Source organism: Kosakonia sp. AG348 (assembly GCF_003337365.1).
In the GTDB taxonomy this organism is placed as follows: Bacteria; Pseudomonadota; Gammaproteobacteria; order Enterobacterales; family Enterobacteriaceae; genus Kosakonia.
Map to the genome: position 1 here is coordinate 57,672 of NZ_QPJR01000007.1, position 57,671 is coordinate 115,342.

The window sequence follows — 57,671 nt, forward strand, 5'->3', positions numbered from 1 at the left end:
ATGGAGTCGGTCCAGATGGGCCACCACTATGCCGTAACGCCACATTGCATCACGCACTACCGTTTGTGGGCCGATGACCAGCTCCTGGCCGAGGTGGAAAATAACCACCACTCGGTGTGCCAGCACAGGCTTGAAGTGCCGCTGGTGGTGCGCAGCGTCAGGCTGGAGATCCTGAAAACGGCGGGCGCGCTGCCCGCGGTTTACTCGCTAAACATCCGCTAAAGCCAGCCTTGCAGCACTCGCTGTTGGTGGCTTTGTGCAAAGGTTTGCATCCCCGCCTGTTGCCCGGTTTGCATTACGCCGGGCAACTGGTGGGTTTTGCCTTCGCGGATCAGGCTCGCCACCGCCGGAGAGGTGATCAGCAACTCGAATAATGCCACTCGCCCTCCCCGCTTGTCCGCCTCAAGTTTTTGCGCCAGCACCGCCTGCAGGCTTCCTGCCAGCTGGCTGCGCACAGGATCTTTTTCTTGCGCCGGAAAGGTATCGACCAACCTCTCTACCGCTTGTGCCGCACCGCGCGTATGCAGCGTCGCCAACACCAGATGCCCGGTTTCTGCGGCTGTCAGGGCCAGACGGATGGTCTCGCTGTCGCGCAACTCACCGAGCAGGATCACATCCGGATCCTCACGCAGCGCCGCGCGCAGGCCGTCGGCAAATGACATGCAATGTAGACCCACTTCCCGCTGCTGAATCAGGCAGCGGTTGCTGGTGTGAACAAACTCGATCGGATCTTCCAGCGTCAGAATATGCGCATCGTTATGCTGATTCAGATAATCCACCATGGCTGCCAGAGTGGTGGATTTGCCGCTGCCGGTCGCGCCCGTCACCAGAATCAGGCCGTTTTCCCGCCCAAGTAATTCGCTCAGCGGCGCAGGGGCGTCCAGCTCGCTGAGCAGTGGGCAGCTTTGCGGCAGCAAGCGTAACGCCAGCGAAACACCACCGTGACGCGTAAAGGCTCCTGCCCGCAGCCGATGCCCCGCGGCTGTCGTCAGGGCAAAATCGACCTGCCCCCGCTCTCGCCACAGACGCTGCTGAGCCGTATTGAGGTGCAAATCAATCAGCCCGGCGAGATCCGCTATTTCAAACGGCGCAGGTTCAAGGCGGCCTTGCTGCCGCCAGCGCGGCACAGAGCCACTGCACAGGTGTAGATCCGAGACATTATGCTTTACACTAAGCGCCACTATTTCTTCTATATCCATATAGCCATCCTGGAATCATGAACGATATTGCGCATAACCTGGCACAGGTCCGGGACAAAATCTCAGCCGCCGCAGCGCGCTGCGGCCGTGCTTCAGAAGAAGTGACATTGCTTGCAGTGAGCAAAACCAAACCTGCGAGCGCTGTCGCAGAAGCGATCGACGCCGGGCAACGTGCTTTTGGCGAAAACTATGTTCAGGAAGGGGTGGATAAAATTAACCACTTCAGGCAACTGGGCGTTCAGGGTCTGCAATGGCACTTTATTGGCCCGCTACAGTCCAACAAAAGCCGTCTGGTGGCGGAGAACTTCGACTGGTGCCACACGGTAGACAGGTTGCGTATTGCCAGTCGTTTAAGCGAGCAGCGCCCGGCAACGTTAGCGCCGCTGAATGTGCTTATCCAAATCAACATCAGTGATGAGCAGAGCAAATCCGGCATTGCGCTCAGCGAGCTGGATATGCTGGCCGCTCAAGTAGCCGAGCTACCCGGCGTTTGCCTGCGCGGGTTGATGGCGATACCTGCGCCGGAAACAGATTACGAACGCCAGTTTGCCGTGGCACGGCAAATGGCTGTAGCATTTGAAGCGTTGAAAACACGCTATCCGACGGTGGATACCCTGTCGTTGGGCATGTCCGACGATATGACCGCCGCCATTGCGGCGGGAAGCACGATGGTGCGCATTGGTACGGCCATTTTTGGTGCGCGCGATTACACGAAAAATTAAGGAAAACTGAGGAACGCCATGAAGACGTTGACTTTCCTGCTCTCGACAGTGATTGAACTCTACACAATGGTTCTGCTGTTACGTGTCTGGATGCAGTGGGCACGCTGCGATTTTTACAACCCGTTTTCGCAGTTCGTGGTCAAGGCCACGCAGCCGATTGTCGGGCCGCTGCGCCGCGTGCTGCCCGCGATGGGGCCGCTGGATAGCGCCTCGCTGCTGATTGCTTTTGTTCTGTCGTTTATTAAAGCGATACTGATCTTTATGGTCATCACCTTCCAGCCGATTATCTGGGCCTCCGCCCTGCTGATTTTACTCAAAACCATCGGCTTGATGATTTTCTGGGTGCTGCTGGTAATGGCCATCATGAGTTGGGTCAGTCAGGGACGCAGCCCGGTGGAATATGTGCTCATGCAGTTGACCGAGCCGCTGCTGCGCCCAATCCGCAGTCTGCTGCCGGCCATGGGCGGCATCGATTTTTCACCGATGATTCTGGTGCTGCTGCTGTATGTTCTGAATATGGGGATTGCGGAATTGCTGCAATCTACCGGCGATATTCTGCTGCCGGGGCTGTGGATGGCACTATGAGTGCCGTTGTTACCTGTGAAGACGGGCTGGTGTTGCGGCTGTATATTCAGCCTAAAGCCAGTCGTGACGCCATTATCGGGCTGCATGGCGACGAGTTAAAAGTCGCCATCACCGCCCCGCCAGTGGACGGCCAGGCCAATGCGCACCTGGTAAAATTCCTCGCTAAGCAGTTCCGCGTGGCAAAAAACCAGGTCGTGATTGAAAAAGGCGAACTGGGCCGCCACAAACAGATTAAAATCTCACATCCGCAACAGATCCCGACGGAAGTCGCGGCGCTGATACATTAGGATCCGCTATGCAAAAAGTTGTCCTCGCTACCGGTAATGCCGGTAAGGTGCGCGAGCTGGCCTCGCTGCTGAATGATTTTGGCTTTGATGTTGTCGCACAAACTGAGTTGGGCGTCGAGTCCGCCGAAGAGACCGGCCTGACGTTTATTGAAAACGCGATCCTCAAAGCGCGCCACGCAGCGCAAGTTACTGGCCTGCCTGCGATTGCCGACGATTCCGGCCTGGCTGTCGATGCCCTCGGCGGTGCGCCGGGCATTTATTCCGCCCGTTATTCCGGCGTTGATGCCAGCGACCAGCAGAACCTGGAAAAACTGCTCGACGCGCTAAAAGATGTGCCGGACGCAGAGCGCAAAGCGCAATTCCATTGCGTACTGGTCTATATGCGTCATGCGGATGACCCGACCCCGCTGGTGTGCCACGGCCGCTGGCCTGGCGTGATTACGCGGCAGCCTGCCGGTAACGGCGGCTTTGGCTACGATCCGATTTTCTTTGTCCCTGCTGAGGGCAAAACCGCAGCGGAGCTCACCCGCGAAGAAAAAAGCGCGATCTCCCACCGTGGACAAGCGTTGAAACTGTTACTGGAAGCACTGCGTAATGGCTGATTTGCCGCCTCTGAGCCTTTATATACATATTCCGTGGTGCGTGCAGAAATGCCCGTACTGCGATTTCAATTCCCACGCATTAAAGGGCGAAGTACCGCACGACGACTACGTTCAGCATTTGCTTAACGATCTCGATGCCGATGTCGCCTACGCGCAGGGACGTGAAATAAAGACCATTTTTATTGGTGGCGGTACGCCGAGCCTGCTCTCTGGTCCGGCAATGCAAACATTGCTGGACGGCATACGTGCGCGTTTGCCGCTCGCACTGGATGCAGAAATAACCATGGAAGCCAACCCCGGAACCGTGGAAGCCGACCGCTTTGTCGATTACCAGCGTGCCGGCGTGAACCGCATTTCCATTGGCGTACAAAGTTTTAGCGAAACGAAGTTACAGCGCCTGGGGCGTATTCACGGCCCGCAGGAAGCCAAACGCGCCGCGCACCTGGCGAGCGGGCTGGGGCTACGCAGCTTTAACCTTGATTTAATGCACGGCCTGCCGGATCAGTCGCTGGAAGAAGCGCTGGACGACTTGCGCCAGGCGATTGCGCTCAACCCGCCGCATCTGTCGTGGTATCAGCTCACCATTGAACCTAATACGCTGTTTGGCTCACGCCCTCCGGTGCTGCCAGATGACGATGCGCTCTGGGACATTTTCGAACAGGGCCACCAGATCCTGACCACCGCCGGGTATCAACAATATGAAACCTCGGCTTACGCGAAACCTGGCTACCAGTGTCAGCACAATCTCAACTACTGGCGTTTTGGCGACTATCTGGGGATTGGTTGCGGTGCGCACGGTAAAGTGACGTTGCCAGATGGACGTATCCTGCGCACGGCAAAAACCCGTCATCCACGCGGTTATATGCAGGGCAATTACCTGGATAAGCAGCACGATGTGGAGACGCAAGATAAACCGTTTGAATTCTTTATGAACCGTTTCCGCCTGCTGGAACCCGCACCGCGTGCAGATTTCTCACGCTATACCGGCCTGGATGAGCGCGTTATTCGCCCGCAAATTGAGGAAGCACTGAAACTGAATTATTTGACGGAAAGTGAAGAGAACTGGCAGATAACAGAACACGGTAAATTATTTCTTAATTCCCTACTGGAACTATTTCTTGCCGAATAATTCCGGTGCTGGCCGTTCGGTTATTTGAACAGCCAGCCAGATAATTATCAGGCAATTCCAAAGAATACCCTGTCACCACAGAACATAATCCCGCCGCTCAACGCCGTCAGGATGAAGGCACAGCGAGAAAGAGTGGCGCGGAAGGTAAAAAATCACAGCCTTCGTACAAGGAAGGCTGCTGATTGCAGTTACTTAAGTCCTGAGGTTAACGCCTTCCGGCTCTCTTCCAGCGTCACTACACGCTTACAAACATCTTTCCCGAACTGCTGGAAATCCGCTTCCTGGTTTTTCCACTCGTTCTGGATAGCGGTCTGTAAACCGCCGAGGCTGCCTAAGACGTTTTGTAATGGGTTACCGCCGCTTTTCAGCACCGCTTTCGCGCCCATTTCATTAATGCTGTCCTGCAGAATGCCGCCCATCGCCTGGTTCACCAGTTGCTGGCCGTCCGCACGCACTTGCTCAATCGCTTTATAGTGGAAGGTCAGGCCATCGCTACGATGCTCAATAATGCGATTCATCTGCTCTTTTAATTGCGCATCTAGCTTGGTCAGGCGATTACGCATGCTGCTGCTTTCACCGACCTCTTTGACGATGATTTTATCCAGCGCAATGCGGTTTTTCTCCACCCGGCTACGCGCACCATTGTCAATCCACGGCAGCGCGCTGCGCAGTTCTGCCTGGTAATCTTTAGCCTGCTCGCGCTGAGCGGCGCTAAGGGTCGGTTGTTTGCCGTTGAACATCACGTTGCCATCCGGTGTGATAACCAGATTGCCGTTCTCGCCTTTCACCTGCACGGTTTGCGGATTGATGATCACATCGTCACGCGGCGTGACGCTACATTGATAGTCGGCCTGAGCCGCGAATGCTGTAAGCGTTAGAGCCGCCGCCAGTAGCGTTTTGCGCATCATAAAAACTCCTGTAGAGACAAAACGGGCCAGCAAATGCTGGCCCCTTATGTTTTAGTTAGTCCCACCAAACGTCGAAAAGTTCGCTCACGCGTACCTCAGTCAACTGGTGTTCTTCAAGCCATTTACGCACGATGGCCTGATGCTCTTCAGTACATTTGCCAATCTCTTGCAGGCAAATCAGACCATCCCACGCCAGATAACCGCTACCGTCAAACGCCAGCTTGTTCGGCTCAATCACTTCCTGAATAAAGTCATCAACCGTTTTATCAATCTGCTCTTCGCTGGTGCCTTCCGGGAAGCGCCATGCAACAGAAAAACCCAGTTCCTGAAATTCATCGATATGCATTTTTTTACGCAAACGACGGCTGCGGTTTGTTGCCATTATTTCACCCTCTCGAACATTAAGTCCCATACGCCGTGACCAAGACGATGGCCACGCTGTTCAAATTTGGTTACCGGGCGCGACTCTGGACGCGGCACAAAGTCGTTTGTCGCCGACAGGTTTTTGTAACCGTCGATGGAAGTCATCACTTCCAGCATATGCTGCGCGTAGGCTTCCCAGTCAGTCGCCATATGAAACACGCCGCCCAGCTTGAGCTTGCTTTTCACCAGTTCAGCAAAGGGTACCTGAACGATGCGGCGTTTATTATGACGCGCTTTGTGCCACGGGTCAGGGAAAAAGAGCTGCACCATATTCAAAGAATTGTCAGGGATCATCTTGTGCAACACTTCTACAGCGTCGTGGCACATGACGCGCAGGTTTTCCACGCCCTCTTCATGTGCAGAGGAGAGGCAAGCGCCAACGCCCGGCGAATGTACTTCAATGCCGAGGAAATCCTGCTCCGGTCGCGTTTTCGCCATTTCAACCAGAGACGCGCCCATACCAAAACCGATCTCCAGCGTGACAGGAGCTGTGCGGCCAAACAGCGTGGCGAAATCCAGCGGCTGCTCAGTGAACTCAACGCCCATCACCGGCCAGTAATTATCCAGCGCGTGTTGCTGCCCTTTCGTCAGGCGGCCCTGGCGACGGACAAAGCTGCGAATGCGGCGCAACGGGCGGCCGTTTTCATCAAATTCCGGTGAAATGACGTCGTTATTCATAAAGTGATCTGCTTGTGAGAGTGTTCAGGAAACGGGCATTATCCAAAGTTCATCGCCCGATGCAAGCACCGGAAAGTTCCGGTTTACAGCTCAGCGCCTCTGTGCTGCAATCTTCGCCCCTGATTACGTGATTCTGGTGACCATGCAAGCGTCTCAATTTTCAGCCCAGGTGCTGGGCTGGTACGACAAATACGGGCGAAAAACGCTGCCCTGGCAAATTGAAAAAACGCCTTACAAAGTATGGCTATCGGAAGTGATGTTGCAACAAACGCAAGTGACAACCGTAATCCCCTACTTCCAGCGCTTTATGGCGCGTTTCCCAACCGTGAGCGATCTGGCGAATGCACCGCTGGATGAAGTGCTGCATTTGTGGACTGGTCTGGGTTATTACGCGCGAGCGCGCAACTTACATAAAGCCGCGCAGCAGGTGGCTAACCAGCACGGCGGGCGCTTCCCGGAGACCTTCGAAGAAGTCGCCGCGCTTCCGGGCGTTGGCCGCTCGACCGCGGGCGCTATCCTCTCTTTGTCGCTGGGTAAACACTTTCCCATTCTCGATGGCAACGTGAAGCGCGTGCTGGCGCGCTGTTACGCTGTCGGCGGCTGGCCCGGAAAGAAAGAAGTGGAAAAACGGTTGTGGGAGATCAGCACAGATGTCACACCGGCTCAGGGCGTCGAGCGCTTTAACCAGGCGATGATGGACCTGGGCGCGATGGTTTGCACCCGTTCGAAACCGAAATGCGAGCTCTGCCCGCTGCAAACGGGCTGTGAAGCTTATGCTTCCGGCACCTGGGCGCAATATCCGGGTAAAAAACCGAAACAGACGCTGCCCGAGCGCACCGGATATTTCCTGCTGATGCAGCATGAAGGCGAAGTATATCTTGAGCAGCGCCCACCGAGCGGGCTGTGGGGCGGGTTATTCTGCTTCCCGCAGTTCAGCGATGAGGCCAGTCTGCGGGCCTGGCTGGCGCAGAGGAAGATTAGCGCCGATAATCTCAGCCAACTTGTGGCGTTTCGCCATACCTTTAGCCATTTCCATCTGGATATTGTGCCTATGTGGCTTGGCGTGTCCTCGTTCTCGTCTTGCATGGATGAGGGCGCAGGTCTTTGGTATAACTTAGCGCAACCGCCATCCGTCGGTCTGGCGGCTCCCGTGGAACGCCTGATACAGCAATTACGCGCCGAAGTCCGTTAGGCGCGCAAGCAAAGAGGATTATTTTATGAGCAGAACTATTTTTTGTACCTTCCTGCAACGTGAAGCGGAAGGGCAAGACTTCCAGCTCTATCCGGGCGATCTCGGAAAACGCATTTATAACGAGATCTCGAAAGAGGCCTGGAAGCAGTGGCAGCAGAAGCAAACCATGCTTATCAACGAGAAAAAACTCAACATGATGAACGTCGAGCACCGCAAACTGCTGGAAGAGGAGATGGTGAATTTCCTGTTTGAAGGTAAAGACGTGCATATTGAAGGCTATACGCCGCAAGAAAAAAAATAAGCCGCTGTTCACGCGCAATCACTGGTAATGCTGCGAAAACATGGGAAGGCATTGCCAGTGCGCAGAGACACCGGCGCTAACACACCAACACAATTGCATCCCGGAATGATGAAAAAATATTTAGCGCTAGCGATTATTGCGCCGTTGCTGATTTCTTGTTCCAGTTCGAATAAAACGGGCGACGACTACAACGAAGCCTGGATTAAAGACACCAACGGTTTTGACATCCTGATGGGTCAATTTGCCCATAATATTGAGAATTTATGGGGATTTAACGAGGTTCTGATCGCAGGCCCGAAAGACTACGTTAAATACACCGACCAGTACCAAACCCGCAGCCACATCAACTTCGATGAGGGGACAATCACCGTCGAGACTATCTCCGGCACCGAACCTGCGGCGCATTTGCGCCAGGCGATTATCAAAACCCTGCTGATGGGCGACGATCCGGGTTCAATCGATCTTTACTCCGATGTCGATGATATTCAGATCTCGAAAGAGCCGTTCCTCTACGGCCAGGTGGTGGATAACAACGGCGAAGCCATTCGCTGGCAATGGCGTGCAGCGCAGTTTGCGGACTATTTACTGCAAACACGTCTGAAAAGCCGCAGCAACGGCTTACGGATGATCTACAGCGTGACCATTAACCTGGTGCCAAACCACCTGGATAAACGCGCGCATAAATACGTCGGTATGGTGCGCAAAGCGTCGCATAAATATGGCGTCGACGAATCGCTGATTCTGGCGATTATGCAAACCGAATCCTCCTTTAACCCATACGCCGTCAGCCGCTCCGATGCGCTCGGTTTAATGCAGGTTGTGCAGCACAGCGCCGGTAAAGATGTGTTCCGCGCGCAGGGGAAATCTGGTACGCCCGATCGCAGTTATCTGTTTGATCCGCAAAGCAACATCGATACCGGCACCGCCTACCTGGCGATGCTGAACAATATTTATCTATCCGGTATTACTAACCCTACATCGCGTCGCTATGCGGTTATTACCGCTTATAACGGCGGTGCCGGCAGCGTGTTACGCGTCTTTTCCGCCGATAAAGTGCAGGCGGCAAATATCATCAACACCATGACGCCGGGAGATGTGTACCAAACCCTGACCACACGTCACCCCTCGGCGGAATCCCGCCGCTATCTCTACAAAGTTAACGCTGCGCAGAAAACTTACCGTCGCAACTAATCTGCTGCCTCTTTCGTCTGTACCAATGAAAGAGGCATAAGGTATTCATGTGAGTGATGCAAACGGTTGCGCTAAAGTGTGAGATACGTCACCATATGAAAATGCAATCAGAGGAAGTTTGCATTTTTATGTAGGGCATAACAAATTCGCCACCCCGTAGATGGTAGAATCCTGACACATAACAAACGCAATTGTGCCCATTCCAACATCTATCACTCTCCTTTGTGAGGAAATTAGCATGAATCTTAAGCTGCAGCTGAAAGTCATTATCTTTCTGCAGTTCTGCCTGTGGGGAAGCTGGCTGACTACGCTTGGCTCTTATATGTTCGTTACCCTGAAATTCCAGGGCGCGGAAATTGGCGCGGTATATAGCTCGCTGGGTATTGCATCACTGCTGATGCCAACGCTGCTCGGTATCGTTGCGGACAAGTGGCTGAGCGCAAAATGGGTGTACGCTCTGTGCCACCTGGTTGGCGCGATTACATTATTTATCGCCGCAGGCGTCACCACACCAGGCGCAATGTTCGCCATCATCCTGCTTAACTCGCTGGCCTATATGCCAACGCTGGGCCTGGTGAACACCATTTCTTACTTCCGCCTGAAATCCGCAGGCCACGATATCGTGACCGATTTCCCACCGATTCGTATCTGGGGCACCATCGGCTTTATTCTGGCGATGTGGGCGGTGAGCTTCTCCGGTTTCGAACTGAGTCATATGCAGCTCTACATTGGCGCGGCGCTGTCGCTGGTGCTGAGCCTGTTCTCTCTGACGCTGCCGCATATGCCGGTTGCTAAAAGCAAAGAGAAACAGACCTGGGTGGAAATGCTGGGCCTGAACGCTTTCGCGCTGTTTAAAAACAAGCGCATGGCGATCTTCTTTATCTTCTCGATGCTGTTAGGCGCCGAGCTGCAGATCACCAACATGTTCGGCAACACCTTCCTGCACAGCTTTGACGCGAACCCGCTGTTCGCCAACAGCTTCATCGTGACACATGCGTCGGTGATGATGTCGATTTCGCAGATTTCCGAAACCGCATTTATCCTGGCGATCCCGTTCTTTATGAGCCGTTATGGCATCAAGAACGTCATGCTGATCAGTATCATCGCCTGGGTGCTGCGTTTTGGTCTGTTTGCTTATGGCGACCCGACGCCGTTCGGTACCGTGCTGCTGGTTCTGTCGATGATCGTTTACGGTTGTGCATTCGACTTCTTCAACATCTCCGGTTCGGTATTCGTGGAGAAAGAGGTGAACCCGGCTATCCGCGCCAGCGCGCAGGGTATGTTGCTGATGATGACCAACGGCTTCGGCTGTATCCTCGGCGGGATGGTGAGCGGCAAAGTGGTGGAGATTTACACCACTGCGGGCATCACCGACTGGAAAACCGTGTGGCTGATTTTCGCCGGTTACTCGCTGGTGCTGGCCTTCGCCTTCGTGATGCTGTTTAAGTATAAACACGTGCGTGAGCCAGAAGGTGTGGCGCAGAAAGCCTGAAACTGATAACCATCTCCTGAAGGTGGTTAACGATGCAAAGACAAAACCCGGCCTGAGCGCCGGGTTTTTTGTGACCATTTGACCATCTCTTTTTGCGAAGGTGGTCAGCAACAGGCGTTGGCTTATTATCTTTTGCTTTAAATCGTACAGAGCAGGCAGAGGCTTTTAATAATGCCTTTAGCGCTCGCCTCCTGGGCGCGATCAATACCATCTGCTATACAGATGATTTTTTATAACCTACTTACAGCCCGGCAAGAACCCAGGCCACCGCCAACAGATCGGCACTCCCGCCGGGGCTTAACCGACGAGCCATTAACGCCCGATCCATTTCGCGCAGCGCATCGCTATCCCAGCCAGTTACCAGCAACCTCGCCGCATAATCCTGTACGTAGTGCAGCCCTTCAATACCACCGCGAGATACCAGATTGCTGTCGCGGTTCGCGGCCATCAGGCGCAGCAGCGCATTGTGTAACCGCCGCTCCCCTTGCTCCTGATGCCAGAACGGCAACACCGCGCGGCGCACAGTGATAAACCCCTGCTCGGCTTCACCGCGTGCCCCCGTCAGCCCATACTGGCGAAACTGTTTTTCACCCGCCGTGATAGCCTGTGGGCGACCATCAAGCTCACGCGCCACTAATCCACAGCAGATTTCACTGACCTGCTGGCAAAGCGCGTCAGCGCTAACCCTGCGCCCTTGTCCCTGCAAACGCCCGGCGGCGAAACAGAGCAGACCAAGCGAAAAAATGCCGCCCTTATGTGTGTTCACGCCCCCTGTCGCCGTGAACATCGCTTGCTCGCAGGCGATACCCATCGGGCGCAGCAGCCGTAGCTGCTCGCTGGCCGATTTCTGCGCATGGGTTTTTCCTGCTTCGGCAAAGACCCTGAACCACGGCGTAATCGCCGCAATACTCTTTAAAAACAGCGCATGATCCATATCCTGGTGCGAGCCGTTATTGGCTCTGTCCACCAGCCCCGGTTTGGGGGTTAAATCCAGCTCAAGACGCAACGCCTGCGCCGCAAGCTCAGGCACATCAGCAATGGCGGATTTAGTCGCGAGCAAACCAGCCATCAATTAATTTCTCCACGCGAGCCACTACATCTTCTAACGAATGGCGACGCGAACGGGCGCAGCCGTGTGCAGGTTCATCACATACCAGACAGCGGCGAGTATTTAGATCCAGCGAATGCCGCCCCACCTGCCCTGCTTTCGGGCAAAACACATCGAAATCCCACAATCTGCCAAGCGGATGGGTCTGTTCCATCTCCACGCACTGCGCTTTGATTTCCACCGCCGGGTGCTCCACGCACCACAACGCTTCTGCGCCGGTTGGCAGCCACAATACCTGCCTGTCCAGCACGCGCCAGCGGTTTTGCCACAACAACTGGTCGCAGGCCTGGAGTGCCACGCCCATGGTATTGCGGTAACGAATACTGTCTTTTACCGCTCCGGGGGTAACCAGCGTCAGCGAAATAATGGGTTGTTGATAATGAGTGAGCCAGTCAGCCTGACGCGCCGCGCGGCTATCTTTCGCCGCCAGCAGCGCTTCGAGGCTGACGCCCGCTCTCACGGGCGTCAGTGTGGTCATAGATTGTCCTCTTTAACCTGACGAACCACATCGATCACGCTGCCGTCGCGATAGCGGATCACACCAACAATGCGGTCAGTAAAAGCGATCGGTTTCGGTTCGCCGGTCAGTGAAATCGCACGCTGATAAAGCGCTTCGATGTCGACGATTTTCAGGCCCGCCGCCAGCAAACGCTCGCGGATATCCGGACGCGCCGGGTTAACAGCAATACCATGATCGGTGACCAGCACGTCGATGCTTTCCCCTGGTGTCAGCAACGTGGTCACGCGTTTTACAACGGTAGGAATGCGGCTGCGTAGCAAAGGAGCCACGACAATGGTGAGGTTGGCAGCTGCCGCGACATCGCAGTGACCGCCGGATGCGCCACGCATCACGCCATCAGAACCGGTGATGACGTTAACGTTGAAGTCGACGTCGATCTCCAGCGCGCTGAGGATCACCACATCCAGTTGATCGCAGCTGGCAGCCTTACCGCCCGGGTTGGCATAGACGTTAGTGGAGATCTCGACATGATTAGGGTTACGGCGCAGCGAAGCCGCCGCTTCGCCATCGAAACACTGCGTATCCAGCAGTTTTTCAATAAGCCCTTTCTCATGCAGATCCACCAGGCTACCGGTGATGCCGCCAAGCGCGAAGCGGGCTTTCACCCCGTGGCGCTCCATTTTTTCTTCCATGAAGCGCGTCGCTGCGGTCGCTGCTGCGCCGGAGCCGGTCTGCATGGAGAAACCGTCTTTGAAATACCCCGAGTGTTCAATGACATCTGCCGCGTAGCGGGCAATCATCAGCTCGCGCGGATTGCTGGTGACACGGGCCGCACCGACGCTGATTTTCGCCGGATCGCCCACGCTTTCTACCTGCACGATCAGATCAACCTGATCCTGACCAAGGCTCGCAGGCATGTTCGGGAACGGCACCAGCTCTTCGGTCAGTAACACCACTTTTTTGGCGAACTGCGCGTCCACCATCGCGTAACCCAGCGAGCCACAGCAGGATTTCCCCTGAGTGCCGTTGGCGTTACCGAACTCATCGCTGCACGGTACGCCGAGGAAAGCGACATCAATGTTCAGCTCGCCATCCTGCAACAGCTTCACGCGGCCGCCGTGTGAGTGGATCTGAACCGGTTCCGCCATCAGGCCGTGAGAGATCGCATCCGCCAGTTTGCCGCGCATCCCGGAGGTGTAAATGCGTGAGATCACACCATTCTGAATATGCTCGATCAGCGCATCGTTGCAGGTCATCAGCGAGCTGGAAGCCAGCGTCAGGTTTTTAAATCCCAGACGCGCCAGCGTTGCCACGACGTTGTTGATCACACGATCGCCTTCGCGAAATGCGTGGTGGAAAGAGATGGTCATGCCGTCTTTCAGACCACTGCGGGCAATCGCGTCTTCCAGCGTCGCGCACAGTTTGCGCGTGTGTTTGGTGTTGATATCCGCCAGCCACGGTGTTGCCGCATGCGCGCTTTCAAAGGGTTTTAAATCACGCAGATGGGGAAAATTAACGTGAAGAAGCTCTGTTTGATTCATTGTTCTGTCCTTAACGACGCACGCCGGACGCAGCTGCACGTTCCAGCACCATCTGCGCGTGATTAATAATCGGGGCGTCAATCATTTTGCCGTTCAGCGAAACCACGCCGAGGCCATTGCGTTCGCCCTCTTCCGCCGCTTCGATAACCACTTTCGCGTGGTCGACTTCCTGCTGGGTTGGCGCATAGGCGTTATGCAGCAGATCGATTTGGCGTGGGTTGATCAGCGATTTGCCGTTGAAACCCATTTTGCGCACCAGATCGACTTCACGCAGGAAACCGGCTTCATCATTGACGTCTGACCACACCACGTCGAACGCGTCAATTCCGGCGGCACGCGCGGCGTGCAGCACAGCGCAGCGCGCGTAGAACAGCTCGGTGCCGTCGCCACGTTCGGTTTGCATATCCATCACGTAGTCAAACGCGGCCAGCGCGATACCAATTAAGCGCTGCGAACTGCGCGCAATCGCAACGGCGTTAATGACGCCAACCGCCGACTCAATCGCCGCCATTACACGGGTCGATCCCACTTCACGCCCGCAAGCCAGTTCAATACGCTCCAGGTGACGTTCCAGCTCGTAGATATCTTCCGGGGTATCGGTTTTCGGCAGGCGTACCACATCAACACCGGCGCGCACTACCGCTTCCAGATCAGGCAGGCCAAACGGCGTGTTCAGTGGGTTAATACGCACCACGGTTTCCATATCCTGATACATCGGGTGTTGCAGCGCGTGGAACACCAGCAGGCGCGCGGTGTCTTTTTCACGCAGCGCTACCGCGTCTTCCAGGTCGAACATGATCGAATCAGGGCGGTAGATAAAAGCGGTGGAGAGCATGGCGGCGTTGGCGCCTGGCAGGAACAGCATGCTACGACGTAGTTTTTTCACAGCAGTTTCCCCCAGTCGATTTCGGTGCCTTCGGCGGCGCGCAGAATGGCGCTTTGCAGACGGGCTCGGATTACGCAGTCCAGTGCGCCTTTGTCTTCAATGATGATTAAGCCCTGGCGGATCTCCATCGCGCGCAGCGTGGCATCCACCACCTTGCGGATTTGATCGCCGAACTGCTTCATCACCTCGCTATGGATAACAATATCCAGCTCGCCTTCTGCGGGGGCTATTTTCACCATCAGGTCGCTGGACTCCATCGTCCCGGCCAGCGCCTCCCTTACAATTTTCATAGTTATTTTCCTGATTTTTAAGCGACTTCCGCGCTGTAATGAGACTCAAGGTGCGCAAAAGTGGTATCCGGTACAATTTCCCGAATACGGGAAAACTGGTGTGTTTTAAGTAAACGGCGTACTTCCGAAGCAGAGATGGCGGTGCCGGTCGCTTTAATGCGCGGAACTTCCACCACCTCGACTGAACCTGCCAGCAACTGATGCATAGTCTGGTTGTACTGGCGGGTGATATCGCAAAACGGCTCGCTGCCGATAAAGCGGTGGGTAACACCGAGCGCCGGGGCAATATGGTTACGGAAGATGAGCAGGTCGATTTCGCTCCACGCCTGCTGCACTTTGCCGGTCTCTTTGAGGAAATAGGCCGGAAAGGTAGCGCGGGAAATAATGTACTGAGAGCCTTCGTGAACCGTGACATTAGGCAGATGCGCCACGCCCGCCTTCACCATTTTCAGCCGTGCGGAGAAAGGAAAGAACGAGGCATCTTCCCGCACCACAAACAGGTGCAGCCAGTCGCAGGCCTGTGCGGCCTGCTCCACCAGATGCCGATGGCCAAGCGTGAAGGGATTGGCGTTCATCACAATAGAGCCGATGCGCTTTCCGGCAACGCGGCGCGCCTGCAACGTGCGGCAGTAACGCTGAATGCCAGACGGTGTATTTTCCATCAATATCGCATTGTTGCCGCTCTGGGCAACCGGCCAAAAGCCGCTGTGCTGGAAACGCTCACGATTGCAAGGGCGCGTGCACAGGAACAGATGAAAATGTCCACGCGCCAGCGCCAGATGCTCAACTTCTGCCAGCAGCCGCGCACTGAGGTTTTCCCCACGCAACTGCTCTTCAACCGCTACACACTTGATGACGTTGGCGGCGAGACCTGCACAACCCACCAGCCGGTTTCCCGACCAGGCTTCAACGAAGGTGGTGATATCGCTGTCCATACCTAAACCACTGTCGGCGAGCAACGCGCGGATAGAGGCCAGCCGTTGAGTATTGCCGTTGACTTCCGCAACGCGGAAGTCGATGGAGGGTCGTGCTTGCATCGTATTGCCTTCGTCCTTAGTGCGCTGCTGTCAGCGCATGGGCTGGCGCATCAATGATCACATTGCTGAGGTGACCGATATTTTCGATCTCCACTTCGATGCGATCGCCTGCTTTCATAAACAGCGGTGGATTGCGTTTTTTACCAACGCCGCCCGGTGAGCCGGTGATGATGACGTCGCCCGGCGTCAGGCTGGTAAAGGTACTGATGTACTCGATAAGCTCGGCGACCTTGTGGATCATGCTGGCGGTGTTGTCGTCCTGCACCATGCGGCCATTCAACCACGTGCGGATCGTGAGCTGATGCGGATCGGGGATCTCATCAGCCGTGGTCATCCAAGGGCCGAACGCGCCGGTTTGCCGCCAGTTTTTCCCGGCGGTGAACCAGGTGTGCTGCCAGTCACGCGCAGAGCCATCCATATAGCAGCTGTAACCTGCGACATGGCTTAACGCCACGTCACGAGAGATGTTTTCGCCACCTTTACCGATGATCACCGCCAGCTCACCTTCGTAGTCGAATTCGCTGGAGTGGCGCGGTTTCAGCACCGGCGCGTTATGCCCGGTTTGCGAGTCGGCGAAGCGCACAAACAGCGTCGGTGCCGGGTTATGTTGATCGAACTCTTTGCGTTTTTCGGCGTAGTTCATGCCGACGCAAAGAATTTTCCCCGGGTTTTCAATAACCGGCAGGAAGTTGAGATCGTCAAAGCGCAGATCCGTCGCTTCACCACTCAGCTGTTGTGCCTCACTCAGCGCGTCGGCCGCGAGCAACGATTTCAAATCACCGTAGCGGTCTCCCAGACGCTGACCCAGATTGATGACGCCATCAGCCTTGACGATGCCGTAGCTACGGATCCCCTGATGGACAAAGCTTGCGAGTTTCATATCAGTTCCTGTAGTGCTTAATCAGACGAGGAAATTGCCAAGAACCAGCAGCGATACCGACACGTTGATCGCACCGCCAATACGGGTGGCAATCTGTGCAAACGGCATCAGGCTCATACGGTTACCGGCAGTCAGGATGGCAACATCCCCTGTACCACCCTGGCCGCTCTGGCAGCAGGAAACGATGGCGACATCAATCGGATGCATGCCAATCTTTTTACCTACGAAGAAACCAGTGGCAACCAGTGCGGAAACGGTACTCACGATCACCAGCAAGTTATCGAGAGTGAAAGCGTGAACCAGCTCTTCCCACGGCGTAATGGCAACGCCCACGGCGAAGAGGATTGGGTAAGTCACAGAGGTCTGGAAGAATTTGTACACCACCTGAGAACCTTCCAGCAGGCGCGGAGAAACACCGTGCGCCAGCTTAACCAGCACGGCGGCAAACAGCATGCCGACCGGTGCAGGCAGGCCAATCAGTTTGTGGCCGAGCATGCCGATCATGTACAGCAATACTGCCAGCAGTGCGCCCGCCGCGATGGTAGTAACATCAGTTTTACCGGAAAACGCAGGGGCAGCCGCCGCTTGTTCATCACCATTGCTGCGGTTTGGCATCAGCTGGCCTTCGCCGGTCAGATGCGGGAAGCGTTTACCCAACTGGTTCAGGCAGCCGGAAATAATGATTGCGGTCAGACCGCCCAGCATCACCATCGGCAGTACACGGCCCAGCGCAACGCCCTGATCCATGTGCAGCAGCGTGGCGTAACCAATGGAGAGCGGAATCGCACCTTCACCTACACCACCCGCCATGATTGGCAGAATGATAAAGAAGAAGATCTGGAACGGTTCCATACCCAGCGCCAGGCCTACGCCCATCCCCACCAGCATGCCAACCACTTCGCCGCAAACCATCGGGAAGAAGATACGCAGGAAACCCTGAATCAGGGTTGTGCGGTTCATGCTCATGATACTGCCGACAATGATGCAGCAGATGTAGAGATAGAGGATGTTGGTTGATTTGTAGAATTTCGTTGTGGACTCGACCACCACGTCCGGCAGCAAACCGTAATAAACCATTGCTGAAGGAATAAAGGTGGCGCAAATCGCCGCTGCGCCCAGTTTGCCGACGATCGGCAGACGTTTACCGAACTCGCCGCAGGCAAAGCCGAAGAACGCCAGCGTCGCCACCATCACGACGATATCGCTCGGCAACTTGCCGCCAAGACAATCGATAGCAATTAACGCACCGGCTAGCAGGAATAATGGCAGTGGAATAATCCCAACTTTCCACGTATCCATAATGTGCCACCACTTATCCTTCAGTGATGTTTTTTGAATCGCCAGCGATTCAGAGGTAACAGAGAATGAATCGTCAGTTGTGCTCATAATTAAGCCCCTTGGTTATTTTGTGCCTGTAGAGTAAAGGGCTAAATGCGTACTTTATGTGAGGAATAGCATATTAAAACCGGAGTTTTAATGGCTCCTATGGTTTTTATGGTTTCTTTTATTTTGTGTGATTTACGCCTTAATTATTGGCGTGGTTTTTATGGTTTTTTTAAATAGAAACACAAGTTAATAACATTTCCAAAAAAGAATATTTAACAGACCATTTTTCCGCTTCAGCGCTGGCTGTGCAAGGGATCACAAGTTTCCAGTAAACTGCGTACGCCTGCGCAAAAAGATGCTACATTGGCGCTTTGCTGGCTGCTGTGCGAACCGTCATGAAAGTCTCTTTCCAAATCAAACTTTTTATTTCGCTGGTGCTTTTTTTCTCCGGTTTGTTCGTTCTGCTTGGCGTTTATTATTATAAGGATGTCGGCCGTCAGCTATATCAGGAAATGAGTGCCCGGGCAAAAATACAGGCTGAGGAAATAGCGATTATTCCGAATTTACGCCAATCGGTTGCCAATAAAGATATTCGAGCCATCGCGCAATTTATGCATAAAGTGGTGGCGCATAGCGATGCAAGCTTTATTGTTATTGGCGATGACAAAGGCCTGCATTTATTTCATTCAGTCCATTCTGATGTGGTCGGAAAAACATTAGTGGGTGACGATAATACCGAGGTGTTGCACGGGAAAAGCATCACCACTATCCGCAAAGGCGGGCTGGGTATTTCGTTACGTAGTAAAGCGCCGATTTTTGATGATGCCGGGCGCGTTATCGGGATTGTGTCAGTGGGGTATCTGACCAGTTATCTCGATACCATCACGCTCGGTAAAGTGATCAACATTTTTATTGCCGCTGTATTGCTGCTGGCAGCGCTGTTTATTTTTTCCTGGTTCTTTACCCGCAGCATTAAAAAACAGATCTTCTCCCTTGAGCCGCGGGAGATTGGCCTGCTGGTGCGCCAACAAAAAGCGATGATGGAATCGATCTACGAAGGGGTGATTGCGATTGACAGCGAACTGCACATTGAAGTGATCAATCAGGCCGCACGCAAACTTCTGGGGTTAAGCCAGCCGACGCGAGAGCTGCGCGGGCAAACTATCGATGAAGTCATTGCCCCGGTGCCGTTTTTTGACCGTTCGATGATGCTGGAAAACGACACGCATGATGAGATTTGCCGTTTTAATCAGTTAACGGTGATTGCCAGCCGGGTACGCATCATGCTGGAGAATAAATTGCAGGGTTGGGTGATTACCTTTCGCGATCGCAACGAGATAGACACGCTGAGCGCGCAACTCAGCCAGGTGAAGCGCTACGTTGATAACCTGCGCATTATGCGCCACGAGCAACTCAACCGCATGAACACGCTCTCTGGCCTGCTGCATATGGAGCGCTACGATGAAGCCGTGCGCTACATTCAGGCGCAGTCAGAGCACGCGCAGGAGTTGCTGGATTTTATCTCTTCGCGCTTTAGCTCACCCACGCTGTGCGGTTTGCTGCTGGGGAAAGCGGCGCGCGCCCGTGAAAAAGGTGTCGAGCTGGCCTTTGATCCGCTGTGTCAGATGGACAGAGCCTGCCGGTTGTTGGGTGAAGCGGAGCTTATCTCCATTATCGGTAATCTGTTGGATAATGCGATTGAAGCAACCCAGCGCGCCACGCTGCCTCACGAACCGGTTGAAGTGCTGATTTTGCTGAACGAACGGGAGTTGATTATTGAAGTGGCAGATCGCGGTATCGGCATTGATCCGGCGATTCGCGATCATATTTTTGAACGCGGGATGACCACCAAGCGCAGTGGCGATCATGGCATTGGTCTGTACCTGATCGCCAGCTATGTCACGCAGGTGGGCGGATCGATTGAAGTCTCCGCTAACACGCCTCGCGGCACAATTTTCTCTTTGTTTATTCCTGAAACGGGTAACGTACCGCGTCCCGTGCCGACCCTGGAAGATCAGAATTATGCAACATGAACTGATAGACGTGCTGATAGTAGAAGATGAAAACACGCTTGCGCAGCTTAATGCGGAACTGGTCAGCAAACACCCGCGCCTGCGCCTGGTTGGTATTGCCTCGTCGCTTGCCGAAGCGCGCGAGTTATTGAGCAACATGCAGCCGCAGTTAGTGTTACTGGATAACTATTTGCCGGATGGCAAAGGCATTACCCTTATTAACGATCCGCAGATTATTCGCGCGAACTGCTCGGTGATTTTTATTACCGCCGCCAGCGATATGGACACCTGTAGCCAGGCGATCCGCAATGGCGCGTTCGACTATATCCTCAAACCCGTGTCGTGGAAGCGGCTGAGCCAGTCGCTGGAGCGCTTTGTGCAATTCGCCGAGCAGCAACGCGTGTGGAAAATTGTCGACCAGCAGAACGTGGACTCACTTTACCAGTTACAGGCAAAAAATTTCCGCCAGGATAACGGCAGTAAAGGCATTGAAGAGAGTACGCTGGCGCTGATTCAGAAACTGTTTGCCGACGAGATGGCGCGCTGTTTTTCCGTCGATGAAGTGGTGAGCGAAACGGGGTTGAGCAAAACTACCACCCGGCGCTATCTGGAACACTGCGTGGAAGCCGGGTTTCTGGCGGTGGAGATGCAGTACGGGAAAATTGGCCACCCGAGGCGCATGTACCGCCGGGTGGCTGCGTGAGATGGCCCCTCACCGTGCGGTTGAGGGGCTAAAGTCTACTTCAGTACATAGCCGTACAGGCGTTTGATGCCGTCGGTGTCGGTCTCGGAATAAACGCCCTGTAGCTCCGGTGAAAAGCCCGGCAGCAGATTGACGCCCTCTTCCAGCGCGAGGAAATAGCGCTGCACCGCCCCGCCCCACACTTCTCCCGGCACCACGCAGAGCACGCCCGGCGGATAGGGCAGCGCACCTTCGGCGGCGATGCGCCCTTCCGCCATACTGATGCGCACCAGCTCAACATTGCCGCGAATAAACTCACTGTTTGCATCCTGCGGGTTCATCACGACCGCTGGCAGGCTGGCTTTGCGGAACATTGCTTTTTGCAGATCTTTTACGTCAAAACTCACGTACAGATCGTGCATCTCCTGGCACAGCTCACGCAGCGTATAGTCGCGATAACGCACCGGATATTTATTAAAGATGGTTGGCAGCACATCGGCCAGCGGCGTGTCATCTTCAATATGTTGTTCGAACTGGGCGAGCATCGCTACCAGCTGCGCCATCTTCTCGGCGCTTTCGGCTGGCGTCAGCAGGAACAGGATCGAGTTGAGATCGCACTTCTCCGGCACAATGCCATTTTCACGCAGGTAATGCGCCAGAATGGTGGCCGGAATACCAAACTCGGTATATTCGCCCGTTTCCACATCGATGCCTGGCGTGGTCAACAGCAGCTTGCAGGGATCAACAAAATATTGCTCGTGCGCATAACCTTCAAAACCGTGCCATTTATCACCCGGCTCAAAGCTGAAGAAGCGCCGCTCGCGGGCGATCACTTCTGTCGGGTGATCCTGCCACGGCCGCCCGGCGATCTCCGGCGGCACAAAGGGTTTGATCATCTTACAGTTCGCGATGATCGCTTTGCGCGCTTCAATGCCCAGCGCCACACATTCTGCCCACAGCCGGCGTCCGCTCTCGCCCTGATGGATCTTGGCGTTCACGTCCAGCGCGGCAAACAGCGGATAAAACGGGCTGGTTGATGCATGTAGCATAAAGGCATTGTTCAGCCGCTTATGCGGGCAAAAACGTGTCTGTCCGCGCAGATGGTTATCTTTTTTGTGGATCTGCGAGGTTTGTGAGAACCCGGCCTGCTGCTTATGCACCGACTGGGTGACAAAAATGCCCGGATCATTCTCGTTTAGCTCCAGCAGCAGCGGCGAGCAGTCGGCCATCATCGGGATAAATTGCTCATACCCTACCCACGCCGAATCAAACAAAATGTAATCGCACAGACTGCCGATCTTGTCGATCACCTGCCGTGCGTTGTAGATCGTGCCGTCGTAAGTCCCAAGCTGGATCACCGCCAGACGGAACGGGCGCGGCTGGTCTGCCTTTTCCGGCGCGACTTCGCGGATCAGCTCGCGCAGATAACCCTCATCAAAGCAGTGATCGTCAATGCCACCAATAAAACCAAACGGGTTACGCGCCGCTTCCAGATAGACCGGCGTTGCACCGGCCTGGATCAACGCACCATGATGGTTGGATTTATGGTTATTACGATCGAACAGCACCAGATCGCCCCGCGTTAGCAGCGCATTGGTCACCACTTTGTTGGCGGCAGAAGTGCCGTTCAATACAAAATAGGTTTTGTCGGCATTGAATACCTTCGCGGCAAACTTCTGCGCGTGCTTGGCCGAACCTTCGTGGATCAGTAAATCGCCAAGCTTGACGTCGGCGTTGCACATGTCGGCGCGAAAAACGTTCTCGCCGAAGAATTCGTAAAACTGGCGGCCCGCCGGGTGCTTTTTAAAGAACTCGCCGTGCTGATGACCGGGGCAGGCAAACGTGCTGTTGTCCATTTCGACATACTGGCGCAGCGTATCGAAAAATGGCGGCAACAGATTGTCTTCATAGTCACAGGCGGCGGTTTCCAGCTCCAGCCAGTCCTGATCTTTACCGCCGATCACCGCTGTCACGCCCTGCGGCGCACTCTCCGGCTCTTGAGTGAACAAAAAAACCGGCAGGTTAAACCCCGTCCGTTTGAGTAACGCAAGAATGCCGCTGCGACTCTCCGCTAATGTCATGACGACTGCCGCCACATCCGTAAAATCGGTACTGTCCAGCGTCACCACTTCGCGGTGGGTGGAAAGCGCAGATATCAGCTCGCGGCTGACGGCAATTTTCATTGATTTCATAAGCACGAATACCCGTTTCAGGGGAGTAAAAGACCCCGGACAAAGCAGTTGCTTCGCCCAACGAACGTGTCTGACTGGAACCAGCTCCGACCGCCAGACATCAGTAAAAGCAGACAGCTTCTGATCTTACTGTTGTCCTACAGTGAGCGTGCGTTAACCTCACCGCATGGTGAGTGAAGTATGGGGGAAAATGATACGGGTGCGCGAAGGCATGCAGGTGCAAAATGCGTGACAAACAGCAGTCATGTGCGTCATCTGGCGGCTCCCGTAAGGCGGAATAAAATTCGCGCAATCATGTCACCTTTCCTAAAGAGGCGCAACCAGGCTGGGCGTGGTCGCGCATAAAAATGCTATTCTACGCGGCATATTATTCAGTTATGTGAAACACAGGAGTGACTCGTGATTACCGGTCCTTTTATTAACGCCGCCGCGGTATTAATTGGCGGCACCCTTGGCGCGTTGCTCAGCCACCGCCTGCCCGAGCGTATCCGTTCCTCCATGCCTTCGATTTTCGGCCTTGCATCGCTGGGTATCGGTATCTTGCTGGTGATCAAATGCGTGAATTTGCCGGTAATGGTGCTCGCCACGCTTGTCGGTACGCTGATTGGCGAGCTTTGTTATGTCGAGCGCGGTATCAGCGGTGGTGTTAACGCGCTACGTAACCTGCTGCAAAAACGCAAAGATGGTGATGCCAACAGTGCTCACGAGTCGTTTATTCAGAGCCTGGTGGCAATCATTATTCTGTTCTGTGCCAGCGGCACCGGGATTTTTGGCGCCATGCGAGAAGGGATGACCGGCGATCCAAGTATTCTTATCGCCAAAGCTTTTCTCGATTTCTTTACCGCCGTGATTTTCGCTACTTCACTCGGTTTTGCTGTCGCGATGATTTCCGTGCCGATGCTGATTATCCAGCTTACCCTCGCCACCTGCGCAACGCTGATCCTGCCGCTGACCACGCCCGCAATGATGGGCGATTTCACCGCCGTAGGCGGCATTCTGCTGCTGGCGACCGGGTTGCGCATCTGCGGCATTAAGATGTTTGCCGTGGCGAATATGCTGCCCGCGCTGGTGATCGCGATGCCGATTTCTGCCCTATGGACAGCATTTTTTGCCTGAGCGAACGTGCATTATGCGCAAAGTGGTGATAGATTGTGCAGTCCGCAACGAATTGAAGAAATTTCGTTGACGGAGCGCGGCGAATCAGGTTTAATGCGCCCCGTTGCCCGGATAGCTCAGTCGGTAGAGCAGGGGATTGAAAATCCCCGTGTCCTTGGTTCGATTCCGAGTCCGGGCACCACTAATTTAAAGAACCCGCCCAAAAGGCGGGTTTTTGCTTTTCAGGGTTCCCGTAGATTTCTGGTCGTGCTGAACCCAGACGCCACAACCCAACTCTTCCATCCTGTCTTAGCATTGCCCCTTAGTGATTTCCTGCCCCTCCGGTCTCGCTACCATCGTTTGACAGGAGGTAAACTGGCGGTGCTCATTATTTGTCCCCCCGATGTATTTCATCACCACGAGGCGTTATCCGATCATTGTCTGGTCCGCCCGCCACTGGTAAAGACTGATATCCACACCATTTTGCGACAATATTCTGATTTTCATGGTGTTTATCAAAAAATCACTGGCTGAAATATTCGTACATTAGACAATAGCCCTGCTTATTACGTGTATTAACTGGCTATGGCCTGCACTTCACCATGGAAGGTGTCCCGTTGAGGGATTTTACTACGCACGCTCTGAATAAATTGCTATCGCTCTACAGGCTGGACATTAATGACAGCGCGCTTATCCCTGACGTGCTTAGTTCAGAGGCAGGGAAGCACAGAGTCAGCCGTTCGCATGGCGTGTTGAGTTCACCACACCGCAGACCGTTCAGGATAAAGATGTTCTGATGAAGTATGCTAGTCGCCGGTAGGCTTCTACTACGAAAGAGCCTGAATAAGCTTCACAATGAATATTACCGCCGCGCTGATGAGCGAGAATGTGCGGAGTGTTATGAATCTATCGTTCGCCTTTACAACTCCAGAGATCCCTGTGATTTAGAATCAGCATATCCGGAAGCCATTTCCTGCACTAAGGCCGCTTGAGCGGCCTTTTTTACGCCCCTCGTTTAATTCCCCGTACCGTTAGACATTCAGGTAATTCTGTCTAGCAATGCTAGGATTGCTGGCATCAAGCCAGCTGCAGCTACGTGGCCACATCCAAAATGTTGGCTAAATTTCTCCCCGGATGTGCGGTCGGCAGCAGAACTGAACAGTCAGGTTAAAATGTCAGGGTGGATGCTCCCTGAAGAAAAACCGCAGTGATCAGTGTGAATTTGATATTTCGCTGCAACCAGTCGCAATGATCAACGCTCATGTTCCCTGATGGCTATCAACGTCCTTTATTACCAGACATGAAGCCTTATCTTCAACGGGGCGTGTCTGCGTTCTGATAAAGGGCTTTATTTTGTGTGTAGTTTCCGATGTTAAAAAAGTGCGCTTGGCGGCAATAAATACATGAAAATATAAAGAATCGCTAATTAATTCACTGATTAGCGGAGAGGATTTTAACCATGTGTCAATTGCGTCAAACGAATTCAGGACCCGTTCAGAAACCATCAATACTAGTCCCAGTCCGTGCTCGTGGTGATCGACTTCAACCAGCTGCAGGTCAGTGTCAGAAACGAGACGACCAGAGCCCTCTGACAATACCAGGGCAAACTCATGGATTGAAATCGTCGTGCCAAGAATGTTCCTTGATGTGGGTATCCGTCCCTGAAGATGCAGAACATCACCTGTCTGACCACAAGGACACCTGAAATTGCGTTCGAGGATGCCAACATCCCCCATCGTGTGATTCAGCAGATGTTTTTTTTCAGGATACCTCACCGTAACACTGAATTCACCGCCATGGGATGAGCGAATCAGCTCAATGTGATCATAAATATGATAATGGCTGCCACTCAGATGTGAGCACTGAAAGCCTACTGGCCCGGTTTCCTGCGACGTATATGCCAAAGGCTTGATGATCACTCCCGGAAGCAGTGCCTGCGCCTTGTCGACCAGTGTGTCTGGGAACATTTCCCCGAGATAAAAAATGTTCCTGACGGAAGCAAGCTGAATTTTTCGCGTCGGCGTCAGCAAGCGTTCAGCAAAGCTTGGCAGGCATATTATCGTGTCGATGTTACCGACAGACACGGCCTCGCAGAGGGCATCATGCTCGACAACCGAGGCGAAGGGATAATATTTCACACCGAGATGGCGGCAAATCTCATGAGCAAACAAAAACCCGCCCCACAGATTGCCTGCCGTGAGGCAATTCGCGACGGCACGAACCTTCAAATCGTTGAACAACGGCCCAAGCGCCTGCGCTGCTGCCGACGTTACAAACTGGTAATTTTCCCAGGGATGCTCAACGGTTCTGGCATCCGCTGTAGTTCCGCCTGTGGCGAAAACTATGGCTGACATGGCGCCTCCTTTCTGGCCGTGGTTTTCAGGCAGATAAACGAAATCAAGGCCGCACTAAACACCGTAATGAAGATAAACAGCGGTACATAATCAGGTATATGTGTGATCGCAAACCCAGTAAGCCAGGAGCCGAATGCCTCACCAGCATTGGATACAATTAGTATGTAACTGAACAGAACGCTTGCTGAGATGCTGGAAGAAATGTGCGTGGCCTTAAAATACAATTCCGGAATAATCACGGACTCATAAATACTGTAAGCAATCAGGGCCGCAATCGCGATATGCACTGATCCCAACAAGTAGGCAGAGGATAATACTCCACCGACCAAAATTATTTGCAAGCTGTACCGCTCACCGAAAGAGGTCAGTTTCACCACACCTCCCTGCCATAAGCAGATGGTCACGCCGACAATTGAGAAAAAGGCCCCGGAATACTTGCCGAGATCCGGATTGATTTTATCCAGCAGCGTCGTGGCGGTGATGAACACACCCATGATGAGGAAGCAGAAAAACGACGACAGCAGAAGGCGCTGTATGTCTACACTGGCCATGACGCCCTGAAAGCCCGTCCGCATGCCCATCAGGATGGAGCCGGTGGACGGTTTAAAGTTAGCAGGAAGACAATAGATGAGTCGCAGTGCCATCAAAGCCATCACGACGCCGGAGAAGGTCAAGATCAGCAGCATGGTGTCAATAAACGCAAATTTCATCGTCGCCACCGCCAGCATCGGCGCCACAAAGACCGCTGAGTTCTGGCACAGGGAAAATGTGTTAAGCGCTTTTTTCAGTTGGGGCCCACCAAGAGTTTCCGCGAGGACCTCCCTTAAAAAAGGCTTGGAAATAGATTTTGAAACCGCAATAAGCAGGAAGAAGAGCAACCAGCCAGATAGCGATAAAGTCAGATAAATAGTTATAAAAGCGGCGCTTCTCAGCAGCAAGGAAGTGAATATTAATTTTCTTCTGGAGAAACGTTCAAGATAGCCGGTTGAAGTCAGCATCAGCAGACTTTCAAGCACAACAGCCCCCGCAAGGCAGGCTGCCACACCGGACGCACTCAGCTCCGGGGAATTACCCAGCAGCGGGAGAGCGAAGAAGAAGGAAAACTCCGCAAGAAATACCGTCAAAAAAATAAAGAGGGTCGTTTTATTCGCATGCATGATTATCGTGAATTATCCTTGCGAGCTGATCGAATACAAATGCCCTAATCTCTTCAGGGAGTTTCGTCAGACCGGTTTCAGCGGTGGCCATTTCATTAAAGTAAAAACCATCATTATTCATTAGCCAATCGACGGACAATACTGCACTGCCTGCCTGAGCCATGATGTCGCGGGAGAGCTGCAGCATTTTTGAGAAATAAGGTAAATGGCCATAGTCAGCCAGAAACGCCTGCTCCGTCAGAATCATCTGCTCACCGCCCAGGGCAACATTTCCGATGTAGCCTTTACCGCGCGGTTTGCGAAACTTCACAAAAGCCAGTCTCTGCGCGATAAAGAAAAATCGGACGTCACAGGCATCGGTCAGGAAAGACATCATGAAATATTCGACAGATGAGGCGGAAATTAGGTTTCCGGTGCTTACTGCGTGCTGAGAGCTTCCTGACTTGATTACACCAAACCCCATGCCAGTACCGGTGGGTTTAAAAATGTATTCGCCGGGATGACTGCCGATGAAACGCTCAATGGCAGGAATGACCTGACGGTGATATCCGAGCATGGTGAAAGGGAGTACCGGCGCGCCCGCTTTTGCGGCCAGAGTCATCTGGCCAATCTTGTCCCATTCCAGGGTTTCGATCCCGGCTATCCTGTCATTCAGCAGGCATGCTCTTCTGACACGAAGAAAATAGCGCAGTGTTGAGGCGACAGCCCGGGCCTGGGGATTGAGGTTGGCGGGAGAAATAATAAAAGCAGCGGTAGACTCATCCAGCAGTTGGTTTTGATGTTGTAATGCTAACCTCCCGTCCGGACATGATGAAACAATGCACTCTTCCAGAGCAATAAATCTGAAGGCAATATCCCGTTTAGCGAACTCGCGGGTATACTCCGCGTATGCCTGCTCAATTTCGGCAACATTACTGTATTCTTCCTTTGCTACGAGCCAGTATAGATTCATACATTTTCCTTACGCCAGACCATAACAGACTGAGACAGAGAGGTGGCAAATGTTCCCTCAATGACGAAACCAGCAGTCTGCGCCAGCGCGGCATATTCATCATAAAACCGCTCTTTCCCAAGAAATAGCGCGTCCATAAGCAGGTCCAGCGTTTTTCCCTTACTACTGTCAGATTTTTTGATTATTTCAACCACATAAAGTTTCGAGTCCGCTCTCATGGCCCGATGGCAGTTTTGCAATATATTTAGGGCATCGGCATCATCCCAGTCGTGAAGGATGTTTTTCAGTATGTAGATATCCTTATCTTCGGTAACCCTTGCAAAGAAATCACCATCCAGATAGTCAATTCCTGCTTCCGTCCTGCTGTTCCCGGAATATACATCGAGTACAGTGGCAGATTTCAGGTCGTATCTCTGGTGTAACTTTTTCATGAGCACACCCCGGCCACCGCCGACATCTACAACCTCCGCCTGCGCATCACACTCAATATAACGAACAAGTTCGGTTGAAAGTTCTTCGGTTATCTTTGCCATTAATCTGTCAAAGGTATCTTTCAGCGCAGGCCGGGAACGGAGGAGTGAAAAAAAAGGCTCACCATGCCGGTTTTCAAAAGCAGAAGCGGAGTTGTCTGAGTGCAGGGAAGAAGGATAATCTGGCCAAATGCTCCAGTACTCTTCACCCAGTTCACATAATATCCATAGCGACTCAAGGCTGTTCTCATCAGCAAGTGGTTCGGCTTCTTCAGACAAAGAGTACCCCGCCTCGCTAATGCACACGACGTGGCGTTCTGTCATTACATCAAGCAGACGTGAGAGACGGGAGGCATCTACTTTGCAGATGGAAGACAGTTCAGCGAGTCTCAGAGGGCCCATACGGCCCAAACATACCGGAATTCCCAGTTTGACGAACGCATGCAGGGCAGTTGAATACCGATAGGCAGTAATCATCTCAGTCAGCATGGTTTATCCCAGTCAGAACATTTACTGACGCTGCGAAGCGTTCAAGATCGGCAGTAGAATGCGCGGCTGAGAGCGCAACCCGAATAATGCTCTCAGATTTAGGTACCGTCGGATACATAGCTGCCGTAGCCAGAAATCCCTGGCTACGGAGTGTACTTGAGGCGTTAACGGCTTCAGTTTCGCATCCAATATGTATCGTGCGGATGGGACTTATTACATCCTTTATTTCAACATTACGAACAAGACTGTCAAAAAGCTGTACATTTCGCTTCAGTTTTGTTTGGAGTTGAGTAATTTCATCGGAAAGGTGAATATCTGCTGAGGCTACACATGCCGCAATACCCGGTAAGGATGGCGGTCCACTAAAAATATAATTCAGCGCATATTTTTTGATAAATGAAGCGGCCTGAGGATGTCTGAATGAGGCTGAACCACCGTGGGAACCGAATGCTTTTGAGAGAGAAGATAGAAGAATAAGATTGTCACGAAATTCTCCCAACTGATAAAGAGCATAGCCACATCCATTTTTTCCTATAATAGAGGTGCCGTGGGCATCATCGACATAGTAGTAACCATTATATTCTGCTGCTACTTCCGTGAGAAAACGAATATCATTACTCCCCCCCATGGACCCCAGGGAATCAGATATAAGCACAGGTGTTTTTCCGTTTTCCCGGCATAGGCTTAACACCGTATATAAATTTTCATAGTCCGAGAAGTCAACCCTGTCATAGCTACCAAATTGTTCAAGGATTCCCCGTAATATCTGTACGGAGGCGTGTGTCGTTTTATCCACGATCCACTGTATCCCCTTTGGACTAATGTCATATCCGGGTAATTCTCCAGAGCCCAAGACTGGTAATACTGCTAAATGAGCCGCTCCTACAGAGTTGAAAATAACAGTATTCGAATTGAGAAATATGGTGTTTAGATTTGCTTCCAGCTCATCAAATATATCACATTTTGCACGCGTTCTCGCTGCTGCATACTGTACGCCAAATTTATCAACAGACTCTTTGATTGCTTGTACAAGAGCAGGATGCCTCTCAAGGCCGAGATAAGAACAGGACATGAAATCGATATATTCATTGCCTGAACTGCACACAATACCTCTGCCATGAGTCCGGGATGAAATGGTTAAATCATTTATACCCCGCATCCATATTTGCTCTTGATGGGGTTTACTTGAATTGATGCGTTCTGACAGCCAGTTTTGCTTTGCGGTCATTACTGCTCCTCAGTCCATTGCATTACGGGTGATACATTCCATATCAAGGATAGAACCACAATGTTAACAATTCGTCAAATATACATATAAATTATGTGATCCGTCACCATTGGTAACATCACTAATCCCTGTCAGTACAAGAAATCATTTCAACAGTTCTAATTCCATTGCGAATAAATTAAATAAGACATAAGTTTTATAATTATTTCCACAGTGATTAAATTAAAGCATGCAAAAAAAGCCGATTTCGCGGCTCTGTTGTCTTATTTTTTTCGTCAACTCGATGCTCCGCTTTATCAAGTTCAAACATTCACCTGCTCCCCAGCCCCAAAATAAGTGCAGCATCCCATCAGATCCAACTCATTATCAACCCCGGGTAAAAGGTCGCTCTTGTTACACCGCACTTAAACGTTGCCAAATATGGCGCAACCTTCTGCATGGAGAGCCGGTCATCATACTCCTTACCAAAAGTCGTTGCCTTAATCGTTCAGGGGGCTGGGATTTACCGCTTGTTCGCGCAGCAACTTCGTTACAGGTGCGCTGTTTTTCATCTGCCCCAGTGTATAAATCTGTGCCCGGAGATGCTGTTCCAGTTGCCGGATAAGTTGCTGACGCAGAGGAGAAGCGACGGGCAATAAATTAATCTGACGAAGCTGTTCCTCCGTCGGTTCAGTCTGCTGAAAGCTGGTCATCATGCCAAAGACGGATGACTTCAGCTCACTGACCGTCATGTATTTACCCTTGTGCCCATCCAGCCCACTAAGCCGATTACTCAGTTGCTGTAACTTCGTCATCCCCTGATGCCAGCCACTCAGATTTTCTGTCGGTACGCTGGCTGCGTTCAACTGCCGAAACCACCGTTGTGCCAGTGGTTTCGCCTGTTCAGGCCAGAGCGACTGCGCCTGCTCGACTAGTTGACGGCTGTAGTTAATATTCCAGTCCGGTGGCAACTGACCTAAGCGCACGAGCTGCTGCTGCGTAGCTGTGAACATGGTTTGCGGTATGGGAGCGTGCTGACGCAGCGTATCAAGTTGCGCGGGCGTGAGTATTGCGGGTAAAGGTGCCAGCGATGCAGCAAGCTGAGTCTGTAACGGGTCAAGTCGATGCAAGGCATGCCAGCCCCACACCGTCGCCGCACTTATTATCAGCATGGTGCACATCCCGGCAGCAAAAGGTTTCCACTTTTTTACCTGCACCGGCATCGCCGTCAGTACATCCACGTTCGGCTGATGTTCGGGATGGGCAACATAAACCCAATTTACTGTATTGGCCGGTTCGCGCTTTTCGGTAACAGGAATACCCGGCAGAGCATCACTTAATATTCCGGCGCTATTCATTACTGGTGCAGGCAGCACGATACCAGCCTGAATAGTTGCACCAGAGTCGGATGCGCCGTCACTATTTTCCAGCCGAACAGCACTGTTATGTATCATCGATCGCAACGTATCGAGCTGGCTCAGATGTTTTAACTCCAGGCGCTGTAGCACCGCGCCGAGACTCGTTAGCAGTTGTTCCGCCCGGTATAGCTGGCTGAGATCGCTGTAGTTCAGCGGTAGCGTACGCATCCGTTGCTGCAGGCGTTGACTCAGGTTACTGAGGATTTCCATGCGGGCGTGTACAGGCTGCGGCCAGAGCACTCCCCACTGATGGCTTATCAGGGCCTCCAGTATCGCCAGCCCTTCATTCAGACCGAATAATCCGGCCAGTTGAGTCCGGGCAAGCGTATACCAGGCGGCCGTTTGCAATTCCACGCCATTTTGCTCAAACAGTGAGAGACAGAGTTTTTCTACATACCGCCAGTTCACGTCCGGGCGCGCCGGGTGGGTCAGTTTGCTCAACTCATCGCGCAGGATGGCATAATCCGCAAGAGTACGCGGGTCGCAACCGGTTTTGATTTTACGGGGGGAAATGTCATTCATGACCAGGTATCCATCTGATGGGTCTACAACGGTGGAAGATTATTGTTTATACAGCTTCATTTTCTGCATATTCGAAAGATTGCGGATACTGCTGTGCTGCCAGATCAGCACTATAAAACCCAGGATGCAGTAACACCTTTATAGACGGTGTCAGCCAGTTTAATTAACGAAGTAATATGCGCCTGCGGACTGGAGGCGATGGGTCTCTTTTATAAAAGAAATTGAATGATGAGTATTATCTCAGGCGCACCATTAAAATAATCATTACGCTAACAAGCCTTACCCTTGCATATTATTGTGGCTTTATTGAATAAAAGATAATGATGCAGTGTCGGCACATAGGTTCTGAGTAAATATATCCACAACCCTAAATCCTTATAATTTATCTGTCTCATCAAGATACTGCTGTTGTTTAAGATGACGAAGCAAAACACGCCCCTCAGGCATAAACACTGTGCCATAGCGTACCAGGCCAATACCATTAAGTTCAGCATCAATGGCGTAGCGCAGTTCACCGGGGATTTCCTGTTCGAGAAGAACAACGGTTATTTTTTTCAGGCGCGGCTCGTATTTGAGCAGCACGTCAGAAAATACCTGCAACAACTGGTGAGCGGTACCCGGCATACCCTGAAGAATTTTTGTCATATCCGGTAATCCATAATCCGGCAGATGCTTCAGCGTCCCGGCGCGACAATTGAGGATACGTTGCATATTGTCGAGTACAGACAAAATTGCCTGGTTTTGTTCATTGACCTGATGGAGATCAAGCCCGCCGGTGAAATTGCCGTAAAGCGTTTCATATAATGAAGGTGAACTATTTTCCATGTTTATTATTAATTACCGATGACATTTAATAAATTGAATTTTATCTTCAGAAACTTTTTTCATTTGAGATAGTGAATTTCTTCATCCCCCGTTAAACTATTCGAAAAAGGTCTCCAGCATATATCTAACCAAAACGCCATATCGCCTTGCAAACTACCATAACAACCCCAATTCCTATCTGGAAATATATTTTCTGGTGCTGGTAGCTCTAAGCCTTTTTCACAAAGGCAGGCGATAAAGTTATTATCATTGGTGTTAAATATTATAATGACCTGTGCAAATTATTTAAATTTATAGAAAATGATGGTTTTATCATGATCGGCAAAGATATTTGTCTCTTTCTTTAAATCTCCGCAAAAATAACCCAATCACTTGCTCAACGGCTGATAGTTCTTATGGCTTTATCATAAATCAAGTCGAATAAGTATATACATTATCTTTCTGCAGAGATAAAAATGAATGGGTATAAGGATGCTTTTTTTGAAATGGCATTAAATTTTGCAACAGGAATTCATTCCGCAACACAATATTTTTTCCAAAAAAAAAATCACTATATTACTTTTAATTAATGTAACCCGCCGCACTGGCTGCACAAAATGCCCTGCAGCTCTCAATATTCTCCTGTCAGTGGCCCCTGTAAACCCCGCTCCAGGCCAGTTCTCACTTCCGGGTTGATTTACAGTTGTAGCCGCTTGATGGCGCCACATTGCTAAGGCGTTGCTCTGATGCATCCTGATCAATATTGCGGTGAATCCCATCAAAAAAGAAACCAACATGCCAGGTACGTGAACAATTTCCCAGCCCGGCATCCTCTGCCTGTTGCGCCCGGTTCGCAGCTGCAATAATGCTTTCGCTATCCATCAGTTGTGCTCCTGCTTTACAGTTTTTCCGGGAATATCGGGACGTTTTTCATAAGGTGACCAGGCATTATCACTCCAGCCCAGCAGAACTTTATCTCCGGGTAAAAAGTGAACATGCAGATCATTCTCCCCCCACTTTCGTTCCGGTAATGGCATCACGACACGACGCTTTTCCAGGCGCATCCCTTTGAGATACTGTTCATGGGTGATGTCCAGCGTCCAGATAACTTCGGCCGTCTTCCCGCTGATACTGCCACAACATGTCGCTGCACCACCACCGCCAGAATAAGGATTTCTTTTATATGAAGAAGCATTGCCCCCTCCCACACCATTAACACTAAATCCCAGAATTGGCCGGTCAATTTCACTGTGAATAATTAGCGTGACCGGCCCGACTGGCGGCCCCCAGATTGAAGCCCAGACAATACAGGCACCGTAAATAATAAAAGGCGTAATCAGCGCTGCCCAAATCCATTTTCCCCAACGGGCATAGCCGCGATTTACAGCGTTATCAACCTTGCTGAACAGTTTAAATAATCCCATTCTTTATATTCCTTTTTTTATCAAACACCCTGCGCTTTCCGGTTTTATATATATGCGTGGGTATTCAGGACTATTAATCCTTACAGCAAGTCAACACATCTGCCAGCGACCACGCTCCACTTCCGGCAGGTAACGGAAAAGTCCCTTCGATTTCACTCATAGAACTCCTGCAATATCCCGCCCCATCAAATTTATTTCTGTGCCTGGAGCTGCACCGGACCTTCGCTGGCGTTCAGCGTCAGTGAACCTGTTCGTGCGAACAGACCGACACCTTCTCCGCCCAGAATTGCCATATTCCCCATCGCACCGCTGCTGAAATATCCACACACATTCACTGCCACATTATGACCGGCAGCCAGTTGTATATATTCGCTGCTGGTGAAGGCCACGCCTTGTGGGTCATGGAAATGAATCATCCCGTTCAGCGGTTTCAGGCGATGGTCGAACAGCGCTTTCTGGCTGGCAATATCGGCTTCAAGTGCCTGCGTCTGCTCTGCGGCGGTGGCCAGCCGTAAGTATCGCAGGTATGGGGTCTGGCGTATCTACAGGTATTTATAGCCGGGCATCAACTCGGTAGCGTAGCTGAATAGCAGGCTTATTAAGCCGAACAACATGGGATTGATTTAATCAAGTCACCATTGCGTCTATATACTTCGTTAAAAATTCTTTTGCCTTGTAAATTAAAAACTGATCGTCGCCACCCGTTTCTTCAGAGAAAAAGCCTTCATACAAATGAAAGCAATCCGATTGAAATTTATATCCCACAACAAACATTACAAGAACAAACACGGCACGAGAACCTAAATTAAGATAGTATGTATCCGGATTCTCAAGCCCAAGACATATGAGCTCTTTTACTTTATCACAACCCAAATATCTACACTTTTGTGGATAAAGATCATTTAACAAGTCAAATATTTGATCACTGAAATTAATGTTACTAAAGCCATCAAATTTTTCATTCGCAAGCTTATTTTTAAAACCTAAAATATGTAAATTATTCTCTCCCATAACATCTTTTAAATATCCATTAAACTTATCATATATCTGTAGAGATCTTTCTAATTCTGTGCCTGATGAATATTGCTCATTTACAGAGCTAAAACAAGAATACATTGGATCGGTGTCAAACCCATAACCAAGCACTATCGCCATGTCAATATATAATTGCAGAGGGCCACGTTGCGTTATGTTTAATTCCTTAGCTTTGTTAATTAATTTTGCAAGACTAATCTTTAATTTTTTCGCACCTAATTCATTATAAATAAAAGGGAATATCTCTTTGTAATGTTCCGACAACTCATTGGCGAAAGCATTTTTAGAATAAAAATCCAGTAAAACTAATTGATCAGTGCTTATCTTCATCCAAATTTTCACCAGTAATAATTAATTTTGTTGATGAGATGAATTCACCCACATTTGTCCTTTCTGAATCATACACATTGGTTAGAACGGAAAAAACCGCGACAACATCAACAGAGCCAGCAACAATAAAGGAAGATATTTCCGCATCTAAAATAGCCCATTTAAATGATACACTTCCATTAACTGGAATATATGTCATTTCTTTCTTTAAATCCCAATTAGCAATATTTGGTCTCAAGGGCATGCTTTTTTTTTGTTCGACGATCAATGAGTTCAACACCAGGTCCAGTTTTTTCTATGAACTTCAGGGGGATATAAAATCCTTTTGAACTAATATTTTTGATAGTAACAACAACAGGGATCTCTCTTTCATTATTGTAAACACATTCCTCTTGTCTTTCACAATTTGTACTGATAATGAAGTAGTTATTTTCAATCATTTTAAACCCTTTTGAGTATAAGGCTGGAGAAAAAATACAAATAAAAAACACCAGTACTATATTATGTCGCATTCAATTTTTCTTCCTAAACCAGGCTCATTAAGTAAATCTCTTGCTTCAATAGCAATGAGCCAACCATGCCTTTTCAATATAGTAGTATTTCCGTACGCAGCCATAATTGTCGACGACGGTTCTGCCGGATTCCCGCCATTATAGGGAACCGAAAATGGCGCATCAAGCTTGCCATCAGGCTTGTAGTAAACAACCTGGTCTTTTTTCTGTACGCCTGCTTTATAACCATACTCATCTGGTAACCCAAAACAATGTCCAAACTCATGAGCATAAACCCAAGACCCTGTATCTGTAGACACGTCAAGAAACTTCCCAGTAACCCCCTCACGATTATATTGTTTATGAATTCTAAAAACATAATGTTCATTTGACGCTACAAACTCCACTTTGAATTCTATTGGGAATATTTTAACTCCACATTTAGGATCTGTCGTTTTTAAAGAAAACTTATTATCCCAATTTTCTTTAATACCTTTTATTAAGGATTTTTTTGATTTCTCAATAACAGTTTCGTCTACACCTTTATCTGGCTCAATCTTCAATCGTATTTCCACACTAACTTTTTTTAAAGTTTTACAGTAAATTGTTAATTTATATTGTCTCGCACCAAAATTATATTCATACGATTTACCTTCAGCGTTTAACTGATCTGAATACCTTTTTACAGGATTCACCTTAATTTCTTTGGCATAGTCTTTACTCCAGCAAGATGCACAAGGTAAAGTCGCACTGATGGCTGGGTCCTCGCACCGTGCTACTTCTGAGGGGCTTTGAACCCTCACTTTCACTCCCATAAACAATCCTCTATTGCGAAACCAACGAAAAATTATTTTATAAAATAATCCTCACCGTTATATTTGCAGCCCCAGCTTATGATTGACATTAAAAATACATCTAATTGTTTGTCTGTTAAAACCTCTGGCAGAAAGATAAGAACCCGAGGATCATAATACCGCAGCATTGCCACCTGATTATTTGGCATAATTACTTCCAGCCTATTTTTCAAATGGAAAAAGAGATCATCAAAAGATGACGAACTTAAAATCCAGGAAACAGAAGGGTATTTCAACTCTAAATTATTTAATATGGAAAAAAGATCATTATCAATACTCTCCAAAGCCAATAGCCAAGGTCCTGCAAATGCGAGACATCTATCCTCCCAACTATCAAATAAAGGCATGACACCATTGCGTTTAAATAATTCTATTGTGCAGAAACGATCATACTGAGCACCATCCACAAGAGCATATATTTTTCTTTTATCGCTTTCATTTTGTATTTCTTTCAGACGGTCTACTATTGAATGCTTCATTATTATTCTCCCTTAATTAGTATCGGCGCACCATTTTCTGCTGCTTCAAGAAGACAACTCAAACATATGCCACTTTGGCTAAACGAAGGCATCATTCCGCTCAAGGATGCTGGTGCTGTCAGATACGTCCGCTTTATCCTCCGCGTATAGGTCATATCCGTGCCGTACTCTACCTTCCCGTTGTCGATGACGAGATAGCTGCCGCCGCCGATCAGCGTCACCTTCTTCTTACCGGCGAACAGTATGTCGCTCGCTGATATCAGGCTCAGCTTTTGTTCTGCGGATAAGTGCATTGCGCCGTTCTGTGCCTGGATCTGCACCGGACCTTCGCTGGCGTTCAGCGTCAGTGAACCCGTTCGTGCGAACAGACCGACACCTTCTCCGGCCAGAATTGCCGCATTCCCCATCGCTCCGCTGCTGAAATCTCCCCCCGCGTTCACTGCCACATTCTGACCAGCAGCCAGTTGCAGATGTTCGCCGCTGGTGAAGGCCACGCCTTGCGGGCCATGGGAATGAATCATCCCGTTCAGCGGTTTCAGGCGCTGGTCGAACATCGCTTTCTGGCTGGCAATATCGGCTTCAAGTGCCTGCGCCTGCTCTGCGGCAGCAGCCAGAGCTTTCAGTTGCTGTTGGCAGACGTCGATTTCTTTCAGCGCCGTTTCCATGTCCAGCACCTCCCCTACCGCCTTCTGCTGACCGTCAGCGGTGATAAACAGTCCTTTCGCCACGCGGATGACGCCGTATTCATCCGTTCTGAGTTCAAAACCGGAGCCCCGCTGTTTGCTCTGCTCATCAGAGATATGGCCCTGGTTGAGCTGTGTACCGCCGAATGGCGTAGTGAGTGCAATATGTTCCTGCCCACGCAGGTCTTCCATTCGTAGCTCGTTGCCTGCTGCCGTGCGCAGGATGTTCTGGCTGCGGTTATCGCGGGTGACGATGTCCTGATGTTCTGAATCGTGGAAGGCGTGGGCAATATACGGGCGGTCGATATCACCGTCTTCATAGGCGATTCCAACTTCCGTGCCGTCAGTCAGCGGCGTGTGCCAGCCGTAAGTGTCGCCGGAACAGGGCTTCGCCTGGCGTATCCACAGGTAGTTGTAGCCCGGCTCCGCATCTTCGCGGCTGAAGTCCATCTTCACCCGGTAACGGCCCTGATTGTCCAGCCAGGCATAGATATCGCCCTGCTCCCGGCTTTCAATGCGCGCCGGCAACGTGCCGTGGATGTGTGGCCGGGGTTCCTCCTGTGGCCGGAAGCAGAACTGTTCGCTGTACGGCATTCCCCATACCGACATATGCAAGCGCGTGTCGCGGGCGGCGCGATAGGTGATAAGCGTCATCAGCATGCCGTCTTTCAGGTCATTAAGGTTGCTGCCGTCTGCTTCCAGCACCATGCCCGGCATCAACCCGGCGGCGTTGCTGAACAGGTGCAGCCTGGCGGATTTATTCAGTTCGCGTTCGTGGTGAAGTCGGGCATAAAACGCCCCGCTTTCGTACCAGTCCAAAATAAAAAAGACAGCACACAGCCTACAATCAGCAGAAACACCAATAACCCTAACCATTTACGTGTATCAGGGCGATGAACTTTGGGGATTGCCGCAGGGACTTCATCGAGAAACACCGGCATAGTTATGCTACCTTCCCCGCCGAAAATGAACTGATCAGCGTGCAACCACATCCACATTTATGGCCATGGAACGCAACAGGAACCCCCTGATCAAGATAGTCTGGATTTCCCTCAACAATTGTCGTAGGCCCATGCCCCTCTTTTGGGCATGAAACCTTATCGCCTTTACGTGCCACGCCAATGCCGCCAAACTTCATTGTGCAGGATCCTGTTAACACAGCGCCACCATGCGTGGTTTTATCACCAATACGAACGATTGCTAACATAGATATATATCCCTAAATTACATCTGTGGTTTCACTTAACAAATAAGGACTATGAACCCACTGATTTATCCTGTAATTGAATGCATAACTCTTGTATTGATATAATCGACATTATACTTTTTTAGTCGTCAACTCGTACTATTTCGCACTATCAAGATTATTATCCCTATATTTTAAATTAAAATTTATTACTTAAGTATATTTAGAGTTAAAAATAATTAGTAAATTAAACCACTTAATAAAAAACAATCATCACAATAACTAATCTAAATTACCGAATAAACCATCATAAAATTAATAATACTGATACAAAACAACAGCCATGGACATGTTAATACTGCGCCTCAACTAACACATGTAAGTTTGTCCCTGTGTTATTCTTATAAAAATAGTAACTAGTGGTTTCGGAATCCATTGCAACCAATATCTTTAATCTGTCGTTATCAACCCATTTATAATCAACAGAAAAACCATTAGCTTTATAGCTATTGTTATCGTTAGGTAAAATTTTACTTAGTTTACCAGATGCGCTCTCATCAAATGAAATAACTTCCTGATAAGACTCTTTTATGCCCATATTGTCAAATATACAAATATACTCAGATGTACCATCAAATTGGCTTTCAACATTTCTATTATGACAATATTTACCCCAATTATTATTTAAATACAAAGCATTATCTTGAGGTGTAATGACATTGCTCTGTTTATAAAAAACAACATAATCCTGATCGGTAACAAACAAATTACTCCCAGCTTTTACAATTGCATCATAAGGAACTGGACACTCTTTACCAGGAAACAATGATGTAATTTCATAAACATCTTCTGGGAATTGAATGTTTTCATATTTGAACAACATGCTATACATATTTACGATATTAGTCGACATGAAGTATGAAAGAGCGCTTTTCTTCAACTTAACATATTCCATAGAACATATATTTTTATTTTCCAGGAAATCATTGGTTATTATTAATCTCTTATTTCCAATATTCAAAATGGATTTATTGTAAATCATATTAAGATAATTGACGGTGTAAGTATTATGCTTACCAAAAAGATTACGCTCTGATATTTTATCAAACACCCAACGAGTTTCTTTTATATCATCATCTGAGTGCGCAATACCTGATAGCAATGATATCAATAACAAATAGACTAAATAAATTCGATTACACATATTTACCCTCATAAAATTAATGTGATGAATCATAAATATTGTGCAAAAAAGGCCACCATTTGTGGTATCAAGAAATTCGGCTGGAGCCCCTTCATAAGCTGCTTGATTGAGTTTAAAAATAGATATCGGCCTTTCCGTAATACCATTCGCTGGGGTGCATGACGATAATGCGGTGGAGATGATCGCGGTAAGACGGGTTATGCACGGCCTGCAAATACTCTTGCTCAGAATAAATGCCGTCATTACTGGAGTCGATCTGCTTGAGAAGACGATTGTAATTATACTGGTTCATCGCCCGGCTACTGTCTGTTTCATTCTGCGCGGCTTCCAGGTTTGCTCGTCCAGGCGGGTCATATTCACGGCAACCACGCGCGACGGCAGACTGGCTTCCAATAGCTCACTGATAAGTTCAAATAACGGCGGGAAGGTGTTTTCCGGAGCGTGATGGTCATAGCTCGGGATTGCATCCAGATCGCGATCCAGCGAAAACGTCAGCAGGCTGCCGGCAAGTCGCGCCAGCTCTGCCCATACCTGTTCAGGGTGACGAGCCGGGAAGCGTTCGAACTCAGTCAAAACACGGGCATGCGTATTTAGCGCATTCAGCAACCAGAACAGCGAGACATCGGCAACCGCAAAGTCTGCCATGCGGTCATTGCTCTCGCGACGCATCGCCATCAGACGCTGGCGTCGGGAACGCAACTGGCGGTTCAGCAGCACCAGACGTTCACGTAACAGGCTGCTTGCAGAGAACATTGCCATCGGTGGCACAAAGTCCGGATCCTGACGCCAGCCGCCCTGCCCATCACGCAACAGACGAGCTACGGCACAGGTCTGCCAGGCATCGTTACTTTCGTGATCAAAGCGGAACGCAAGATTGAAACGGGCCACGGCCATTGGCTCTTCTTCCTGACCGAATAGATCCTGAACGGCCACCCACTCTTCGCGATAGCGCAGCGGACGTTCGGCAGACACGGTTTCCATCTGGACATTAACAATGCCGGGTTGCATCACTGGCAGCGCAATCAGCACGGTCACACTCTCCACCTGACCGGAGTCCGGCAGCGCCACTTCTCTCGGCTCAGGCGGTAAATCACTGTTTTGTGTGTCAACCAGTGTGCCATCCGGCAGCCACAGACGCAGGGTCTGCACCTGCACCCGATCAGACGCGAGAAGGGCCTCATTGAACTCGACTCGCTCAACCCCCCACGGAAAGGGGCTGTAAAGCCGGGATAATCCGGCACGGGAAAAAGATTCCCACCCGGACTGCTGCTGGAACTGCTGAGGGGCCAGCAAGGCCCCTTCATTCCATAACGGACGATAGATCTTCATCCCTGGTATTCCTTCGCCTTATGACTTGGCCTTCGGCATCTGGGAAACCAGTGACAGGTTGACGTCCATGCCTTCGACCTGAAAATGCGGGATGGCATAGAGTTTGACGCGGAAGAACCCCGGGTTATCGTCAATATCTTCCACCACGACTTTGGCATCACGCAGCGGGTGGGAAGCCTGCAGCTCGTCGCCCGGATCGGTCATTTCAGTGACCAGACTGCGCACCCAGGTGTTCAGCTCCAGTTCCAGTAATCGGCGATCTTTGGTCGTACCGATGTTTTCACGCTGAATAAGCTTCAGATAATGCGCAATACGCGAGAGCAGGAAGATATACGGCAGGCGCGCATTGATACGGCTATTGGCGGTTGCGTCAGCGGTATCGTACAGCGCCGGTTTCTGCGTGGAGTTAGCGGAGAAGAAGCAGGCGTAATCACGATTTTTGTAATACGACAGTGGAATAAAGCCGAGATTTGCGAACTCGAACTCACGCGTTTCCGGGATCATCACTTCAGAGGGGATTTTTACCTGATTTCCCGTGCCGAGGTCGTAAAGGTGAATAGGCAGATCCTGAACTGCACCGCCCGCCTGCGGGCCACGAATTTGTACACACCAACCGTTATTGATAAAGCTGCGTACCATATTGGCGGCAAAGGCGAACGAGGCGTTGGTCCACAGATATTTATCGTGATCCGGCCCTTTCACTTCTTCCACATAATTGAAACTGCGTACCGGCACGGTGTCAGGGCCATATGGCAGGCGGCCAAGCACACGCGGCATCACCAGACCGATATAGCGGGAGTCGTCCGTCTCGCGAAAGGATTTCCACTTGATGTACTCAGCGCGGTCAAAGTAGTTGCCGATATCTTTTATCGCCGCCACGTCCGCCATCGCGTCCTTGAGGAAAAATTTCGGCCCCGCAGAGCCGATAAACGGCATGTGGGCAGCGGCAGACACTTTCGAAATATTGCGCAGCAAAGCGACATCCTGCGCAGAAGCATCAAACTCGTAAGCAGAAATCAGCGCGGCAATGGGCTCGCCACCCGGCGTGTCATATTCATCGATATAAGTGTGTTTGTATAAACCACTCTGGATAATTTCGGGGCTATCTTCAAAATCCTGGCGCAGATCGTCTTTGGAGAGATCGAGCAGTTCGATTTTGACGTTCTGGCGAAAATCGGTTTTATCCACCAGAGATTTCAGCCCACACCACAGACTTTCTACTGCCTGAAACGCCTCATGGTGCATCACCGCATCCAGTTGACGGCTAATCTGGTAATCCAGCTCTGCGATATGGTGATCAATCAAATTGCGGTCAAGTTTTTCAACTTTCGAATCGGATTTTGTCAGGCATTCCAGGAACACCTGCATCCCTGCGGTCAGACGCTCATCGGCTGTTGCATCCGACATCGCCTGCGCATCCTGCCAGATATCCAGCGCGCTTAGCGTTGTTACCGGGTTCAGATTGATTTTTTCAAATAAAGAGGCATACACACCTCCCGCTTGCGTGCCTTGTAAAACCACGCTTTCGCCTGTGGCGACACTTTCATTTTGTACAGACATCAACATTCCTTATTCATCTGTTAAAACTTCGCCAGCATTTATGGCTGTTTGGGCGCAAGAGAGGAGAGCTCATCACGCAGTTCTGCGCTGAGAGAGGGGTTAAGAAGAATTTTTTCTAATTCCTTTCGGAAAGTCTGATTATCGAGTAAGTTCGCTTTCAGATCGCGAAGCAGATTGCGCATTGCCAGCATCGCTTTGAGCTGGGGAATTTGGCGGGCAACCTCTTCTGGCGTGAAATCTTTCATATCGCGGAACGTCAAGCTGATATTCTCTTCGCTGGCATTACCCGCCAGGGTATTTTCAACAATAAGGTTAACTTTTGGGGAATAATCAGAAAGAACACTATTAAAGTTATTTTTATTAACGTTGACTTTAACGCGTTCGCTTAAAGACGCCGTTTCCTGCCCATTACTAAAATCACCCGTCACCAGTAATTTCAACGGTAATTCTGTTTTTTTCTGTGCTCCGCCCGTATGCAGGTCGAGTTTCAGGTTGATACGTGCTTTCGGTATCTCCCGCTGGAAGCTATCGCTCATCGTTCCCTCTCTGTTTATTGCTTTGTGATATTTGCGCGTAACTATCCCTGCGCATAACACGGCAACAATAAACCAAAACGTTTCATTTTTTCACATCGAATTTTAAAGATTAGGAATAAATAAAGAAATTTACTTAATTATTAATATTCGGAGTTATTAATTGATGAACTAATTATCGCACAGCACTTTCCAGATAATATTATTGCCGGTAATAAAGCCGCGCAATATTTTCGGAAAGCATTTCTGAATGTATTTTAATTCATCGCTAAAGTTTCTTTAACGCTGTTCAAGTTGATAATACGGTACCCGCCGCGTTGTGCCCGTCAGGCTATCGAATACATCCGTTTCTGCGGTGCTGATCCTCATCCCTTTCTTTCTGAGTCTCGCCACATCGGCGGCCAGCCGCTGAATGCCAAACCAGAATAACGCATCAAGCGCCGTGACCTGGAGCCCCCTCTCCAGCGCCAGCTTCAGACGTTCGCGCGGGGCTTTAACCTCTTTGGCGATTTGCTGGTACGGCGCAGCCGTAACGTTGGTGGGATCAAGGCGACGAATACGATTGGAAAAGCGGTAGCTAAAGGCATCCGGGATAGCGCTTAAATCGCTTTTCAGACTGTAAGTACATCCCCAGCGGCTGCCGCTGATAACGGCGGGTTTGCGGCTGATTTGCAGCTCGTCGCGCAGGCTGTCAATAAGCTGCGGCGCACGAACCAGCAACAAACGAAAAGGTAGCTCCAGGCTGGTAACGTAATCCACATTCAACAGTGCAATGCGTAAACGTTCCTGCGCCCCGGCCTGCGTCTGGCGGCACTCGTCCATGACATCTGCCCACTGACGCGCCAGACGCGGCGTTTCATCAACTGCGGTGAAACTATATTTTTCAATCTGATAGTCGATGCGCCCGCTCATCTTTGTCTGCCTCTGTTCCCTCGCCTTTTCCCGCGAATCACTTTACCAGCGTGCAAATACAACCGGAAGCAGGAGGCAGCGCGGATCTTTGTTTTTAGACGCATAAATAAAAAAACCACCTCATCCGAGGTGGTTCAGGTTGGTGATGAGAAACGGGCCCGGCTAAGGCTGACTGATCACGGTCGTAATATGATCGGCAAGCGCGCCCGCGTGCGGCATGGTCAGCATAGTCATATGATTTCCTGGGCTCAGCATGGCGGTGAATTGTGTCGCGTATTCACGCCATACCGCTTCGCGCTGTTCCCGCTCTGCCCCATTAGCCTCTTGTGCAGTAATGCTATGCAACCTCCCCTGGTAACGCGCGCGGGGAATATAGGAGGTATTGAGGTTTGCGTACAACACATGGAAAACACCAGCCAGCAACGAAAGTGGCGTGTTGCGGGTGTAAACCCCCGCCTCAATCAAAAGTTGATGTAAACAGATAAGCCGCTGCTGTGGCGCCATTCCCAATAGCGCGTCCTCCGTAATGGGCAGCTCCCGGTTCAGCATCAAATTATAAATGCTGATTAATTTCATCACTGCCCCGAGGTGGCTGACCGGCGGTTTAGCCCCGGGAGAGCGGCTGTCAATGATAATCAGATCGGCAACCGTCTCCCCTTGCGCCTGTAATTGCAGCGCAATTTCAAAGGCTATCCAGCCGCCAAAGGAGTGCCCAATAAGGTGATATGGCCCGGAAGGCTGACGTTCACGCATTGCGCTGATGTAATCACGTGCCGTCTCTTCAATTGTCAGATGCGGCATGGTTTTCACATCGGTGAGCCCGCGCGCCTGCAGCGCATAAACAGGAAGTGTTGCAGGCAAAAGTCCCACCACGTCAAGAAAACTGAATGCGGATGCACCGGCACCCGGGATGCAAAATAGTGGCGTTTCGCAATCGGCCCCCGCCTGCATAACAACCACCGGCTGGTAGGAAGATCGGGGGAGCAGGTCTGCCGACATTGTCTTCGCCAGTTGCGCCAGCAACGGCGGTTGCATAATCGATAAATGCGACCCACCAATAACATGCAGCGACGAATCGCTGCTTACTGTGCCGTGCCAGCCGCGCCAGATGTCGTCGCTTTCCTCCAGATTTGCCGTGTAAAGATTGATGGTGAGATCCGCAGGAATCGGCTGATACCGAAGCCCCAGCGGCCTGATGTACAACACCGTTTCCAGGCGTAACAGCAGATCCTCATAGCCAATATCCTTCGGCAACCAGTTATGTTCGCTGCAAAGATCAAAAACGGCTTGCATATCAAGGGGACTTTGCAGCTGTGCCAGTATCGACCTTTCGCTCTCCGGCACATGCATGGATAAGAAATTGACGATCATTTCGTCACGCACTGCCGGCTCGCTGCTCGCGCTGACATCACGCTTCTGATGCGCAGCCGGATGATAGCTGTCAATCATGCCGATAAAGGCGATCTCTTCCCCGCTTCGTTGCAACTGCAGTGCAATTTCATAACTGATAACACCGCCCAAAGACCAGCCCGCAAGGTGGTAAGGTCCATGCGGCTGTACGCGACGGATGGCTTCAATATGGCAGGCGGCCAGCGCTTCCAGCGATGTCGGCGGATTCTCTGCGTTATGCAGACCAAGTGCCGAAAGTGCATACACGGGGCGATCGACCCGCAACATCGTAGCCAGCGGCGAATAGACCAGCGGATCGCCGGAAGGCTCGTGTACCAGAAAAAGCGGCGGTTGCGTACCTTCCCCCCGCAGCACAACAGGATTATCGGCAAAAGGTGATGCGAGTGATTTTTCCCTGTCCTGAATAAAGCCAGCAAGCTGCGCCAGGGATGGCCTGGCAAAGAGTGTCGCCAGTGAGATAGCCAGCCCAGTTTTTGCCATGCGGTTTAACAGCTGAACCGCCAGTAAAGAGTGACCACCGAGTTCAAAAAAGTTGTCATGCCGCCCGACCTGCGACAGCCCCAGCAGCTCACACCAGATAGCCGCAAGCATGTTTTCCACCTCACCAGCCGGGGGTTCATCCCCGCGGGTGACCAGCGCAGCGCGATCCGGCGCGGGCAGCGCCTGCCTGTCCAGCTTGCCGTTCGGCGTAAGCGGAAAGCTCTCCAGCGTGACGTACGCGGCTGGCAGCATATATTCCGCCAGCGACTGCGCCAGCTGCTGACGCAGCCGGGCAGGCTCCGGCGTGTGGCCGGGTTCTGCCAGCAGGTAAGCGACCAACCGTTTGTCACCCGGCGTCTCTTCCCGTGCAATCACCACCGCGTCACGCACGCCAGCGCACGCCGTCAGGCAGGCCTCGATTTCCCCCGGCTCGATGCGGAATCCGCGCAGTTTGACCTGGAAATCATTACGCCCGAGGAACTCAATATTGCCGTCCGGCAGCCAGCGACCGAGGTCGCCGGTTCTGTACATCCGCTGACCTGGCGTGAACGGGTCCGGCAGGAAACGCTCTGCCGTCAGTTCCGGGCGGTTGAGGTAACCCCGTGCCACGCCGTTGCCAGCGATATAAAGCTCGCCGCAGATCCCCAGCGGTACTGGCTGACCGTGATCATCGAGGAAATAGATCTGCGTGTTGTCGAGCGGTTTGCCAATGCACGGCGTCGCCAGCGTTTTATCAACCACGCACATACTGGCATTGACGGTACACTCCGTCGGCCCATAGGCGTTAACAAAACGGATCTGCTCAATGTTTTGCATGGCCGACCAGGCTGATAACGGGATCGCATCGCCACCGATAATGACAGTACAGGGATAGCCCTCATACGCTTTCTGTAACCCTGCGGCAATCAGCCCCTGCAACTGAAGGGGCGTGCAATCGATCACATCAACGCGTTGACGGCGCAAGAATGCTAACAGCGCGCCACCCTCTTTACGAACCGCCTCCGGAACGATGACCATCGTATGCCCCAACAGTAAGTGCACCCAGCTCTGCACCGAGGCATCAAACACAATGCTGGCATTCATGCTCACGCGCGAAGGATGTTGTATACCCAGCCTCACCTGTATGGCGCTTTGCATGCTGACAACATTGCGGTGCTCAACCATCACCCCCTTGGGTTTCCCGGTCGAGCCGGAGGTGTAAATCACATACGCCAGATGCTCCGCCGTCAGTCCCTGCGGCTCCGGGTTGTGTTCCGCCACACCGTCCTCCGGCGCCGCATCCGTCAGCACCACCGGCAGCGCGGTATTCAGTGTCTGCACCAGCGCCCGCTGCGTCACCAGCGCCACCGGGGACGCATCCGCCAGCATATAGTTCAGCCGTCCCACCGGGTACGCCGGGTCCAGCGGCACATACGCGCCCCCCGCTTTCAGAATGCCCAGTATCGCCACCAGCACATCCGCGCTGCGGGGCAGACACACCGCCACCCGGTCATCCGGGCGCACACCCAGCGCCATCAGCCGGTGCGCCAGCCGGTTGGCCCGCCGGTTCAGCGCAGCGTAGCTGAGCGTGATATCGTCGCAGACCACCGCCACCGCCTCCGGCGTGCGCGCCACCTGCGCCTCAAACAGCCTGTGAACCAGCCCCTCCGCCGGCACCGCCGCCCGCGTGGCGTTAAACGCCACCAGCACCTGGTTGCGCTCCCCTTCGGGCAGCACGGGCAGGCTCAGCACCGGGCGCTGCGGCTCATGCGCCAGCGCCGCGCTCAGCGCCGCCAGCGTGGTCAGCAGGTAACCCAGCTGGCGCTGCGGGTCGATGCCGGCCACCGTCTGCGCCGTCAGGATGAACCCCTCCCCGGTATCATCCACCGAGAACGCCAGCGGGTAGCTGGTCCGCTCTTCCGCTTCCAGCAGCCGGATACCCTCGCGCACAAGATTGCTGCGCGCCGGGCTGTGGCGGTAATTCAGCAGCGTGCTGAACAGCGGCAGCGGCTGCGGCACCCCGCTGCAGCGCAGCGCCAGCGCCAGCGGCGCCTGTTCATGCTCACACAGCGCCGCCAGCGCATCCCGCGTGGTCAGCACCGCTTCCTGCACTCCCTGGCCGGCCAGCGACACCCGCAGCGGCAGCGTGTTGATGAACATGCCGGGACCGGATTCGCCGCTGTCCCCGGCCTGCAGACGGCCCATCAGCACGGTGCCGAACACCACGTCATCCCGTCCGCACAGCTGCGCCAGCAGGCGCGCCAGCGCCGTGTGGAACAGCACGCCGGGGCTGACGCCCAGCCGGCGCGCCTGCGCGCGGATATGCCCCGCCAGCGCGGTATCCAGCGTCTGCCGCGCTTCCCCGCACACCCCGCCGCTTTCCCGCGTGTCGGCAATGTCATACGGTGCGGTCGGGGTGTCAGTATCCGCCAGCCGGGCGCGGAACCACGCCTCATGCTCACTCTGCGGCACCCGCAGCGTGCGGGCGATAAAGTTGCGGTAGGGCACCGGCGCCGCCAGCGCGGCGGCGTTCCCGTCCAGAATCTGCGTGATTTCATCGCAGACCAGCGCCATGGAGATGTGGTCGCAGACCAGATGATGAAAGTTAAGCGCCAGCAGCCACCGCTGCTGTGCCGGGTCGTACGCCGTCCGGGCGCTGAACAGCGGGGCGCGGCTGACGTCCATGCGCTGGCTGTGCGGGCTGGCCTGTGCCCGCAGCTGTCCGGCGACATCCTGGCCGGTCTGCGGCACAAACGCCGTCACCGGCAGAACGGCCTGACGCCAGACCACCTGCACCGGGCGGGACACGCCCTGCCAGCACACCGCGCTGCGCAGGATGTCGTGGCGGTCTATCACCTGCTGCAGCGCTGCCAGAAACGCCTCCAGCAGCACGCGGGAGTCAAAGGCCAGCAGGCTGCTGAGCAGGTAGGCATCCCCCTGCGCCTGCAGCAGATGGTGGAACAGAATGCCCTCCTGCAGCGGTGACAGCGGGTAGATGTCCTGCACGTTCGCCGCGCCGCCGTCCACCGTCTCCACCACCGCATCAGTCTCCGCCTGCGTCAGGCTGACCAGCGGCAGCATACCGGGCGTGATGGCCCGGCAGTGCGCCGGGATACGCGGCGGCGGAACCGGCGACTCCGCCTCCCGGACGGTGATGCGCTGTGCCATCTCAGCCAGCACCGGGGCGGAGAACGCCCCGCGGATATCCAGCGCCATCCCCTGGCCGCGCAGCCGCTCCAGCAGGCTCACCACCATCAGCGAATGGCCGCCGAGCTCGAAAAAATTGTCCTGCCGCCCGACCTGCGCCAGCCCCAGCAGCTCACACCAGATGGCGGCCAGCGCGGTTTCCACCTCACCGGCCGGAGGTTCATCCCCGCGGGTGACCACCGCCGTGCGATCCGGGGCGGGCAGCGCCTGCCTGTCCAGCTTGCCGGTGGGCGTAAGCGGGAAGCTCTCCAGCGTGACAAACGCGGCGGGCATCATGTGCTCCGCCAGCGACTGCGCCAGCTGCTGACGCAGCCGGGCTGGCTCCGGCGTGTGGCCGGGTTCTGCCAGCAGGTAGGCAACCAGCCGCTTATCGCCCGGCGTGTCTTCCCGCACCATCACCACCGCGTCGCGCACGCCGTCGCACTCTGTCAGGCAGGCGCTGATTTCCCCCGGTTCAATGCGGAACCCGCGCAGTTTGACCTGGAAATCGTTGCGCCCGAGAAACTCAATGTTGCCGTCCGGCAGCCAGCGCCCGAGATCGCCGGTTCTGTACATCCGCTGGCCGGGGGTGAACGGATCCGGCAGAAAACGTTCTGCCGTCAGCTCTGGCCGGTTGAGGTAACCACGCGCCACACCGTTACCAGCAATATAGAGTTCGCCCGTCACGCCAAACGGCACCAGTTGACGGTGACTGTCCAGAATGTAGATCCGCAAATCGGAGAGCGGGCCGCCAATCAAACTGGCACCGTGCGAGGTAATATCTGAAGGCGCTATTTCATACCAGGTGGCATGCACGGTGATTTCCGTGATGCCATACATATTGATAAGCCGCGTATTACGGTTTGAGGCGTTGTTAATCCACGGCACCAGAGAACGCATTTCAAGCGCTTCGCCGCCAAAGATGATGCAACGCAGGGTGTGTGAAGTTGAGTCCTGGGCGGCAATTAACTGGCGGAATGCGCTGGGGGTTTGATTGAGTACCGTAACCTGTTCACGGCATAGCAGTGCATAAAGCGTCTGGGGTGAGCGAGCGCATGCGGTTGATACCACAATCAACCGCCCGCCTGAGCATAACGCGCCGAATAACTCCCAAACGGAAAAATCAAAAGAGAAAGAGTGGCATAGCGACCAGGTATCTTTACTACTAAAGCTAAAAACAGGCTGGCAGACAGTTAAAAGGCGGGTGATATTGCGGTGTTCAACCATCACGCCTTTGGGCTGACCTGTGGAACCGGAAGTATAAATAACGTAGGCCAGATGGTGCGCCGCCAGGCCGAGAGATAATGGCACAGGATTGCTCTCATCATCTTCGTCAGCGACGGCTGGTAACGGCGCATCCATTAACACGGCAGGAGTAGCGCTATTCAGCGTCTGCGCAAGCGCAGAATGGGTGACCAGTGCGGCGGGGGCGGAATCTTCCAGCATGTAATTTAGCCGTTCGCCCGGATAGACCGGATCCAAAGGAACATAGGCTCCGCCCGCCTTGAGGATACCGAGGATGCCGATCACCATGTTGAGGCCGCGCTCCAGGCAAATAGCCACGCGGTCATTCGGATGAACACCCAGTCTGATGAGCTGATGGGCCAGCCTGTTTGCCCTGCGATTCAGAGCGTCATAGGTTAATGAACTCCCCTCGAAAACGGCAGCGATAGCCTGTGGCGAGCGACGGACTTGTGCTTCAAACATTTCGTGGACTAATAGGTTAGAAGCGCCACTTTCTATAACATGAGCAGGCTGCAGCAGTTGCTGGCGCTCATGTGGCGATAAAACCGGCAGGAGAGACACTGGCGTATCAACATTCTGCAACGCGCCTTCCAGTAATACAGCAAGGCGAGATTGCATAACCTGAATATCGGCAGGTGTGAAATAGTCGAGGGAATAATTAAACTCAACGCAGACCGATTTGCTCTGTTTATTATTGCCGGTGATGGCGTACTGATTAATGGTTATCGCTAAAGGATATTGCGCCCGGTGATGAGGTTTGATGGTTTGTATTGTCGCCCCTTCCAGATGAATGTTAACGTCGTAAGGTTCATAGGATAACGACATATCAAATACATTCGCCCTGTCGGTATGTTGCTGTTTTTTTATTCTCCGGTTAATTTCCGTAATCGGCAGCCGCTGGTGTTTATAGCAAATACGTAATTCATCGGCCGCTTTTTGCATTACATCAGAAAAGGAATCCTTCTCCGTTAATCTAATGCGAACCGGGATAACAGAGGCATACATTCCCACCGCCGCTTTTTGTCGGGCATTTTTTCGATTATGGAGTGGGATACCAAAAACAATATCATCAACGTTTTTTACTCTTTTAAAATAACAGGCAAAAAGGGCATACATGAAATGCAATACGGACAACCCATATAAAGAAGCCGCCTGTTCAATGCGCTGAAAAAGGCTTTCCTCAAGCATCCAGCTTACAGGCTCAGGCAGATATGATGCCGGAGTCCGCGCCGTCACCAAAGGCTGGAATAATTGCGGCGGCAATGCCGTATATCGCTCAAGCCAAAAAGCCTGGTCTTTGATGCACTGCTTCGCCCCCAGATAAGCCGCGTCACTGGCAACAAAATCGGTATAAGATAACGATGCGCTTTCAGATAAATGCTCCCCGCGAATTAGACGACTATAATTTTCGCTCAACTCTGCATTAAGCAGGCTCAGGCTCGTTCCATCGGCAATAATATGGTGACAGCACAGTTGCCAATACCAGCGGTTATTGCCGGCAAAGATTAATGCGCTGCGCCATAACCTTTCAGCCAAATTAAATGGCTGCGTAAAGTTTAAATTCACATACTGTTCAGCTTCATTTATTGGATTATCCGTTGTCGAAAAATCCTTAAATTCCATTAATGGCAAAGCGGAAGAGTCAAAATATTGTGCTGGCGACGTACCGGCAACCATACGCAGACGAAATACATCATGCCGCTTAATGACGGAATCAAACGCTTTAACTATGATATCGGGAACGATATTGCCATCAATGATCATCACGCTCCCTATATTGTAATTTGTTAATTCAGGATTCAGCGTCTGAGCGAACCAAATCGCTTGCTGATCTGAACTCAATGGAAATGGCGACGCTGGAAACGCTGTACACTCTTTCGCCACCCATGCACTGTCTAAAAATCTATTATTGGTAGATATGTCCATATATTCCAACCTAATTAATGAAAGCCAAATCGTCGTAATTAATTGACAGCACACTTATTTCCGCAAAGCAGGGCACCATCAAATAATATTCCTGATGAATGTTTTATCCTTAAATGAACGGCTAATTATCCACTGACCCCCTGGATGCTTTGTCGTCAACGCCGTGAACCGTATGAGGTAAAACTGAATGTGTCTTAACGACAATCCTATCAATTAGTGTAACCGTCCACTCTTAACACCAGATATAGCCATTTTAAAAAAGTACGTAATAATACCGGGGGAAATCATTACGTAAGATTGACATCATATAAAATACACCATAAATCAGTCCCATCCGCTCACTCATGGCGTTATTCCCTTGAGATTAAACGATCTGTAGCGAGTAATAACCCTTGCAGTTAACAATAATAAATACCTTTTGCGTCTTTATGGCAAGAAAATATATCACCTTGACAGCACTTCATTGATATATACAGCACCATACGCTTGATAATAAAGATGTTATTATTTTTAATTTGACAAAAAAACCGTTTCACATTTACGTTTATCACTGCAACGAAAAATTCCGAGAAGAGTTTATTTTATTATTCCGCACAATTATTCATGTAATGGATAGATAAACCACAATATAAAAGAAAGCCTTGATGTTGATGAATGGTAATAGTGTGATTTCCTCAAGATGATTCCCCACCATCGCACTCTTGTTACGAAAGAAATAGGTGACGACGACACCACCTGCGGTACACTGATTGCGTTTGCTGACAACATGTTTACCGATGTACTTACTCGTTAACTTAATGATAGATAAATATGTTTACCCCACAACTACGTCATTCCTCTTCTGCTTTCGTGATGCAGTCAGAAACTGGGTGCATCACGCAATTCCCTGCAATAGCTTACTGTAAGGTCACATTCGACGCGGCCTCTTACCGGGATGCCCTTTTTAGCGAATATGGCATCCCTTTTCCTTCGGTGCTTGATAAAGCGGTAGTAAAACGGCGCGCGGAGTACCTTGCGGCTCGCTATGCCGCCGGACAATTATTACAAAATGCTGGCTGTGATGGTCATGTGGGTACGTCTTCAGGCCGGGAGCCCGTCTGGCCTGCGGGCTGGTGCGGCAGCCTTTCTCATACCAGTGGTCACGCTATTGCGATTATTGCGCCCCGTAACGCAGGCTTAACGCCAGGCATTGATATTGAAATGTTCGACGCAAAGACCATGAGGGAGACGGCGGAGATGTTCACCAGCCCTGAGGAACGGCGATTACTTGCCGCCTGTGGCTTAGCGTATGAAACGGCGTTGCTGATACTGTTTTCCGCCAAAGAGAGTCTGTTTAAGGCGCTCTATCCTGAGGTGAAATTTTTTTTCGGTTTTGAAGCGGCGCGAATCTATCGTATCGATACTTCGGCACATAGCATTACCCTTGAGCTAACGCAGCCGCTGACGCCTGAGCGCAGACAAGGATGCCAGTTTACTGGTCTGTATCTTATCGGGGAAAATCGTGTGATTACGCTGATCGCGTAAGGCAGTGGCCGGGTATCAAATCAGGAAAGGCAGCAGCGATTGCCGCTGCCTTTTGTTGCGACTTACAGACCCACAATGGTGCCGGTATTGGTGAGCGTATTCGGTTCGAGATCAAGGCCGTAAAAACCGCCCAGAACCGCGTCTTTACCGCTGTTGGTGACTTTACTTGCGGTCACTTTCGCGGTGCCATAACTCAGCATATTGAGATAGTTATAAACGTTACCGTCTGTTTTCACGGTTAATGCATAATCGCTGACAATATTGCCTCGGTTATTAATATCGTTTACCGCATTAATCCCAATGCTTTGCCCAAGCATATTACTGTTGCTGTTGTTGGTAACATGCCGTTGGGTAGTGAGGGTAAGGCTGGTTCCCGCCAGGATATCTTTGAAGTTCTCGATACCGTTCAGGGCATTAATCGCCAGCGCGTGATCAGCGGCGATGGTGTTGCGGTTATACAGCACACCTTTCAGCACGCTGAAATTCACATCGCCTTTACCGCTGATCCAGCCATAGTTGGTGGTGCTGTTATCCACGCTCAGGTTCAGGTTCTTATCCGAAGCGATAACGCCTGTCGCTGTTCCATCTTCCAGCTTACCGTTGCTGTAGTTTTGCAGCGAAGCGGCGCTGATATCAAGATTGCCTGCACTGTAGGTCATCGCATAGTTATTGTAGAAAGTACCGGCGACCTTAATCAGGGCATTGGCGCCACTCATTAGCATCGCTCGGGTATTATCAAACGTTCCTCTGGACAACAGACTCAACGGACCATTTTCGGCAATCATGCTGCTGTTGTTGTTGTAGATGTTCTGCCCGGAAAGCGACATTCCAGCTTTACCAACCATACCGCCCACATCACTCGCTACGCCGAAATACTCACTGTTGCTACGGCCAAAGTTATTGCCATCACGGTTTTCGATACTGCCGGCCGCATTGATGGTGAGTGACTTATTTGCCGCAATCAGCGCCGTGTTGTTATAGACACTTGATCGGGAATCAATGGAGATGTTTTCACCTGCGATTAACCCGTTGTTATTATCCACCGAGTTAGCAACCAGCTTGATATCCCCCACCAACGAGGTTACCGAACCCCGGTAGTTATCGAAATTGCCCGCCATGATAAGGTCAATATCTGTACCGCCAGCAATCTGTCCATAATCATTACGTAACCAGTTCCCGCTAATTCCGACATCGCCAGCAGAGATAATCTTACCGCTATAGTTATCAACCGTTCCTTTTGCCGTCACATTTACATCGCCCGTCAGGGAACGCAGCGTACCGCGGTTATTACCTACATTACTATTCGAGGTAATTGTCAGATCACCTCCTGCCTCAATAAGAGAATTATTGTTGGTGACGTTGTTTGCGGTAATAGAAATATCACCAGCACCCAGCATATAGAGATAGTTATACAGATTACCTTTGGTCACAACGCTAATATCGCCATCGCTAACAATATTACCGCGGTTATTAATATCGTTTACCGCGTTAATCGTTATCCCGTTACCGACCATATTGCTGTTGTTGTTATTTGTCACATGACGCTGCGAATCCAGCGTCAGGCTGCCACCTGCGGAGATATCTTTAACGTTCTCGATACCGTTCAGGGCCTTGATCGCGAGTGACTTATCAGCGGCAATGGTATTGCGGTTATAAAACGCCCCTTTCACAACATTCAGCGCCACTGCGCCTTTACCACTGATCCAGCCGTAGTTAGTGAAATTGTTGTCGACATTAAGCGTAATATCTTTATCTGAGGTGATAAAACCTGTGGCGTTATTATCGATAAGCGTACCGTTGCTGTAGTTTTCCAGGGAAACGGTATCGAGTGTGAGGTTGCCTCCACTGTAAATCGTTGCGTAGTTATTGTAGAAAGCCCCGCCAGTTTTAATGGCGGTATCAGCCCCGCTGACCATCAGCGCACGCGTGTTATCAATGTTCCCTTTCGCCTGCAGGCTCATTGCCCCATTTTCTGCAATGATGCGGCTGTTGTTGTTGTAAATATTCTGCCCGGAAATCTCAACGCCGCCTTTACCGATCAAGCCACCGATCTGTTGCGGCATGCCGAAATAGACGCCAAAGTCATTGCCAAAGCTATTACCATCGCGGTTATCAACATTCCCGCCTGCATGGATGGTCAGTTTTTTACTGGCTAATACCAGTGAGCGGGTGGCGTTTACTCCGGATTTTGCGTCGATGGCGATATTTTGCCCCAACATGAAACCGCCGTGAGTATCTACCGCGTTCGCACTCAGTGAGATATCACCTTCTTCCGCACTCACAACGCCAACATAGTTGCTCAGGTTACCG

Annotated in this window: 48 protein-coding genes, 1 tRNA gene and 2 pseudogenes (2 of these 51 cut by a window edge); 15 read left to right on the forward strand and 36 right to left on the reverse strand. The window is 51.6% G+C overall.

Annotated features, from left to right (window positions below):
- Window positions 1–222, forward strand: the end of a protein-coding gene (locus DFO56_RS17045; RefSeq protein WP_045512839.1) for an FAD-dependent oxidoreductase. It extends 2,037 nt beyond the left edge of the window; only the last 222 of its 2,259 coding nucleotides appear in the window; its start codon lies beyond the left edge, outside the window; its stop codon occupies window positions 220–222.
- On the opposite strand, the gene DFO56_RS17050 is transcribed toward DFO56_RS17045, so the two are convergent.
- A complete protein-coding gene (locus DFO56_RS17050; protein ID WP_045512842.1) occupies window positions 219–1,199 on the reverse strand; it encodes a type IV pilus twitching motility protein PilT in 981 nt (326 codons plus the stop codon). The genes DFO56_RS17045 and DFO56_RS17050 overlap by 4 nt on opposite strands.
- 17 nt (window positions 1,200–1,216) lie before the next feature.
- Between DFO56_RS17050 and DFO56_RS17055 the strand changes: the two genes are divergently transcribed.
- Genes DFO56_RS17055 through hemW form a run of 5 tightly spaced genes read left to right on the forward strand, consistent with a single transcriptional unit; the run spans window position 1,217 to window position 4,524 of the window.
- A complete protein-coding gene (locus tag DFO56_RS17055) occupies window positions 1,217–1,921 on the forward strand; it encodes a YggS family pyridoxal phosphate-dependent enzyme (RefSeq protein WP_045512845.1) in 705 nt (234 codons plus the stop codon).
- 18 nt (window positions 1,922–1,939) lie between these two features.
- Complete coding sequence (locus DFO56_RS17060; RefSeq protein ID WP_017457574.1) at window positions 1,940–2,506, forward strand: YggT family protein; 567 nt, start codon at window positions 1,940–1,942, stop codon at window positions 2,504–2,506.
- The gene (yggU, locus tag DFO56_RS17065; RefSeq protein ID WP_017457573.1) at window positions 2,503–2,793 is read left to right on the forward strand and encodes a DUF167 family protein YggU; all 291 of its coding nucleotides are present in this window, start codon (window positions 2,503–2,505) and stop codon (window positions 2,791–2,793) included. The genes DFO56_RS17060 and yggU overlap by 4 nt, the downstream gene beginning before the upstream one ends.
- Window positions 2,794–2,801: 8 nt before the next feature.
- Window positions 2,802–3,395: an XTP/dITP diphosphatase gene (locus DFO56_RS17070; RefSeq protein WP_020455170.1), complete on the forward strand. Its 594-nt coding sequence runs from the start codon at window positions 2,802–2,804 to the stop codon at window positions 3,393–3,395.
- On the forward strand, window positions 3,388–4,524 hold the full coding sequence (gene hemW / locus DFO56_RS17075; protein ID WP_045512848.1) for a radical SAM family heme chaperone HemW: 1,137 nt from the start codon (window positions 3,388–3,390) through the stop codon (window positions 4,522–4,524). Before DFO56_RS17070 ends, hemW begins: the two co-directional genes overlap by 8 nt.
- 188 nt (window positions 4,525–4,712) lie before the next feature.
- Here the strand turns inward: hemW and DFO56_RS17080 are convergent, their stop codons facing one another.
- The 3 genes from DFO56_RS17080 to trmB are packed head-to-tail and all read right to left on the reverse strand — an operon-like array spanning window position 4,713 to window position 6,533.
- Entirely contained in the window at window positions 4,713–5,432 is a 720-nt protein-coding gene (locus DFO56_RS17080) for a DUF2884 domain-containing protein (protein ID WP_020455172.1), read from the reverse strand.
- A gap of 55 nt (window positions 5,433–5,487) precedes the next feature.
- On the reverse strand, window positions 5,488–5,814 hold the full coding sequence (locus tag DFO56_RS17085; RefSeq protein ID WP_020455173.1) for a YggL family protein: 327 nt from the start codon (window positions 5,812–5,814) through the stop codon (window positions 5,488–5,490).
- Window positions 5,814–6,533 carry a tRNA (guanosine(46)-N7)-methyltransferase TrmB gene (gene trmB / locus DFO56_RS17090; protein ID WP_020455174.1) on the reverse strand — a complete coding sequence of 240 codons (720 nt, stop codon included), beginning with the start codon at window positions 6,531–6,533 and terminating at the stop codon, window positions 5,814–5,816. The genes DFO56_RS17085 and trmB overlap by 1 nt, the downstream gene beginning before the upstream one ends.
- Before the next feature lie 142 nt (window positions 6,534–6,675).
- On the opposite strand from trmB, the gene mutY reads away from it, so the two are divergent.
- The 4 genes from mutY to DFO56_RS17110 all read left to right on the forward strand — a co-directional run bounded on the left by mutY (window position 6,676) and on the right by DFO56_RS17110 (window position 10,709).
- Window positions 6,676–7,725: an A/G-specific adenine glycosylase gene (gene mutY / locus DFO56_RS17095; protein ID WP_020455175.1), complete on the forward strand. Its 1,050-nt coding sequence runs from the start codon at window positions 6,676–6,678 to the stop codon at window positions 7,723–7,725.
- Between the two features lie 25 nt (window positions 7,726–7,750).
- Window positions 7,751–8,026 (forward strand): oxidative damage protection protein, encoded by a 276-nt coding sequence (locus DFO56_RS17100; RefSeq protein WP_020455176.1) that lies wholly within the window; start codon window positions 7,751–7,753, stop codon window positions 8,024–8,026.
- Between the two features lie 108 nt (window positions 8,027–8,134).
- Entirely contained in the window at window positions 8,135–9,217 is a 1,083-nt protein-coding gene (gene mltC, locus DFO56_RS17105; RefSeq protein WP_045512851.1) for a membrane-bound lytic murein transglycosylase MltC, read from the forward strand.
- A 238-nt stretch (window positions 9,218–9,455) separates the two neighbouring features.
- A complete protein-coding gene (locus DFO56_RS17110; protein ID WP_020455178.1) occupies window positions 9,456–10,709 on the forward strand; it encodes a nucleoside permease in 1,254 nt (417 codons plus the stop codon).
- 241 nt (window positions 10,710–10,950) lie between these two features.
- Here DFO56_RS17110 and citG read toward each other — a convergent pair whose 3' ends face one another.
- Genes citG through DFO56_RS17150 form a run of 8 tightly spaced genes read right to left on the reverse strand, consistent with a single transcriptional unit; the run spans window position 10,951 to window position 18,297 of the window.
- Entirely contained in the window at window positions 10,951–11,778 is an 828-nt protein-coding gene (gene citG / locus DFO56_RS17115) for a triphosphoribosyl-dephospho-CoA synthase CitG (RefSeq protein ID WP_045512854.1), read from the reverse strand.
- Window positions 11,756–12,295, reverse strand: a complete 540-nt coding sequence (gene citX / locus DFO56_RS17120) for a citrate lyase holo-[acyl-carrier protein] synthase (RefSeq protein WP_045512857.1) — start codon at window positions 12,293–12,295, stop codon at window positions 11,756–11,758. The genes citG and citX overlap by 23 nt, the downstream gene beginning before the upstream one ends.
- On the reverse strand, window positions 12,292–13,818 hold the full coding sequence (gene citF, locus DFO56_RS17125; protein WP_045512859.1) for a citrate lyase subunit alpha: 1,527 nt from the start codon (window positions 13,816–13,818) through the stop codon (window positions 12,292–12,294). The genes citX and citF overlap by 4 nt, the downstream gene beginning before the upstream one ends.
- Window positions 13,819–13,828: 10 nt before the next feature.
- On the reverse strand, window positions 13,829–14,704 hold the full coding sequence (gene citE, locus DFO56_RS17130; protein WP_017457559.1) for a citrate (pro-3S)-lyase subunit beta: 876 nt from the start codon (window positions 14,702–14,704) through the stop codon (window positions 13,829–13,831).
- On the reverse strand, window positions 14,701–14,994 hold the full coding sequence (gene citD / locus DFO56_RS17135) for a citrate lyase acyl carrier protein (protein WP_045512861.1): 294 nt from the start codon (window positions 14,992–14,994) through the stop codon (window positions 14,701–14,703). The genes citE and citD overlap by 4 nt, the downstream gene beginning before the upstream one ends.
- 17 nt (window positions 14,995–15,011) lie before the next feature.
- Window positions 15,012–16,031, reverse strand: coding sequence for a [citrate (pro-3S)-lyase] ligase (gene citC / locus DFO56_RS17140; protein WP_020455184.1), 1,020 nt, complete (start codon window positions 16,029–16,031; stop codon window positions 15,012–15,014).
- A gap of 16 nt (window positions 16,032–16,047) precedes the next feature.
- The gene (locus tag DFO56_RS17145; protein WP_045512864.1) at window positions 16,048–16,911 is read right to left on the reverse strand and encodes a fumarylacetoacetate hydrolase family protein; all 864 of its coding nucleotides are present in this window, start codon (window positions 16,909–16,911) and stop codon (window positions 16,048–16,050) included.
- A 21-nt stretch (window positions 16,912–16,932) separates the two neighbouring features.
- Complete coding sequence (locus DFO56_RS17150) at window positions 16,933–18,297, reverse strand: 2-hydroxycarboxylate transporter family protein (RefSeq protein WP_020455186.1); 1,365 nt, start codon at window positions 18,295–18,297, stop codon at window positions 16,933–16,935.
- A gap of 335 nt (window positions 18,298–18,632) precedes the next feature.
- On the opposite strand from DFO56_RS17150, the gene DFO56_RS17155 reads away from it, so the two are divergent.
- Both DFO56_RS17155 and DFO56_RS17160 read left to right on the forward strand, forming a co-directional pair.
- Entirely contained in the window at window positions 18,633–20,270 is a 1,638-nt protein-coding gene (locus tag DFO56_RS17155; RefSeq protein WP_020455187.1) for a sensor histidine kinase, read from the forward strand.
- Window positions 20,260–20,952: a response regulator gene (locus DFO56_RS17160; RefSeq protein ID WP_045512874.1), complete on the forward strand. Its 693-nt coding sequence runs from the start codon at window positions 20,260–20,262 to the stop codon at window positions 20,950–20,952. The genes DFO56_RS17155 and DFO56_RS17160 overlap by 11 nt, the downstream gene beginning before the upstream one ends.
- Before the next feature lie 35 nt (window positions 20,953–20,987).
- Here the strand turns inward: DFO56_RS17160 and DFO56_RS17165 are convergent, their stop codons facing one another.
- Window positions 20,988–23,123 carry an ornithine decarboxylase gene (locus DFO56_RS17165; RefSeq protein WP_020455189.1) on the reverse strand — a complete coding sequence of 712 codons (2,136 nt, stop codon included), beginning with the start codon at window positions 23,121–23,123 and terminating at the stop codon, window positions 20,988–20,990.
- Between the two features lie 399 nt (window positions 23,124–23,522).
- Here DFO56_RS17165 and DFO56_RS17175 point away from each other — a divergent pair, with 399 nt between their 5' ends.
- Both DFO56_RS17175 and DFO56_RS17180 read left to right on the forward strand, forming a co-directional pair.
- Window positions 23,523–24,239: a DUF554 domain-containing protein gene (locus tag DFO56_RS17175; protein ID WP_045512877.1), complete on the forward strand. Its 717-nt coding sequence runs from the start codon at window positions 23,523–23,525 to the stop codon at window positions 24,237–24,239.
- A gap of 105 nt (window positions 24,240–24,344) precedes the next feature.
- Window positions 24,345–24,420: transfer RNA gene (locus DFO56_RS17180), tRNA-Phe, on the forward strand.
- Window positions 24,421–25,477: 1,057 nt separating this feature from the next.
- Here the strand turns inward: DFO56_RS17180 and DFO56_RS17195 are convergent.
- From DFO56_RS17195 to DFO56_RS17305, 22 genes and pseudogenes are all read right to left on the reverse strand, one after another.
- Entirely contained in the window at window positions 25,478–26,572 is a 1,095-nt protein-coding gene (locus tag DFO56_RS17195; protein WP_045512880.1) for a hypothetical protein, read from the reverse strand.
- Window positions 26,560–27,729, reverse strand: a complete 1,170-nt coding sequence (locus DFO56_RS17200; protein ID WP_045512883.1) for an MFS transporter — start codon at window positions 27,727–27,729, stop codon at window positions 26,560–26,562. Before DFO56_RS17200 ends, DFO56_RS17195 begins: the two co-directional genes overlap by 13 nt.
- A complete protein-coding gene (locus DFO56_RS17205; protein WP_045512886.1) occupies window positions 27,716–28,681 on the reverse strand; it encodes a hypothetical protein in 966 nt (321 codons plus the stop codon). The genes DFO56_RS17200 and DFO56_RS17205 overlap by 14 nt, the downstream gene beginning before the upstream one ends.
- Entirely contained in the window at window positions 28,678–29,640 is a 963-nt protein-coding gene (locus DFO56_RS17210; protein WP_045512889.1) for a methyltransferase, read from the reverse strand. The genes DFO56_RS17205 and DFO56_RS17210 overlap by 4 nt, the downstream gene beginning before the upstream one ends.
- Window positions 29,630–30,868 carry an aminotransferase class I/II-fold pyridoxal phosphate-dependent enzyme gene (locus tag DFO56_RS17215; RefSeq protein ID WP_045512892.1) on the reverse strand — a complete coding sequence of 413 codons (1,239 nt, stop codon included), beginning with the start codon at window positions 30,866–30,868 and terminating at the stop codon, window positions 29,630–29,632. The genes DFO56_RS17210 and DFO56_RS17215 overlap by 11 nt, the downstream gene beginning before the upstream one ends.
- 479 nt (window positions 30,869–31,347) lie before the next feature.
- Entirely contained in the window at window positions 31,348–32,787 is a 1,440-nt protein-coding gene (locus DFO56_RS17220; RefSeq protein ID WP_045512240.1) for a VasL domain-containing protein, read from the reverse strand.
- A 375-nt stretch (window positions 32,788–33,162) separates the two neighbouring features.
- Complete coding sequence (gene tssE, locus DFO56_RS17225) at window positions 33,163–33,612, reverse strand: type VI secretion system baseplate subunit TssE (protein ID WP_045512237.1); 450 nt, start codon at window positions 33,610–33,612, stop codon at window positions 33,163–33,165.
- 660 nt (window positions 33,613–34,272) lie between these two features.
- Complete coding sequence (locus tag DFO56_RS17230; protein WP_045512234.1) at window positions 34,273–34,473, reverse strand: hypothetical protein; 201 nt, start codon at window positions 34,471–34,473, stop codon at window positions 34,273–34,275.
- Entirely contained in the window at window positions 34,473–35,015 is a 543-nt protein-coding gene (locus DFO56_RS17235) for a DUF3304 domain-containing protein (RefSeq protein WP_045512231.1), read from the reverse strand. Before DFO56_RS17235 ends, DFO56_RS17230 begins: the two co-directional genes overlap by 1 nt.
- Window positions 35,016–35,206: 191 nt before the next feature.
- Window positions 35,207–35,431 (reverse strand): DUF2345 domain-containing protein, encoded by a 225-nt coding sequence (locus DFO56_RS17240; RefSeq protein ID WP_052679819.1) that lies wholly within the window; start codon window positions 35,429–35,431, stop codon window positions 35,207–35,209.
- 211 nt (window positions 35,432–35,642) lie between these two features.
- A complete protein-coding gene (locus tag DFO56_RS17245) occupies window positions 35,643–36,380 on the reverse strand; it encodes a hypothetical protein (protein ID WP_045512228.1) in 738 nt (245 codons plus the stop codon).
- Window positions 36,364–36,657 carry a hypothetical protein gene (locus DFO56_RS24655; protein WP_147271686.1) on the reverse strand — a complete coding sequence of 98 codons (294 nt, stop codon included), beginning with the start codon at window positions 36,655–36,657 and terminating at the stop codon, window positions 36,364–36,366. The genes DFO56_RS17245 and DFO56_RS24655 overlap by 17 nt, the downstream gene beginning before the upstream one ends.
- A 219-nt stretch (window positions 36,658–36,876) precedes the next feature.
- On the reverse strand, window positions 36,877–37,686 hold the full coding sequence (locus tag DFO56_RS17255; RefSeq protein ID WP_045512222.1) for a hypothetical protein: 810 nt from the start codon (window positions 37,684–37,686) through the stop codon (window positions 36,877–36,879).
- A 32-nt stretch (window positions 37,687–37,718) separates the two neighbouring features.
- Window positions 37,719–38,204, reverse strand: coding sequence for a DUF4123 domain-containing protein (locus DFO56_RS17260; protein ID WP_052679818.1), 486 nt, complete (start codon window positions 38,202–38,204; stop codon window positions 37,719–37,721).
- A gap of 2 nt (window positions 38,205–38,206) precedes the next feature.
- Window positions 38,207–39,694 (reverse strand): annotated as a pseudogene (locus DFO56_RS17265) (DUF2345 domain-containing protein); the annotation flags it as partial.
- Between the two features lie 136 nt (window positions 39,695–39,830).
- Window positions 39,831–40,094 (reverse strand): PAAR domain-containing protein, encoded by a 264-nt coding sequence (locus DFO56_RS17270; protein WP_071925228.1) that lies wholly within the window; start codon window positions 40,092–40,094, stop codon window positions 39,831–39,833.
- Window positions 40,095–40,425: 331 nt separating this feature from the next.
- On the reverse strand, window positions 40,426–41,520 hold the full coding sequence (locus DFO56_RS25175) for a hypothetical protein (protein ID WP_158539533.1): 1,095 nt from the start codon (window positions 41,518–41,520) through the stop codon (window positions 40,426–40,428).
- 81 nt (window positions 41,521–41,601) lie between these two features.
- Window positions 41,602–42,606 (reverse strand): annotated as a pseudogene (tssK, locus tag DFO56_RS17285) (type VI secretion system baseplate subunit TssK); the annotation flags it as partial.
- Between the two features lie 18 nt (window positions 42,607–42,624).
- A complete protein-coding gene (gene tssC, locus DFO56_RS17290; RefSeq protein ID WP_045512212.1) occupies window positions 42,625–44,172 on the reverse strand; it encodes a type VI secretion system contractile sheath large subunit in 1,548 nt (515 codons plus the stop codon).
- A gap of 32 nt (window positions 44,173–44,204) precedes the next feature.
- On the reverse strand, window positions 44,205–44,702 hold the full coding sequence (gene tssB, locus DFO56_RS17295) for a type VI secretion system contractile sheath small subunit (protein ID WP_045512209.1): 498 nt from the start codon (window positions 44,700–44,702) through the stop codon (window positions 44,205–44,207).
- Window positions 44,703–44,978: 276 nt separating this feature from the next.
- Entirely contained in the window at window positions 44,979–45,611 is a 633-nt protein-coding gene (locus DFO56_RS17300) for a helix-turn-helix domain-containing protein (protein ID WP_045512206.1), read from the reverse strand.
- Window positions 45,612–45,773: 162 nt separating this feature from the next.
- The gene (locus DFO56_RS17305; RefSeq protein WP_082071794.1) at window positions 45,774–53,837 is read right to left on the reverse strand and encodes a non-ribosomal peptide synthetase; all 8,064 of its coding nucleotides are present in this window, start codon (window positions 53,835–53,837) and stop codon (window positions 45,774–45,776) included.
- Window positions 53,838–54,647: 810 nt separating this feature from the next.
- Here DFO56_RS17305 and DFO56_RS17310 point away from each other — a divergent pair.
- Window positions 54,648–55,361 carry a 4'-phosphopantetheinyl transferase gene (locus DFO56_RS17310; RefSeq protein WP_045512203.1) on the forward strand — a complete coding sequence of 238 codons (714 nt, stop codon included), beginning with the start codon at window positions 54,648–54,650 and terminating at the stop codon, window positions 55,359–55,361.
- 62 nt (window positions 55,362–55,423) lie between these two features.
- Here the strand turns inward: DFO56_RS17310 and DFO56_RS17315 are convergent, their stop codons facing one another.
- A protein-coding gene (locus DFO56_RS17315; protein WP_045512200.1) for a filamentous hemagglutinin N-terminal domain-containing protein crosses the window boundary here: on the reverse strand, window positions 55,424–57,671 show its 3' portion. The gene runs 1,517 nt beyond the window's last position; only the last 2,248 of its 3,765 coding nucleotides appear in the window; its start codon lies beyond the right edge, outside the window; it ends in the stop codon at window positions 55,424–55,426.

Excerpts from the sequence above, each read along its gene's own strand:
- citX (WP_045512857.1), bottom strand. The coding sequence starts at position 12,295 with ATGACCACACTGACGCCCGTGAGAGCGGGCGTCAGCCTCGAAGCGCTG.
- tssE (WP_045512237.1), bottom strand. The coding sequence starts at position 33,612 with ATGGAAAATAGTTCACCTTCATTATATGAAACGCTTTACGGCAATTTC.
- DFO56_RS17070 (WP_020455170.1), top strand. The coding sequence starts at position 2,802 with ATGCAAAAAGTTGTCCTCGCTACCGGTAATGCCGGTAAGGTGCGCGAG.
- DFO56_RS17100 (WP_020455176.1), top strand. The coding sequence starts at position 7,751 with ATGAGCAGAACTATTTTTTGTACCTTCCTGCAACGTGAAGCGGAAGGG.
- DFO56_RS17205 (WP_045512886.1), bottom strand. The coding sequence starts at position 28,681 with ATGAATCTATACTGGCTCGTAGCAAAGGAAGAATACAGTAATGTTGCC.
- DFO56_RS17210 (WP_045512889.1), bottom strand. The coding sequence starts at position 29,640 with ATGCTGACTGAGATGATTACTGCCTATCGGTATTCAACTGCCCTGCAT.
- DFO56_RS17165 (WP_020455189.1), bottom strand. The coding sequence starts at position 23,123 with ATGAAATCAATGAAAATTGCCGTCAGCCGCGAGCTGATATCTGCGCTT.
- DFO56_RS17060 (WP_017457574.1), top strand. The coding sequence starts at position 1,940 with ATGAAGACGTTGACTTTCCTGCTCTCGACAGTGATTGAACTCTACACA.
- citC (WP_020455184.1), bottom strand. The coding sequence starts at position 16,031 with ATGCAAGCACGACCCTCCATCGACTTCCGCGTTGCGGAAGTCAACGGC.
- yggU (WP_017457573.1), top strand. The coding sequence starts at position 2,503 with ATGAGTGCCGTTGTTACCTGTGAAGACGGGCTGGTGTTGCGGCTGTAT.
- tssC (WP_045512212.1), bottom strand. The coding sequence starts at position 44,172 with ATGTTGATGTCTGTACAAAATGAAAGTGTCGCCACAGGCGAAAGCGTG.
- DFO56_RS17230 (WP_045512234.1), bottom strand. The coding sequence starts at position 34,473 with ATGGATAGCGAAAGCATTATTGCAGCTGCGAACCGGGCGCAACAGGCA.
- DFO56_RS17110 (WP_020455178.1), top strand. The coding sequence starts at position 9,456 with ATGAATCTTAAGCTGCAGCTGAAAGTCATTATCTTTCTGCAGTTCTGC.
- DFO56_RS17050 (WP_045512842.1), bottom strand. The coding sequence starts at position 1,199 with ATGGATATAGAAGAAATAGTGGCGCTTAGTGTAAAGCATAATGTCTCG.
- DFO56_RS17270 (WP_071925228.1), bottom strand. The coding sequence starts at position 40,094 with ATGTTAGCAATCGTTCGTATTGGTGATAAAACCACGCATGGTGGCGCT.
- DFO56_RS17300 (WP_045512206.1), bottom strand. The coding sequence starts at position 45,611 with ATGAGCGGGCGCATCGACTATCAGATTGAAAAATATAGTTTCACCGCA.
- citD (WP_045512861.1), bottom strand. The coding sequence starts at position 14,994 with ATGAAAATTGTAAGGGAGGCGCTGGCCGGGACGATGGAGTCCAGCGAC.
- DFO56_RS17235 (WP_045512231.1), bottom strand. The coding sequence starts at position 35,015 with ATGGGATTATTTAAACTGTTCAGCAAGGTTGATAACGCTGTAAATCGC.
- DFO56_RS17145 (WP_045512864.1), bottom strand. The coding sequence starts at position 16,911 with ATGAAACTCGCAAGCTTTGTCCATCAGGGGATCCGTAGCTACGGCATC.
- DFO56_RS17220 (WP_045512240.1), bottom strand. The coding sequence starts at position 32,787 with ATGAATGACATTTCCCCCCGTAAAATCAAAACCGGTTGCGACCCGCGT.
- DFO56_RS17245 (WP_045512228.1), bottom strand. The coding sequence starts at position 36,380 with ATGAAGATAAGCACTGATCAATTAGTTTTACTGGATTTTTATTCTAAA.
- tssB (WP_045512209.1), bottom strand. The coding sequence starts at position 44,702 with ATGAGCGATAGCTTCCAGCGGGAGATACCGAAAGCACGTATCAACCTG.
- DFO56_RS17255 (WP_045512222.1), bottom strand. The coding sequence starts at position 37,686 with ATGGGAGTGAAAGTGAGGGTTCAAAGCCCCTCAGAAGTAGCACGGTGC.
- DFO56_RS17080 (WP_020455172.1), bottom strand. The coding sequence starts at position 5,432 with ATGATGCGCAAAACGCTACTGGCGGCGGCTCTAACGCTTACAGCATTC.
- mltC (WP_045512851.1), top strand. The coding sequence starts at position 8,135 with ATGAAAAAATATTTAGCGCTAGCGATTATTGCGCCGTTGCTGATTTCT.
- DFO56_RS17260 (WP_052679818.1), bottom strand. The coding sequence starts at position 38,204 with ATGAAGCATTCAATAGTAGACCGTCTGAAAGAAATACAAAATGAAAGC.
- DFO56_RS17160 (WP_045512874.1), top strand. The coding sequence starts at position 20,260 with ATGCAACATGAACTGATAGACGTGCTGATAGTAGAAGATGAAAACACG.
- DFO56_RS17240 (WP_052679819.1), bottom strand. The coding sequence starts at position 35,431 with ATGATTCATTTCCATGACCCACAAGGCGTGGCCTTCACCAGCAGCGAA.
- DFO56_RS17305 (WP_082071794.1), bottom strand. The coding sequence starts at position 53,837 with ATGGACATATCTACCAATAATAGATTTTTAGACAGTGCATGGGTGGCG.
- citF (WP_045512859.1), bottom strand. The coding sequence starts at position 13,818 with ATGAATCAAACAGAGCTTCTTCACGTTAATTTTCCCCATCTGCGTGAT.
- DFO56_RS17200 (WP_045512883.1), bottom strand. The coding sequence starts at position 27,729 with ATGCATGCGAATAAAACGACCCTCTTTATTTTTTTGACGGTATTTCTT.
- DFO56_RS17055 (WP_045512845.1), top strand. The coding sequence starts at position 1,217 with ATGAACGATATTGCGCATAACCTGGCACAGGTCCGGGACAAAATCTCA.
- DFO56_RS17155 (WP_020455187.1), top strand. The coding sequence starts at position 18,633 with ATGAAAGTCTCTTTCCAAATCAAACTTTTTATTTCGCTGGTGCTTTTT.
- DFO56_RS17195 (WP_045512880.1), bottom strand. The coding sequence starts at position 26,572 with ATGTCAGCCATAGTTTTCGCCACAGGCGGAACTACAGCGGATGCCAGA.
- DFO56_RS17310 (WP_045512203.1), top strand. The coding sequence starts at position 54,648 with ATGTTTACCCCACAACTACGTCATTCCTCTTCTGCTTTCGTGATGCAG.
- DFO56_RS17085 (WP_020455173.1), bottom strand. The coding sequence starts at position 5,814 with ATGGCAACAAACCGCAGCCGTCGTTTGCGTAAAAAAATGCATATCGAT.
- DFO56_RS17215 (WP_045512892.1), bottom strand. The coding sequence starts at position 30,868 with ATGACCGCAAAGCAAAACTGGCTGTCAGAACGCATCAATTCAAGTAAA.
- citG (WP_045512854.1), bottom strand. The coding sequence starts at position 11,778 with ATGGCTGGTTTGCTCGCGACTAAATCCGCCATTGCTGATGTGCCTGAG.
- DFO56_RS17150 (WP_020455186.1), bottom strand. The coding sequence starts at position 18,297 with ATGAGCACAACTGACGATTCATTCTCTGTTACCTCTGAATCGCTGGCG.
- trmB (WP_020455174.1), bottom strand. The coding sequence starts at position 6,533 with ATGAATAACGACGTCATTTCACCGGAATTTGATGAAAACGGCCGCCCG.
- hemW (WP_045512848.1), top strand. The coding sequence starts at position 3,388 with ATGGCTGATTTGCCGCCTCTGAGCCTTTATATACATATTCCGTGGTGC.
- mutY (WP_020455175.1), top strand. The coding sequence starts at position 6,676 with ATGCAAGCGTCTCAATTTTCAGCCCAGGTGCTGGGCTGGTACGACAAA.
- DFO56_RS25175 (WP_158539533.1), bottom strand. The coding sequence starts at position 41,520 with ATGACGGCATTTATTCTGAGCAAGAGTATTTGCAGGCCGTGCATAACC.